The 55,861-nt window shown below is 63.1% G+C and carries 54 protein-coding genes (1 of these 54 cut by a window edge); 22 read left to right on the plus strand and 32 right to left on the minus strand.

Going from position 1 to position 55,861, the window contains the following annotated elements; genetic code table 11:
* Positions 1–147 precede the first annotated feature (147 nt).
* Together AC3WLT_RS30220 and AC3WLT_RS30225 are read left to right on the plus strand one after the other, a co-directional pair.
* A complete protein-coding gene (locus AC3WLT_RS30220) occupies positions 148–1,458 on the plus strand; it encodes an ATP-binding protein (RefSeq protein ID WP_492595318.1) in 1,311 nt (436 codons plus the stop codon).
* Positions 1,455–1,997: a response regulator transcription factor gene (locus tag AC3WLT_RS30225; protein WP_492595319.1), complete on the plus strand. Its 543-nt coding sequence runs from the start codon at positions 1,455–1,457 to the stop codon at positions 1,995–1,997. The genes AC3WLT_RS30220 and AC3WLT_RS30225 overlap by 4 nt, the downstream gene beginning before the upstream one ends.
* Positions 1,998–2,119: 122 nt before the next feature.
* Here AC3WLT_RS30225 and hslU read toward each other — a convergent pair whose 3' ends face one another.
* The 9 genes from hslU to AC3WLT_RS30270 form a co-directional block, all read right to left on the minus strand.
* Complete coding sequence (gene hslU / locus AC3WLT_RS30230) at positions 2,120–3,466, minus strand: ATP-dependent protease ATPase subunit HslU (protein WP_492595320.1); 1,347 nt, start codon at positions 3,464–3,466, stop codon at positions 2,120–2,122.
* A 9-nt stretch (positions 3,467–3,475) separates the two neighbouring features.
* A complete protein-coding gene (gene hslV, locus AC3WLT_RS30235) occupies positions 3,476–4,012 on the minus strand; it encodes an ATP-dependent protease subunit HslV (RefSeq protein WP_492595321.1) in 537 nt (178 codons plus the stop codon).
* Positions 4,013–4,404: 392 nt separating this feature from the next.
* On the minus strand, positions 4,405–4,824 hold the full coding sequence (dksA, locus tag AC3WLT_RS30240; RefSeq protein ID WP_006050516.1) for an RNA polymerase-binding protein DksA: 420 nt from the start codon (positions 4,822–4,824) through the stop codon (positions 4,405–4,407).
* Positions 4,825–5,476: 652 nt separating this feature from the next.
* Positions 5,477–6,565 carry a CobW family GTP-binding protein gene (locus AC3WLT_RS30245; RefSeq protein ID WP_492595322.1) on the minus strand — a complete coding sequence of 363 codons (1,089 nt, stop codon included), beginning with the start codon at positions 6,563–6,565 and terminating at the stop codon, positions 5,477–5,479.
* 224 nt (positions 6,566–6,789) lie between these two features.
* Positions 6,790–7,992, minus strand: a complete 1,203-nt coding sequence (locus AC3WLT_RS30250) for a class I SAM-dependent rRNA methyltransferase (protein WP_115099363.1) — start codon at positions 7,990–7,992, stop codon at positions 6,790–6,792.
* An 85-nt stretch (positions 7,993–8,077) separates the two neighbouring features.
* Positions 8,078–9,001, minus strand: a complete 924-nt coding sequence (xerC, locus tag AC3WLT_RS30255) for a tyrosine recombinase XerC (RefSeq protein ID WP_492595323.1) — start codon at positions 8,999–9,001, stop codon at positions 8,078–8,080.
* A gap of 54 nt (positions 9,002–9,055) precedes the next feature.
* Entirely contained in the window at positions 9,056–9,781 is a 726-nt protein-coding gene (locus AC3WLT_RS30260) for a DUF484 family protein (RefSeq protein WP_492595324.1), read from the minus strand.
* A gap of 84 nt (positions 9,782–9,865) precedes the next feature.
* Positions 9,866–10,729, minus strand: a complete 864-nt coding sequence (dapF, locus tag AC3WLT_RS30265; RefSeq protein WP_492595325.1) for a diaminopimelate epimerase — start codon at positions 10,727–10,729, stop codon at positions 9,866–9,868.
* An 83-nt stretch (positions 10,730–10,812) separates the two neighbouring features.
* The gene (locus tag AC3WLT_RS30270) at positions 10,813–11,697 is read right to left on the minus strand and encodes a lipid A biosynthesis lauroyl acyltransferase (RefSeq protein ID WP_492595326.1); all 885 of its coding nucleotides are present in this window, start codon (positions 11,695–11,697) and stop codon (positions 10,813–10,815) included.
* 279 nt (positions 11,698–11,976) lie between these two features.
* Here AC3WLT_RS30270 and metK point away from each other — a divergent pair, with 279 nt between their 5' ends.
* Complete coding sequence (gene metK / locus AC3WLT_RS30275; RefSeq protein WP_492595327.1) at positions 11,977–13,167, plus strand: methionine adenosyltransferase; 1,191 nt, start codon at positions 11,977–11,979, stop codon at positions 13,165–13,167.
* Between the two features lie 198 nt (positions 13,168–13,365).
* Here metK and AC3WLT_RS30280 read toward each other — a convergent pair whose 3' ends face one another.
* Positions 13,366–13,737, minus strand: a complete 372-nt coding sequence (locus AC3WLT_RS30280; protein WP_492595328.1) for a hypothetical protein — start codon at positions 13,735–13,737, stop codon at positions 13,366–13,368.
* Between the two features lie 462 nt (positions 13,738–14,199).
* Here AC3WLT_RS30280 and AC3WLT_RS30285 point away from each other — a divergent pair, with 462 nt between their 5' ends.
* Positions 14,200–14,961: a phytanoyl-CoA dioxygenase family protein gene (locus tag AC3WLT_RS30285; RefSeq protein WP_492595366.1), complete on the plus strand. Its 762-nt coding sequence runs from the start codon at positions 14,200–14,202 to the stop codon at positions 14,959–14,961.
* Positions 14,962–15,090: 129 nt separating this feature from the next.
* On the opposite strand, the gene AC3WLT_RS30290 is transcribed toward AC3WLT_RS30285, so the two are convergent.
* The gene (locus tag AC3WLT_RS30290; protein ID WP_492595329.1) at positions 15,091–15,297 is read right to left on the minus strand and encodes a DUF3185 family protein; all 207 of its coding nucleotides are present in this window, start codon (positions 15,295–15,297) and stop codon (positions 15,091–15,093) included.
* Between the two features lie 206 nt (positions 15,298–15,503).
* Here AC3WLT_RS30290 and mgrA point away from each other — a divergent pair, with 206 nt between their 5' ends.
* Entirely contained in the window at positions 15,504–16,547 is a 1,044-nt protein-coding gene (mgrA, locus tag AC3WLT_RS30295; RefSeq protein WP_492595330.1) for an L-glyceraldehyde 3-phosphate reductase, read from the plus strand.
* Positions 16,548–16,732: 185 nt separating this feature from the next.
* On the opposite strand, the gene AC3WLT_RS30300 is transcribed toward mgrA, so the two are convergent.
* The gene (locus AC3WLT_RS30300; RefSeq protein WP_120297341.1) at positions 16,733–16,918 is read right to left on the minus strand and encodes a hypothetical protein; all 186 of its coding nucleotides are present in this window, start codon (positions 16,916–16,918) and stop codon (positions 16,733–16,735) included.
* A gap of 648 nt (positions 16,919–17,566) precedes the next feature.
* Here AC3WLT_RS30300 and AC3WLT_RS30305 point away from each other — a divergent pair.
* From AC3WLT_RS30305 to AC3WLT_RS30315, 3 genes are all read left to right on the plus strand, one after another.
* Entirely contained in the window at positions 17,567–17,779 is a 213-nt protein-coding gene (locus AC3WLT_RS30305) for a hypothetical protein (protein WP_006050502.1), read from the plus strand.
* A 100-nt stretch (positions 17,780–17,879) separates the two neighbouring features.
* Positions 17,880–18,905, plus strand: coding sequence for a serine/threonine protein kinase (locus AC3WLT_RS30310; protein WP_492595331.1), 1,026 nt, complete (start codon positions 17,880–17,882; stop codon positions 18,903–18,905).
* Between the two features lie 266 nt (positions 18,906–19,171).
* Positions 19,172–19,915 carry a PepSY-associated TM helix domain-containing protein gene (locus AC3WLT_RS30315; protein ID WP_492595332.1) on the plus strand — a complete coding sequence of 248 codons (744 nt, stop codon included), beginning with the start codon at positions 19,172–19,174 and terminating at the stop codon, positions 19,913–19,915.
* A 73-nt stretch (positions 19,916–19,988) separates the two neighbouring features.
* Here AC3WLT_RS30315 and AC3WLT_RS30320 read toward each other — a convergent pair whose 3' ends face one another.
* The 13 genes from AC3WLT_RS30320 to AC3WLT_RS30380 form a co-directional block, all read right to left on the minus strand.
* A complete protein-coding gene (locus AC3WLT_RS30320) occupies positions 19,989–21,011 on the minus strand; it encodes an XdhC family protein (protein ID WP_492595333.1) in 1,023 nt (340 codons plus the stop codon).
* Complete coding sequence (locus tag AC3WLT_RS30325) at positions 20,984–21,589, minus strand: SRPBCC family protein (protein WP_492595334.1); 606 nt, start codon at positions 21,587–21,589, stop codon at positions 20,984–20,986. Before AC3WLT_RS30325 ends, AC3WLT_RS30320 begins: the two co-directional genes overlap by 28 nt.
* Complete coding sequence (locus AC3WLT_RS30330; protein ID WP_492595335.1) at positions 21,580–22,923, minus strand: vWA domain-containing protein; 1,344 nt, start codon at positions 22,921–22,923, stop codon at positions 21,580–21,582. The genes AC3WLT_RS30325 and AC3WLT_RS30330 overlap by 10 nt, the downstream gene beginning before the upstream one ends.
* A gap of 5 nt (positions 22,924–22,928) precedes the next feature.
* Positions 22,929–23,816, minus strand: coding sequence for an AAA family ATPase (locus AC3WLT_RS30335; protein WP_492595336.1), 888 nt, complete (start codon positions 23,814–23,816; stop codon positions 22,929–22,931).
* Between the two features lie 111 nt (positions 23,817–23,927).
* Positions 23,928–24,725 (minus strand): FAD binding domain-containing protein, encoded by a 798-nt coding sequence (locus AC3WLT_RS30340; RefSeq protein WP_492595337.1) that lies wholly within the window; start codon positions 24,723–24,725, stop codon positions 23,928–23,930.
* Between the two features lie 23 nt (positions 24,726–24,748).
* Positions 24,749–27,133 carry a xanthine dehydrogenase family protein molybdopterin-binding subunit gene (locus AC3WLT_RS30345; protein ID WP_492595338.1) on the minus strand — a complete coding sequence of 795 codons (2,385 nt, stop codon included), beginning with the start codon at positions 27,131–27,133 and terminating at the stop codon, positions 24,749–24,751.
* Positions 27,134–27,143: 10 nt separating this feature from the next.
* Positions 27,144–27,662, minus strand: a complete 519-nt coding sequence (locus AC3WLT_RS30350; RefSeq protein ID WP_492595339.1) for a (2Fe-2S)-binding protein — start codon at positions 27,660–27,662, stop codon at positions 27,144–27,146.
* Positions 27,663–27,879: 217 nt separating this feature from the next.
* On the minus strand, positions 27,880–29,277 hold the full coding sequence (gene bcaP / locus AC3WLT_RS30355; RefSeq protein ID WP_492595340.1) for a branched-chain amino acid transporter BcaP: 1,398 nt from the start codon (positions 29,275–29,277) through the stop codon (positions 27,880–27,882).
* A 136-nt stretch (positions 29,278–29,413) separates the two neighbouring features.
* Positions 29,414–30,070: a response regulator transcription factor RqpR gene (rqpR, locus tag AC3WLT_RS30360; RefSeq protein ID WP_492595341.1), complete on the minus strand. Its 657-nt coding sequence runs from the start codon at positions 30,068–30,070 to the stop codon at positions 29,414–29,416.
* 10 nt (positions 30,071–30,080) lie between these two features.
* Positions 30,081–31,034 carry a sensor histidine kinase gene (locus AC3WLT_RS30365; RefSeq protein ID WP_492595342.1) on the minus strand — a complete coding sequence of 318 codons (954 nt, stop codon included), beginning with the start codon at positions 31,032–31,034 and terminating at the stop codon, positions 30,081–30,083.
* A gap of 616 nt (positions 31,035–31,650) precedes the next feature.
* A complete protein-coding gene (locus AC3WLT_RS30370; protein WP_492595343.1) occupies positions 31,651–32,421 on the minus strand; it encodes a ferredoxin--NADP reductase in 771 nt (256 codons plus the stop codon).
* Positions 32,422–32,864: 443 nt separating this feature from the next.
* A complete protein-coding gene (locus AC3WLT_RS30375) occupies positions 32,865–33,665 on the minus strand; it encodes an endonuclease/exonuclease/phosphatase family protein (RefSeq protein ID WP_492595344.1) in 801 nt (266 codons plus the stop codon).
* 58 nt (positions 33,666–33,723) lie between these two features.
* A complete protein-coding gene (locus AC3WLT_RS30380) occupies positions 33,724–34,224 on the minus strand; it encodes a hypothetical protein (RefSeq protein WP_492595345.1) in 501 nt (166 codons plus the stop codon).
* A 308-nt stretch (positions 34,225–34,532) separates the two neighbouring features.
* Here AC3WLT_RS30380 and AC3WLT_RS30385 point away from each other — a divergent pair, with 308 nt between their 5' ends.
* The 5 genes from AC3WLT_RS30385 to AC3WLT_RS30405 all read left to right on the plus strand — a co-directional run bounded on the left by AC3WLT_RS30385 (position 34,533) and on the right by AC3WLT_RS30405 (position 39,274).
* Positions 34,533–35,510, plus strand: coding sequence for an AAA family ATPase (locus AC3WLT_RS30385; RefSeq protein ID WP_492595346.1), 978 nt, complete (start codon positions 34,533–34,535; stop codon positions 35,508–35,510).
* Between the two features lie 104 nt (positions 35,511–35,614).
* Positions 35,615–35,785 (plus strand): hypothetical protein, encoded by a 171-nt coding sequence (locus AC3WLT_RS30390; protein ID WP_492595347.1) that lies wholly within the window; start codon positions 35,615–35,617, stop codon positions 35,783–35,785.
* A gap of 217 nt (positions 35,786–36,002) precedes the next feature.
* Positions 36,003–37,109 carry an NAD(P)/FAD-dependent oxidoreductase gene (locus AC3WLT_RS30395; RefSeq protein WP_492595348.1) on the plus strand — a complete coding sequence of 369 codons (1,107 nt, stop codon included), beginning with the start codon at positions 36,003–36,005 and terminating at the stop codon, positions 37,107–37,109.
* 304 nt (positions 37,110–37,413) lie between these two features.
* Entirely contained in the window at positions 37,414–37,725 is a 312-nt protein-coding gene (locus AC3WLT_RS30400; protein ID WP_492595349.1) for a high-potential iron-sulfur protein, read from the plus strand.
* 256 nt (positions 37,726–37,981) lie between these two features.
* Positions 37,982–39,274 carry an MFS transporter gene (locus tag AC3WLT_RS30405; protein ID WP_492595350.1) on the plus strand — a complete coding sequence of 431 codons (1,293 nt, stop codon included), beginning with the start codon at positions 37,982–37,984 and terminating at the stop codon, positions 39,272–39,274.
* Positions 39,275–39,312: 38 nt separating this feature from the next.
* On the opposite strand, the gene AC3WLT_RS30410 is transcribed toward AC3WLT_RS30405, so the two are convergent.
* Complete coding sequence (locus AC3WLT_RS30410) at positions 39,313–40,842, minus strand: amidase (RefSeq protein WP_492595351.1); 1,530 nt, start codon at positions 40,840–40,842, stop codon at positions 39,313–39,315.
* A gap of 198 nt (positions 40,843–41,040) precedes the next feature.
* On the minus strand, positions 41,041–41,739 hold the full coding sequence (locus AC3WLT_RS30415) for a dienelactone hydrolase family protein (RefSeq protein WP_492595352.1): 699 nt from the start codon (positions 41,737–41,739) through the stop codon (positions 41,041–41,043).
* 278 nt (positions 41,740–42,017) lie between these two features.
* Between AC3WLT_RS30415 and AC3WLT_RS30420 the strand changes: the two genes are divergently transcribed.
* The 3 genes from AC3WLT_RS30420 (at position 42,018) to AC3WLT_RS30430 (ending at position 45,934) form a co-directional block, all read left to right on the plus strand.
* Positions 42,018–43,121 carry an NAD(P)H-dependent flavin oxidoreductase gene (locus AC3WLT_RS30420; protein WP_492595353.1) on the plus strand — a complete coding sequence of 368 codons (1,104 nt, stop codon included), beginning with the start codon at positions 42,018–42,020 and terminating at the stop codon, positions 43,119–43,121.
* A 477-nt stretch (positions 43,122–43,598) separates the two neighbouring features.
* Positions 43,599–44,744, plus strand: coding sequence for a branched-chain amino acid ABC transporter substrate-binding protein (locus AC3WLT_RS30425; RefSeq protein ID WP_492595354.1), 1,146 nt, complete (start codon positions 43,599–43,601; stop codon positions 44,742–44,744).
* A 143-nt stretch (positions 44,745–44,887) separates the two neighbouring features.
* Positions 44,888–45,934 (plus strand): cupin-like domain-containing protein, encoded by a 1,047-nt coding sequence (locus AC3WLT_RS30430; RefSeq protein WP_492595355.1) that lies wholly within the window; start codon positions 44,888–44,890, stop codon positions 45,932–45,934.
* A gap of 145 nt (positions 45,935–46,079) precedes the next feature.
* Here the strand turns inward: AC3WLT_RS30430 and AC3WLT_RS30435 are convergent, their stop codons facing one another.
* Positions 46,080–47,291: an MFS transporter gene (locus tag AC3WLT_RS30435; protein WP_492595356.1), complete on the minus strand. Its 1,212-nt coding sequence runs from the start codon at positions 47,289–47,291 to the stop codon at positions 46,080–46,082.
* A gap of 198 nt (positions 47,292–47,489) precedes the next feature.
* On the opposite strand from AC3WLT_RS30435, the gene AC3WLT_RS30440 reads away from it, so the two are divergent.
* The 3 genes from AC3WLT_RS30440 (at position 47,490) to AC3WLT_RS30450 (ending at position 50,354) form a co-directional block, all read left to right on the plus strand.
* A complete protein-coding gene (locus tag AC3WLT_RS30440) occupies positions 47,490–48,158 on the plus strand; it encodes a HugZ family pyridoxamine 5'-phosphate oxidase (protein WP_492595357.1) in 669 nt (222 codons plus the stop codon).
* Positions 48,159–48,555: 397 nt separating this feature from the next.
* Complete coding sequence (locus tag AC3WLT_RS30445; RefSeq protein WP_492595358.1) at positions 48,556–48,861, plus strand: H-NS histone family protein; 306 nt, start codon at positions 48,556–48,558, stop codon at positions 48,859–48,861.
* Positions 48,862–49,109: 248 nt separating this feature from the next.
* Positions 49,110–50,354, plus strand: coding sequence for a cation diffusion facilitator family transporter (locus AC3WLT_RS30450; protein WP_492595359.1), 1,245 nt, complete (start codon positions 49,110–49,112; stop codon positions 50,352–50,354).
* Positions 50,355–50,410: 56 nt separating this feature from the next.
* Here AC3WLT_RS30450 and AC3WLT_RS30455 read toward each other — a convergent pair whose 3' ends face one another.
* From AC3WLT_RS30455 to AC3WLT_RS30465, 3 genes are all read right to left on the minus strand, one after another.
* Positions 50,411–50,869 (minus strand): Lrp/AsnC family transcriptional regulator, encoded by a 459-nt coding sequence (locus AC3WLT_RS30455; RefSeq protein WP_085228732.1) that lies wholly within the window; start codon positions 50,867–50,869, stop codon positions 50,411–50,413.
* Between the two features lie 90 nt (positions 50,870–50,959).
* Entirely contained in the window at positions 50,960–51,586 is a 627-nt protein-coding gene (locus AC3WLT_RS30460; protein WP_492595360.1) for a 3'-5' exonuclease family protein, read from the minus strand.
* Positions 51,583–52,227, minus strand: coding sequence for an MBL fold metallo-hydrolase (locus tag AC3WLT_RS30465; protein WP_492595361.1), 645 nt, complete (start codon positions 52,225–52,227; stop codon positions 51,583–51,585). The genes AC3WLT_RS30460 and AC3WLT_RS30465 overlap by 4 nt, the downstream gene beginning before the upstream one ends.
* Positions 52,228–52,867: 640 nt before the next feature.
* On the opposite strand from AC3WLT_RS30465, the gene AC3WLT_RS30470 reads away from it, so the two are divergent.
* Positions 52,868–53,470, plus strand: coding sequence for a septal ring lytic transglycosylase RlpA family protein (locus AC3WLT_RS30470; protein WP_492595362.1), 603 nt, complete (start codon positions 52,868–52,870; stop codon positions 53,468–53,470).
* Positions 53,471–53,588: 118 nt separating this feature from the next.
* Here AC3WLT_RS30470 and rsmI read toward each other — a convergent pair whose 3' ends face one another.
* The gene (gene rsmI, locus AC3WLT_RS30475; RefSeq protein WP_492595363.1) at positions 53,589–54,464 is read right to left on the minus strand and encodes a 16S rRNA (cytidine(1402)-2'-O)-methyltransferase; all 876 of its coding nucleotides are present in this window, start codon (positions 54,462–54,464) and stop codon (positions 53,589–53,591) included.
* A 310-nt stretch (positions 54,465–54,774) separates the two neighbouring features.
* On the opposite strand from rsmI, the gene AC3WLT_RS30480 reads away from it, so the two are divergent.
* Positions 54,775–55,215 carry a YraN family protein gene (locus tag AC3WLT_RS30480; protein ID WP_492595367.1) on the plus strand — a complete coding sequence of 147 codons (441 nt, stop codon included), beginning with the start codon at positions 54,775–54,777 and terminating at the stop codon, positions 55,213–55,215.
* Between the two features lie 268 nt (positions 55,216–55,483).
* Positions 55,484–55,861, plus strand: the 5' portion of a protein-coding gene (locus tag AC3WLT_RS30485) for a phosphoheptose isomerase (RefSeq protein WP_115099408.1). It continues 210 nt past the right edge of the window; only the first 378 of its 588 coding nucleotides appear in the window; it begins with the start codon at positions 55,484–55,486; the stop codon falls past the right edge of the window.

Consider the following 55,861-nt stretch of genomic DNA (forward strand, 5'->3'; position numbering starts at 1 on the left):
CTGGAAAACTCGACTTCTCACGCTTTAATGAGCATGCCCGATGAGCCCCGTTACCCACTCCGTTTTCAAAAGAGCCAAAAAAATTCCATATTACCGGCGCGGCGTCTCGCGGTGAGTCAGACAAGTCCGAACAGGTAAACTGACGTCATGCATCGAATAACCAACACCGGCCGGGTCAATCTCGGTCATCTGTTCTGGCTGCGCAGCCTCGCCATCATCGGCCAACTGGTGACGATCGCGTTCGTGCAGACCTTCATCGGCGTGCACCTGCCGTTGCCCGCGATGTTGCTCGTGATCTCGCTCGAAGTAATCTTCAACGGACTCACCTGGTGGCGCGTCTCGCAGCAACGGCCCGAGTCCAACCTCGAATTGTTCGGCCAGATCTGGGTCGATCTGGGCGCGTTGTCGGCGTTGCTGTTTCTGTCCGGCGGCACGACCAATCCGTTTGTGTCGCTGTATCTGCCGTCTCTCGCGATTGCCGCGGCCGTGTTGCCCTGGCAGCTGATGGCGTGGCTCGCGGCGTTCGCGGTGGCCTGCTATGCAGTGCTTGGTTTCGATTCGGTCCCGCTCAATCTCGATAACCCCGCCAACCTGTTCGATTACTATCGCGCGGGCATGTGGGTGAACTTCATGGTCAGCGTCGGCTTGATTGCATGGTTCGTGGCGCGGATGTCGCGAGCGCTGCGGCTACGTGACGCAGCGCTCGGCGACGCCCAGCAGCGCTTGCTGCACGACGAGCGCGCCGTCGCGCTCGGCGTGCAGGCCGCCACCGTCGCGCACGAAATCGGCACGCCGCTGTCTACCATTGCGATGCTGTCCGAAGAATTGCGCGACGCCGCGCGCACGGATCAGGGCCTCGCGCCCTATGCCGCCGATCTCGAACTGCTCGAACAGCAAATGGCGTTGTGTACCTCGGCGCTCGCGGGGCTGCGCAGCCGCGCATCGACGTCGAGCACTCGGCAACGGGTCGCCGAGTGGCTCGAGTCGTTCGGTGAACAATGGCGCTTGCGCCATCCGCATGTGAAATTCGAACGGCTCGGCGTGCCGCCTGCGGAGGTCAGCCTTGACGACACGGTTGCCGTCAGTCAGATTCTCACGATTCTGCTGGACAACGCAGCGCGTGCGAGCCGCGATCACGTGACGCTGGCATGCTGGCTTGCGAAGCAGGGCGACCTGATCGAATTCGAAGTATGCGACGCGGGCCCCGGCATTCCGCCGACGCTGCGCGGTTCGCTCGGCGTGATGCCGGTCGACAGTACGCAGGGCGGACACGGCGTGGGTCTTTACCTGGCGTTTTCTGCGGCAGCGCGTCTGGGCGGTTCGATCGAACTGACCGACGTCAGTGAGATCAAGCCGCGTGGTACGCGCGCAGTGCTGCGGCTGCCGCTCGCGGCACGCAAATTATCCGGCACGGGCCGTCGCGGCGCCGCGCCATCCAACACGGAGAAACAGGCATGAGCGATATGAATTTTCTGGTGATCGACGACGACGAGGTGTTCTCCGGCATCCTCGCCCGCGGTTTGACGCGGCGCGGCTACACGGTGGCCGAAGCACACAACGCGGACGAGGCGATCAAGCTCGCGAACCAGCAGAAGTTCGGCCAGATTACGGTGGACCTGCACCTCGGCAACGACTCGGGCCTCACGCTCGTCGCGCCGTTGCGCGACTTGCAGCCGGACGCGCGGATGCTGGTGCTGACCGGCTATGCGAGCATCGCCACTGCGGTGCAAGCGGTGAAGGACGGCGCGGATAACTATCTGGCGAAACCCGCCAACGTCGAAACGATTTTGTCAGCGCTGCAAAGCGAAGCGAGCGCATTGCAAGCTGAAGAGGCGATCGAGCATCCCACGCCGTTGTCGGTCGCGCGTCTCGAGTGGGAGCATATTCAACGCGTGCTCGCTGAGCACGGCGGCAACATTTCGGCGACCGCGCGCGCGTTGAACATGCATCGTCGAACGTTGCAGCGCAAGTTGGCCAAGCGGCCAGTCAAGCAGTAAGCGCTGGGTCGTTCGTCAGCAAGCCAGCAAGCAAAACGGGCTGCCTTTCGCAAGGCAGCCCGTTTTTTTACGCCTCACACAAGATGCGATGAGGCGCAGGTTTTAATGCGACATAAGCGACATCACAGCACGTAGCGCGAGAGGTCTTCGTCCTCCGCAACTTCATTCAGCGCGCGATCGACATATGCCGCGTCGATCTTGACTGTCGTGCCCGAATGATTGCCGGCCGAGAACGAGACTTCTTCGAGCAGCTTTTCGATCACCGTGTACAAGCGGCGTGCGCCGATATTCTCTGTTTTCTCGTTCACCGAAAATGCGATCTCCGCCAGACGGCGGATGCTGTCGTCGGCGAATTCGAGATGCACGTCTTCGGTTTCGAGCAGCGCCTGGTATTGCTTGACGAGGCTTGCATCGGTGGCGACCAGGATCGATTCGAAATCACCGACCGACAACGAATCCAGTTCGACCCGAATCGGGAAACGGCCTTGCAGCTCCGGAATCAGATCGCTCGGCTTCGCCAGATGAAACGCGCCGCTCGCGATGAACAGGATGTGATCGGTCTTCACCATGCCGTACTTGGTGCTGATCGTGGTGCCTTCGACGAGCGGCAACAGATCGCGCTGCACGCCCTGGCGCGACACCTCGCCGCCGCCCGCTTCGTTACGCGACGCGATCTTGTCGATCTCATCCAGAAACACGATGCCGTTCTGCTCGGCGTTCTGCACCGCCCTGGTTTTCACCTCTTCGTCGTTGAGCATCTTGCCGGCTTCTTCGTCGGTGAGGACTTTCAGCGCTTCCTTCACCTTCATCTTGCGGCGCGTTTTCTTGCCGCCGCCGATGTTGGCGAACATCGAGCGGATCTGCTCGGTCATGTCTTCCATGCCCGGCGGCCCCATGATGTCCATGCCGACTTGCGGCTGTTCGACGTCGAGTTCGATTTCCTTGTCGTCGAGCAAGCCTTCGCGCAGGCGCTTGCGGAAGGTCTGACGCGTGGGGCTGCTTTCATCCACGGTGTCCGCGACGCTCGAGCTCGCGCCGAAACCGACCGGGCGCGCGGTGGGCAGCAGAATGTCGAGAATACGGTCCTCGGCCTGATCTTCAGCCTTGCTTCGCACCTTGCGCATTTCCGTTTCGCGCGTCTGCTTGATCGAAATCTCCATTAGATCGCGCACGATGCTGTCGACGTCGCGGCCTACATAGCCGACTTCGGTGAACTTGGTGGCCTCGATCTTGATGAACGGCGCGTCGGCCAGTTTCGCCAGACGTCGCGCGATTTCGGTTTTGCCGACGCCGGTCGGTCCGATCATCAGAATGTTCTTCGGCGTGATTTCCTGACGCAGCGGTTCCTCGACTTGCTGACGGCGCCAGCGGTTGCGCAATGCCACCGCCACTGCTTTCTTCGCGCGGCCTTGGCCGATGATGTGCTTGTCGAGTTCCGAGACGATCTCGGCAGGGGTCATGGTGCTCATCGTGGGTCCTTACTCGATCGTCTCGATGACGCGGTTATGGTTCGTATAGATGCACATGTCGCCGGCAATCTCCAGCGACTTTTCCACGATTTCGCGCGGCGACAACTCGGTGTTGTCCATGAGCGCCTTCGCGGCGGCTTGCGCATAAGCGCCACCCGAACCGATTGCGCAGATGCCGCCTTCCGGGTCGAGCACGTCGCCGTTGCCGGTGATGACGAGGGTGGTGGCGGCGTCGGCGGCGATCAGCATGGCTTCGAGTCGGCGCAGCATGCGGTCGGTGCGCCAGTCTTTCGCGAGTTCGACGGCCGCGCGCGTCAGATTGCCCTGATGTTTTTCCAGCTTCGCTTCGAAGCGGTCGAGCAGCGAGAAGGCGTCGGCCGTGCCGCCGGCGAAGCCGACCATCACCTTGCCGTTATAGATGCGCCGGACTTTCTTCGCGCCACCCTTCATGACAATGTTGCCCAGCGTCACCTGGCCGTCGCCGCCGAGCGCGACCTTGTCGCCGCGGCGCACGGAGACGATCGTCGTGCCGTGAAATTGCTCCATATGCGTTCCTCTTTGCAAAACGGGTAGGACGCGGCAGCGCAACGCTACCGCATGAATCCGGGAAGCGGACGGCGCGCGACGCGGAAAACCCAACCGGCCGGCGCGCGCTCGTGCAACGCATGTCCGATTTATTTTAGGGCGTGCGCGGTCATATCAAGAGCCGGCAAACGGCATAAGATAAAAAACACGCGACCAGGACGGCGCACGGCAGAGGGGGAAGAGACGGGGGCAGCGCCGGCACGGCGTGGAACCACCGCTCGGCAAAGGATTGGCGCCGTGTTTCCAGCGAACGCTACAAAGCGTCGCGCAAAAGAAAAAGGCGCACAGCTCACCGTGCGCCTCTCGACGAAGCAGCGTAACAGGGCGCGGAGCCGAGGCCGCGCCACAGGCGTTCAATCGCCGAACAGCTTCTGGCGCAGTTCGCGGCGTTCCTGCGCTTCGAGCGACAGGGTGGCCGTGGGCCGTGCGAGCAGACGCGGGATGCCGATCGGTTCGCCGGTTTCTTCGCACCAGCCGTAGTCGCCCGAATCGATGCGCGCGAGCGATTGCTGCACCTTCTTCAGCAGCTTGCGCTCGCGGTCGCGCGTGCGCAGTTCCAGCGCATGCTCTTCCTCGATCGTTGCGCGATCGGCCGGGTCCGGCACGATTACCGTTTCGCGCAGGTTCTCGGTCGTCTGGCCGGCATTGCGGAGAATCTCCGCCTGCAGCTGTTCGAGCTTGTTCTTGAAGAAAGCGAGCTGATCCTCATTCATGTAATCCTTGTCGCTCATCTTCAGGATTTCGGCTTCGGTCAAGAGTCGTTTCGTCGTCATCTGGCTTGCTTCTTCAATGTGAGGCAAAACTCTTACATAGTGCCCGCACTTTCGTGTTGCCCGCAAAGGCGCTTCGAAGACGCTCAATGAGCGCAGGGCGAACACGGACGGTGGACTGTCGTGACGCCGAAGCGCCGGGCGCGTCGATACGCCGAGCGCCTACGCGCTGGGCGCCGCTACGCCAATGCGGGGCCGAACTCCTCTGGAAACCGATTCTCAAGTGCTCCTGAGGCAGTGCTTACCGGCAGCGCACCCGTTCAGGCTGTGCCAGCCGGCATTGTCGGCGTGTTTCCGGACAAGATTTTCCGGCGCCATTTCGGGCCCGGCGCGGGATACGCGCTGACCGGGCAATTCGTTGTCATTCTCCAGTGGGCACGTATTGTAACTGAATCACAATCCTGCACCGCAACTGGTGGAAATCCCGCTGCAGCGCGCTGATATCCCGAAAATATAACGCGCGGACGACCAAAAAGCGATGGTCGTGCACGCTTTAATACAGCAGGGTTTTCACGCGCTTTTCATACGCAGGACTTTTCAGCAGCCTTTCGGCCGTGTCCGGCGCATTCAGCAGACGATTGACGTGGCGCCCATGTCGTCGAAAGCCCCCGCGGCTGAACGGAGCGGCACGGCACGTGCCGCCGCCGCTCGCGCCTTACGCCAGACAGGCGTTCAGACCGTCGGTGATCAGGTCTTGCGGCAGTTCGATGCCGATGAACACCATCTTGTTGGTCTTTTTCTCGATCGGCTGCCATTTCGCGGCCAGATCGCTGCCCATCATCTGATGCACGCCCTGGAAGACGACCTTGCGATCGACGCCCTTCATGTACAGCACGCCCTTGTAGCGCAACAGACGCTCGCCATAGATCTGCAGAATGCCGCCGAGGAAGTCTTCGAGCTTGTTCGGGTCGAACGCGCGGTCGCTGCGGTAGACGAACGATTTGATCTTGTCGTCGTGGTGGGCGTGGCGATGATTCGCGTGATCGTGGCCTTCGTGATCGCAATGGCCGTGGTCGTGATCGCAGTTTTCGTGATCGTCGTGGGTATGGCCATGCTCGTCATGCGCGTGAGCATGGCTGTGCGCGTGTTCGTCTTCGGCGAGGAAGTCCGGATCGATCTCGAGCTTCGAATTCAGGTTGAAGCCGCGCAGGTCGAAGATTTCCTTGATGTCCGCCTCGCCGAAATTGACGACCTTGATCGCCGCCTTCGGATTCATGTGCAGGAGGCGATGACGCAGATCGGCCACGTGCTGTTCGTCGACCAGATCGGCCTTCGTGACGAACAGGCGGTCGGCGAAACCGACCTGGCGCTGCACCACTTCGTGCTCGTCCAACTGCTGATTCGCGTGCTTCGCGTCGACCAGCGTGATGATCGCGTCGAGCAGGAATTCGTCGGCGATCTGGTTATCCATGAAGAACGTCTGCGCGACCGGGCCCGGATTCGCGAGACCGGTGGTTTCGATCACGACGCGGTCGAAATCCAGCTTGCCGGACTGTTTCTGCTCCGCCAGATCGCCCAGCACGCGCGCGAGGTCGCCGCGGATCGTGCAGCAGATGCAGCCGTTGCTCATCTGGATGATCTGCTCGCTCGTGTCGTGCACGAGGATTTCGTTGTCGATGTTTTCTTCGCCGAACTCGTTTTCGATCACGGCGATCTTCATGCCGTGCTTTTCATTCAGGATGCGCTTGAGCAGGGTGGTTTTGCCGCTGCCGAGAAAGCCGGTCAGGATAGTGACGGGAATCATATGGGTCGCCTGTATGTACGTGAATCTGTGCGTAATCGGGTGCGTATCGGGTGCGTAATCGGGGGCTCAAGCGGGTGCGTACGCCGGGCGCGGCGGCCTCGTGGCGCGCAGCCCGGTCTAGCCGGCTATTGAAACATATCTGTCAAGCCGGCGCTGGCGGTGAGGTTCGAACCCGCGTTTGCCCACGCCGCCAGCGCGGGAAATAACTCTGAAACTATGGGCGATCAGGCGATTTGCAACAATAGGCCTTTCAGGTATTCGCCTTCCGGGAATGCGGTGAGCAACGGATGGTCGACCCCCGCGCCGAGCCGCTTGAGAATCCGCGCATCCACGCGCGCGTCGGCGGCGGCGCTCGAGACGATCTTCTGGAACAGTTCGGAGTCGATCGCGCCGGAGCACGAATAGGTGAACAGCAGGCCGCCCGGGCGCAGCAGCTTCAGGCCGGTCAGGTTGATGTCCTTGTAGGCGCGCGATGCACGGTCCACATGTTCACGCGACGGCGCGAATTTCGGCGGATCGAGCACGATCAGGTCGAAGCGTTCGCCGTCGTCGTAAAGACGGCGCAGGGTCTTGAACGCGTCGGCGTCGAGCCACGTGGCGCGCTCGGCATCGAAACCGTTGGCCGCGACGTTCTGCTGCGCGAGCGCCAAAGCCTCGCCCGACGAATCGATCGACACCACGCGTTTGGCGCCGCCCTTGAGCGCTGCCAGCGAGAAGCCGCCGGTGTAGCAGAAGCAGTTCAGCACGTCGCGATCCTGCGCAAGCTGCTGCACCAGCAGGCGATTGTCGCGCTGATCGACGTAGAAGCCGGTCTTGTGGCCGTTGCGCACGTCGACGTGATAACGCACGCCGTTTTCGCTCGAAATCAGTTTTTCCGACGGCGCTTCGCCCGCCAGCACGCCGGTGATCTGTTCGAGCCCTTCCTTCTGGCGGATCGACACGTCCGAGCGTTCGTAGACGTTCGGGCAGCCCGTTGCGCCGGTCAGCGCCGCGACGATCGCTTCCTTCCACGCCTCGACGCCTGCCGCCATGAACTGGCAGACGAGCTGGCTGCGCTGGCCTTCGTCCTCGGCGACGTAGTGGTCGACGATCAGGCCGGGCAGGCCGTCGGCTTCGCCGAAAATCAGCCGCACGGCGCCGGTGTCGTGCACCATCGTCTGACGATGCGCGAGCGCGCGTTGCACGCGGCGCTTGAAGAACGCGTGATCGATCGGCTCGGTTTCGTCGAAGCTCCACACGCGGGCGCGGATCTGCGAATGCGGGCTGTAGGCGGCGCGCGCGAGGAAACGCCCGTCGTGCGCGCGCACCAGCACGGTGGCGCCGGCCGCGGGATTGCCGTCGACGCGATCGATCGCATTGGCATAAACCCACGGATGGCGGCGCAGCAGCGACTTTTCTTTCGACGGTTTGAGCGTAACGGTATTCATCAGGGTGTCAGCAGAGCAAAGGGCCGCGTGCGTGGTGCACACGGCGGTGAAGCGAAGGTGAAGACCGCAACCGCTAAAAGCGGAATCAGCCGCGTTTTTTGGCGCGCGGATGCGCCTGATCGTAGACGTGCGCGAGGTGCTGGAAATCGAGCGCGGTGTAGACCTGAGTGGCGGTGATGCTGGCGTGGCCGAGCAGTTCCTGCACCGCACGCAGGTCGCCGCTCGATTGCAGCACATGCGTGGCGAACGAATGCCGCAACACGTGCGGATGCACGTTGGCGGGAATGCCGGCGACCAGCGCCGCGCGCTTCACCCGGTCACGCACCACGTTCGGCGACAGACGATTGCCGCGCACCGACAGGAACAGCGGATGCGGATCGTGCTTCACCATCTGGTCGCGCACCTCGAGCCATGCGCGCAAGGCCTCGAGCGCCTTGCTGCCGACCGGCACGATGCGGCGCCGGTTGCCTTTGCCGAGCACTTCGACTTCAGCGGAATCGAGCTTGAGCCAGCCCGCGGAGCGGTAGCCGTCGGCATCGGCGAAACGGGCGTCGAGGCCGACCAGTTCGGACAGGCGCAGCCCCGACGAGTAGAACAGCTCCAGCATCGCGTGATCGCGCAAACCCTCGAGCGTGGCGGCGGGCGGGCTTTCCATCAGACGCGTTGCGTCGTCGACGGAAAGCGCTTTGGGCAATGTCCTGGCCTGTTTCGGCGCGCGTACTGTGGCGACCGGGTTGGCCGGCAAGTCGACGCGGCCCGCGAACCAGCGATAAAACGCGCGCCACACCGAGAGCCGATGGCTGATCGAGCGCGCCGTCAGCCCACCCGCGTGCGCGCGGGAAACGGCGCCGCGAATATCGACGGCGGTGAGGCTTTCGAGCGGCCGGCCTCTCGCCAGCAGCTTCAGTTCCGCGAGTTCGTGCGTGTAGCCGCGCAGCGTATGTGCCGATAGCCGCCGCTCGTGTTCGAGATTCGACAGATAGGCGGCGATCGGGTCGGCTTCGGTCACGATGGGCGGCGTTTGGGCGGATCGGCGTGGAATCGGCCTGGAATCGGCGCGCGATCAGCGCGGCAGCAGACGGCTCAGCGCCGCGCTTGCCAACGCGGCGATCTGCGTCAGGAAATCGGTGGCCATGCCGTCATGGAAGCGGCGCGGATCGGCTGAGCCCATCACCAGCAGGCCGAAGGTGGGCGCTTCTTCCTTGCCTTCGGGGTCGCGCAGCGCGAGCAGCGCGATCGACTCGGTGACGTGTACGGATCCGCTTGCGTTATCGGCCGCCGGCGCCGCGTCGTCCGCGACCGCCGACACTGCCGGCGCCAGCCAATGTGCCGCTTCGAAGCCGGTGTTCGCGCCGCAATACGGCGTGGTGAGACTGTTCGCGAAGATTCGCACTTCCTCGCCGACGTGGCGCGCGAAGTCGGCCTGAGTGTACGGTTCGGCGATGTCCCACACACGCAGCGTGGCTTGCGGCACATCGAAAATCTCGCGCAAGCCGTTGGCGATCGTGCGCGGCAGCGCATACGGATCGCGCTCGGCCATCACGCGGATGGTCCAGCGATTGAATTTCGACGCGATGCTGTCGTTCTCGTGGCCATAGCGAAGCAGCTCGGCGAGGCGCCGTTCGAGCAGTTTGTTCTTGTCGCGCAGCATTTCCATCTGCCGCTCCTGCAGCGACACCGCGGCTTTGCCGTGCGGGTTCGCAAGCCGGATGGTCGCGATCATTTCCGCGTGTTCGGCGAAGAATTCGGGATTGGCGAGCAGATATTCGGCGACTTCGCGATCGTTCATGGTTTCGGCTAAAGGACTACGGGACGACGCCTTCGGGCGACGCATCGGTCAATGGGTTGAGTGGGCCGTCGGCTGGTTAGCCGGCTAATCGGCCAGTTCGATTTCGCCTTCGAAAACGGTTGCCGCCGGGCCGGCCATCAGGAGCGGCGAGCCTTCCTGCGTGCTGTCCCACGAAATCGTCAGCTTGCCGCCGTGCGTGTGCACGAGGACCGGCGCATCGAGCAGCCCGCGGCGGATGCCGGCGGCCACCGCCGCGCAAGCGCCCGTGCCGCACGCCAGCGTTTCGCCTGCGCCGCGCTCATAGACGCGCAGTTTGATTTCGCTACGGCCGACAATTTGCATGAAGCCCGCGTTCACTCGCTGCGGGAAACGTGCATGCCGCTCGATCACCGGGCCGTCGGTCAGCACCGGGAAATCTTCGACGTCGTCCACCACCTGCACCGCGTGCGGATTGCCCATCGACACTGCCGAGATCCAGCGTGTCGCGCCGTTCACCTCGAGCGGCCAAAGCGTGTCGGCGCCTTCGCCTCGGCCTTCGAGACCCTTGGTGGCGAACGGCACACGCTCCGGGTCGAACACCGGCGTGCCCATGTCGACCAGCACCTCGCCGTTCTCCTGCATGGTCAGCGTGATGGTGCCGTTCTGAACCTGCACGCGCACGCTGCGCTTGTCGGTCAAGCCGGTATCGCGCACGAACTTGACGAAGCAGCGCGCGCCATTGCCGCAATGTTCGACCTCGCCGCCGTCGCAATTGAAGATGCGATAGCGGAAGTCGACGCCTTCGAGCGTGGGCTTTTCGACCAGCAGCAACTGGTCGGCGCCGACGCCGAAATGCCGGTCCGCGAGCGCGCGCACCTGTTCCGGCCTCAGGTTGACCGGTTGGGTGTAGCCGTCGAGCACGACGAAGTCATTGCCCGCGCCGTGCATTTTGGTGAATTTCAGTTTCATCACGCTATTGTAAGTGACGCGCCGGCAGGTGAGCCGAACGCCGCGCTATTTCAGCGTTTCGGTGCTTTTTCGACGCGATGTGCTCAGTACACGCTCGGCTGACCCGGCGGCCGGGTCTTGAAGCGCTTGTGAACCCAGTAATACTGCTCGGGGATGTGGGGAATCTGTTCTTCGAGGAAGGCGTTCATGCGACGCGCATCGATATCGTCGTCGCCGGAGGGGTAGTTGTCCCACGGCTTGAATACCTTCAACCGGTAGCCTTTGTAGTTCGGCAGCACTTCGCCGATGAACGGCACCACTTGCGCTTGTCCGACCTTGGCGAGCCGTCCGACGGCCGTCAGCGTGCATGCCTGTACGCCAAAGAACGGCACGAACGTCGAGTTGCGCATGCCGTAGTCCATGTCGGCGCCGAGCATGACGGGCTTATGATCGCGTAGCCAGCGAAGCACGATGCGCGCGCTGTCAGCGCGGCTTGCCATATCCGCGCCGAAGCGGCCGCGCGCGGCTATCGCTACGTCGTCGAGCACCTTGTTGGAGATCGGCTGATAGAGCGCGCCGCACTGCCGGCGCAGTGCGTGATTAATGAACACGGAGCCTGCCTCGATACCGACGAAATGCGCGCCAAGCAACAAGGTGGGCGGCATGTCGGGATCCAGCAGGTCGATCTCGCTATCCACCTGTACGAGCTTTTCGAGCTTCTTCGCAGAGCCGAACCACTGCACACTGCGCTCCACATAGCTGCGGATTGCATGGCGGAAGTGTTTTTGCGCGATCTCTGCGCGGTGCTCCTCGCTCCATTCCGGGAAACACAAGGTCAGGTTGATGTGAACGATGCGCTTACGGTTGCTGGGGATCTGATAGAGCAGCCAGCCAAGCCCGTCGCCCATTCTTGCAACGAGGCCGTACGGCAGCAGCGCTAAAAATTTCAGCAGCCCAATGGCCAGGTGGGCACCAATACGACTCAGCATGCCGCCCCTCCGTGTGGGGCGTCGAGCGACGCTTTGCTCAAGAAACCTGGAAACGGGTTGAAATACGGCACGGGTGAACACTCTGTGGCAATCAACGGAAGTCGCTATAATAAGGGCTTCGCCGAGTTAATAGACAACTTGCGGGGCGAAGCTGCCAGGCGCGCGATCCATGTGGGGCGCGTCTGACAGTCATGTAATCCGCTAAAGCGTCGCCGCTTCAAGGCTCCCGAAGCTGGCTACGTGAAACTCAACCGTAACCACAAAACAGGAGTCTGCAACGTGGCAAACGACTATCTCTTTACTTCCGAATCCGTCTCCGAAGGCCATCCCGACAAAGTCGCGGATCAGATTTCGGACGCAATCCTCGACGCAATCCTGACGCAGGACAAATATTCGCGTGTTGCAGCCGAAACGTTGTGCAACACGGGTCTGGTCGTGCTGGCCGGTGAAATCACCACCACCGCGAACGTCGATTACATCCAGGTCGCGCGCAACACGATCAAGCGCATCGGCTACGACAACACCGATTACGGCATCGACTACCGCGGTTGCGCGGTGCTCGTCGCGTACGACAAACAATCGCCGGACATCGCCCAGGGCGTGGACCGCGCGCACGACAACAACCTCGATCAAGGCGCCGGCGACCAGGGCCTGATGTTCGGCTACGCGTGCGAAGAGACGCCGGAACTGATGCCGCTGCCGATTCACCTGTCGCACCGTCTGGTCGAGCGTCAGGCTAATCTGCGCCGCGACGGCCGTCTGCCCTGGCTGCGTCCGGATGCGAAGTCGCAAGTCACCGTGCGTTATGTCGACGGCAAGCCGTATTCGATCGACACCGTCGTGCTGTCCACGCAACATTCGCCGGACATCGATCTGGCTACGCTGCGCGAAGCCGTGATCGAAGAAGTCATCAAGCCGACGCTGCCTGCCGAGCTCATCAAAGGCGACATCAAGTTCCTGGTGAACCCGACCGGCCGGTTCGTGATCGGCGGTCCGCAAGGCGATTGCGGTTTGACCGGCCGCAAGATCATTGTCGATACGTACGGCGGCGCGGCGCCCCACGGCGGCGGCGCGTTCTCGGGCAAGGATCCGTCGAAGGTCGACCGTTCGGCGGCGTATGCCGGCCGTTACGTGGCGAAGAACATCGTTGCCGCTGGTTTGGCGTCGCGCTGCCTGATTCAGGTGTCGTACGCGATCGGCGTGGCGCAGCCGACTTCGGTGATGGTCAATACGTTCGGCACGGGCCGCGTGTCGGACGCGACGATCACGAAGCTCGTGCAGGAGCATTTCGATCTGCGTCCGAAGGGCATTATCCAGATGCTCGACCTGCTGCGCCCGATCTACGAGAAGAGCGCGGCCTACGGCCATTTCGGCCGCGAAGAGCCGGAATTCACGTGGGAAGCCACGGACAAGGCTCTGGCGCTCGCCGAAGCCGCCGGCACGGAACCGGTCGCCGTGCTCGCAGAATAAGCGCGCGCAGTTCGCCGCGGTTCGCTCTAACGAAAAACCCCGCCGGCGCCAGCCAGGCGGGGTTTTTTTATTGGCTTTGCATACTCTGGCTTGCCGTCGGGCGGACGGTCCTGACGCCGCACAGCGAGCCGGCTTGCGGGCCGCGCCATGTGCTCGCCGCAAACAAGCTGCGGGCTGACGGCGCGGCTGGCGGTTGGCTTAGCGGCTAGCGAACGCGAACGCAAACCAGCCCGTGCTGCCGCTCGTCGACATCCGGCGCGGACGGCGGCTCGTGCTCTGAAGCGTGGCGACCGGTGCAAGGCGTGTGGCAGTCAACGCACGCATTGGCGTCGGTTTGCGCAGCAGCGTACGCAGCGAAAAGCGGCGCGAGCCGCTTTGTATGCGCAGAGCGGAAAAGAAGGTGTGGAACCAGGTGCGAATGCCGTCGACCGCTTTGGCGTCGCGCCATTGTTCACCGAGTGCGCGAGTGCGGGCGGAGTGGTGACGCAGCGCGCGTACCACATGGCGGCGCGCGGGGCGCGCCGCTTTCAACGCGGCGCGGGTAAGGCGGGTGCTCAGGAGAGTATGCATGGCTTCACAAGTGGGCAACGTGTCGCGCGACGGAAGGTGCATCAGAAGGAGCACCAAATGTGCCAACGGCGGTGTCGCGATGGACGGCGCGTAAGCCCGGGAATCGACTGGAAAGGGCACGGAGAACGGCGGAATCGGCCATGGCGGCCTGTGCACGCCGCCGAAGTGCGGGAAGTAGCGATCGACATGCATGCAGGCTACACGCGATTCGTGACGTCAGAAAGTCCGTTTTTACCCTGCGAATACGGGTTTTTACGGGCTTGGAATAGCCTGCATGCCTGTGGGGTCGCGCCCTTTGCGCCCGTCTATCGTGCGCGCTTGCCCTTACCAAGTGCGGTGCAATTCTGTCGCGCATGGAAGTCGTGCGTCAGGCTGCGGCTTGGTGGTGGGCGAAACTGCGCGCAGCCCGATCGCGCCCGTTTTACAATCCAGCATCAGCCAGTCGAAAGTAACGGAACACCCATGTCAGTTCACTCGAAAAAAGAACAGATTCAAACGTTGCGGGAGCAGGGCTTTGTCGTTGTGCCGGGACTGGTGTCGCCCGAGCGTTGCGGCGAACTGAAGCAGATTGCGGAGCGGCAATTGCAGGAAGCGGCGGCGCCGATCGAGTTCGAAGCGGATCTGCGCTATCCGGGTGCGCCGGAGTCGAAATATGCGCCGGGCGGGCATACGGTGCGGCGGTTGCTCGATGCGTATGGGCGTCATCCGAGTTTTGCGCGCTGGGCAACGGCGCCGGAAATTCGCGGCTGGATGGAGTTGTATTTCGGTGAGGAGCCGCGGTTATCGCGGGCGCATCACAACTGCATGATGACCAAGCACCCCGCCTATGGCAGTTTGACGGGCTGGCATCGCGACGTGAGGTATTGGTCGTTCGAGCGTGACGATCTGGTTTCCGTATGGCTCGCTGTCGGAGACGAAACTATCGATAACGGCGCGTTGTGGTTTGTGCCGAAGTCACATAGTGCTGCTTTCACTTCTGACCGGTTTGATGAAGCCAAGTTTTTTCGCTCCGATCTGGAGGAGAATCAGGCGCTGATTCGGACCGCTGTTTCGCCAGAACTCAAGGCCGGGGACGTGGTGTTTTTTCATTGCAATACACTGCATTCGGCCGGGAAGAATCTTAGCGATCGGGTTAAGTTTTCGCTGGTGTTCACCTATCACGGGGTGAGTAATGTCCCGTTGCCGGGGTCGAGGTCGGCTGCCAAACCCGAAATTGCTTTTTAGGTTTCTTGCCTTTGGCGGCGGCATTTGTTTGTGCGCCTACGGCGTTGCCTCGAGAACACAATAAGAAAACAAGGAAAAAGGCAACGCCGTGGGCGCACAGACATACAGCGCCGCGCTGGCAAAAGGACCTTACTTCCTCCGTCCCGAAACAGCCACCCCGGTCAATCCGGCAACAGTGGCGATAGCGCCACCCACAATCAGCATGATCGCCTTATTGGTCGGAGACCCAGTCAATACGCGCGAAACATCGCTGCTAACAGAATTGAACGCCTGGCCGCCGAAATACAACAACACAATCCCGCCGACAATCAACGCGATTGAAATCGCCTTCGTCATGATCCCTCCGATAAATCCGATCGGCCAAGTGTAGGGGACCAACGAGCAACCGTCCATCCTGCATACTGGGCTTCTGCGTGTAAAGCGCCGATTGGCTACCATAACAAAACTGCTTCACTCGAACATCGGATCAAAGCGTCGCCTCGCGGCACACGATCTCCCCGCGCCTGCACCTGTCGGGCGGCTCACCATCAAGGACTCCAGCAATGGCTTACGAAGCAGCTTCAGCACGCTATTCAGACATGCAATACCGCGTTTGCGGCAAGTCGGGTCTTAAACTGCCGGCGCTGTCATTGGGCCTGTGGCACAACTTCGGCGACACGACGCCGATCTCCACGCAGCGCGACATTCTGCGCACCGCCTTCGATCTGGGCATCACGCACTTCGACCTCGCCAACAACTACGGCCCCCCGTACGGCAGCGCCGAAACGAATTTCGGCCGGCTCTTCAGAGACGATTTCAAACCGTATCGCGACGAACTGCTGATCTCGTCGAAGGCCGGTTGGGATATGTGGCCGGGGCCGTACGGTCAGGGCGGCGGCTCGCGTAAGTACATTCTCGCGAGCCTCGATCAGAGCCTGCAACGCATGGGTCTCGACTACGTCGACATCTTCTATTCGCATCGTTTCGACGCCGACACGCCGCTCGAAGAAACCGCAGGCGCATTGGCAAGCGCCGTCCAGCAGGGCAAGGCGCTGTACATCGGTATTTCGTCGTACTCGGCAACCAAGACGCTCGAAATGGCGAAGCTGCTCGCCGAATACAAGGTGCCGCTGCTGATCCATCAGCCGGCGTACAACATGCTCAACCGCTGGATCGAGCGGGAACTGCTGGATACGCTCGACCAGGTCGGCGCGGGCAGCATTGCGTTCACGCCGCTCGCGCAGGGCTTGCTCACCAGCAAATATCTCAACGGCGTGCCGGAAGACGCGCGTGTCAACAAGCCGGGTGGCGGTTCGCTGAAGCAGGAGCACCTGAGCCCGCAGAACATCGAACACGTGCGCAAGCTCAATGACATCGCACAGCGTCGCGGACAAAGCCTCGCGCAAATGGCGCTGGCCTGGGCGTTGCGCGATCAGCGCGTCACGTCGGTGCTGATTGGCGCGAGCCGTGCCGAGCAGGTGCGCGAAAACGTCGGTGCGCTGAAAAACCTCGCGTTCTCGAAAGACGAACTGGCGGAAATCGACCGCTATGCGACCGAAGGCGGCATCAACCTGTGGGAAAAGCCGTCGACCGATCAGGCGATCTGAGCCTGACGGCTTTCTCATCGCGGGAATGGACATGGAAAAGCCGCCGTGCTGAACTGCGGCGGCTTTCTTCATAGCCGCGCCAAAGGCGCGCAACTTCAACGCAGCGACCGCAGCCACGGCGTTCAGTCCACCGAACCATCTGCGATGGCAATCAGAGGCAATCAGAGCGTCTTCGCCGGACCCCGCTACACCAGCGCAGGCAACCCTTCGACCAGCACGACCGCGAACACCACGCCGATGAGCGCGCCAAGCACGCGTAGCGCGTTGTGCCGCAATTCCGTCTTGCAGGGGAGCGCACCGACAAACAAAGCGCCAGCCAGCGCCATCGGAATGACCAGGATGAAATCGCCGATCGTGAAGTAGGTCGTCATACCCGTCTCCTTATGTGGTATCAGCGGCGGCAGCGGCTCTATTTCTGGAGTCATGCGCTGCCAACGCCCGGTTCGAGTATAGGCGACCGTTAGCTCGGCATAACGGCGCTTTGCGGCGCTGCAACGCCTATTCGCAGACTGCTGAAGCCAGTCCGGCAAGGCGCGCAGCGATTATTGCGGCGCAGCAAACGGGCCTCGATCTGTGAAGCGTTTGCTTACGCTGGCCTTACTTTTCAAGCCTCTTCAATGCGCGGCAGATCGCCGGTCATGCCACGACGCGTTCACATTCGCGCAATCGAATCGCCGCCACGATGCCGGTACATGCTGCGCTAAACGCGTTGGCGAGGCGAGTGCGCGATTTTGGTACCCCGCCGCCTCAGGGTTTATGATGGTCCCGTTACGACGCGTTGTGCCCGGATCATCGGCTTGGCGCGCCGTAACGGAACAGGGCGAACCGACGGGTGAACTGCCTTTTGTTCGCGCTTTCCATGGCCCCGCAAAACGGGAACAATGACACGAACCTCTCACGCGCATCACGCGAAGCAGATTGGGTGCGTACGCAACGTTATAGGCGAAGCGGCGCTTTTATCATCACCTTGACCGGCAGGGAATCCATAAAGCCGGCTATGGGAGAAACGGGGAAACATCATGCAAATCGGTTCCATTGTCCGATCGGTGCATATCGCCGTGCCGCAAGGCGCGCGCGGGATCGTCATGCGCATTCTCGGCGACATGGCCATGGTGGCGTGGTATGCCGGCGAGCCCGGCGCTTCGCCGCAACTGAACACTGAACCCTTTTTCCTTGAAGACCTGATCGATACGGGCGAGCTTGTGCGCCCGTCGAGCGCGCAGATGCATTGAAGGCAGTTTGAGCATGATTCGTGGTGGCTGCAGGTGGCTGTAACCCCCAAGCCGGGCCGCCGCCCTCGTCTTTGACGGCGGCGCGGCGCACAATGCGGGCATGAACGATATTCTCGACTCACAGGACGGCGCCGACAGCGCCGTTCCTTTCGCCCGGCTCAAGCCGGAAATTGTGCTCGACGCGCTCGACAGCGTGCTCAGCACGGTCGGCGTGCGCACCGACGGGCGCATGCTGCCGCTCAACAGTTACGAGAACCGCGTGTATCAGGTGGGCGTCGAAGACGGCCCGCCGGTGGTCGCGAAGTTCTATCGTCCCGAGCGCTGGAGCGACGAAGCCATTCTCGAAGAACACAACTTTGTCGCCGATCTCGCCGCGCGTGAGATTCCGGCGGTGCCCGCACGCGTCTTCGAAGGCCGTACGCTGCATGCGTTCGACGGTTTTCGCTTCTCGATCTTCGAGCGCCGCGGCGGCCGCGCGCCGGATCTGGACCGGCGCGACACGCTCGAATGGCTGGGCCGTTTTATCGGCCGCATCCATGCGGTTGGGCAGACGCAAAACTACACCGAGCGCCCGACGCTCGACATCCACACGTTCGGCTACGAGCCGCGCGACTTCCTGCTCGCGCAGCGCTTTGTCCCGGACGATGTGCGCACCGCGTGGGAAACCGTGGTGAACCTCGCGCTCGAAGGCGTCGAACGCGCATTCGAACGGGCCGGCGAGATTCGCATGCTGCGAATGCACGGCGATTGTCATCCGAGCAATGTGCTGTGGACCGACGCAGGCCCGCATTTCGTCGACTTCGACGATAGCCGGATGGGGCCGGCGATACAGGATTTGTGGCTGCTGCTGCCGGGCGAGCGCGCGGAAGCATCGCGTGCGCTGACGGATCTGCTCGCCGGCTACGAAGACTTCTGCGACTTCGAGCCGCGCGAACTGTATCTGGTCGAGGCGCTGCGCACGCTGCGGCTGATTCACTATCAAGCGTGGCTTGCGCGCCGCTGGGACGATCCGGCGTTTCCGGCGGCGTTTCCGTGGTTCAACACGCAACGCTATTGGGAAGACCGCATCCTCGAACTGCGCGAGCAGCTTGGCGCGATGCAGGAAGGGCCGCTCTGGCCGGTTTGAGCGTCTGCTGCATTGATGTAACGCGTTGCGATTGAGGAAACGCGTCAATTGTGTAATGATATCCATTCTCAATTGAAAGGTATCGCCAGCTTCTGTCACATTTCTCCTCCTCTGTGACTGCCAGCCAGCCTCTCAGCCGGGCGGCCTGGACCGTAAGCCGGGTTGTCCGGCCCTTTCCTTCGACACTTCAATGACCGCTGGTGTGAGCGTGCGCTTGGCCGTTGCGCACCGGCGATGGTTTAAACCGCTGCGCCTGGAGCCTTGATTTGAACGCGCCTGAATCGACCGATCTGAAACCCGCTGCGGCTGCTGGCGGCACGCATTACGCCGCGCATGCGCCGGAGCGCGGCCGTCACCTGATGGACGATGCCGAGCAGGCCGCGCGGCGCCAGCGTTCACGGCGGGCGAACTTCATCAAGTGGCTGCGCAAGGTGCATGGCTGGGTTGGGTTGTGGGGCGCGGTGCTTGGCTTGATGTTCGGCGCGACGGGGTTTTTGCTGAACCACCGGGGCGGCCCGTTGAAGGTGTCGTCGGGGGAGCCTCAGGTTGAGGAGATGCAGATTCCATTGCCGCAGAAGAAGTTGACCTCGCCAATGGAGATGGCGAAGTGGCTCAAAGGCGAGTTGAAATTTGACGGCAAGCCGGGGAGAGTGAAGCGCGAGCCCGCGCATCCTGTCGCCTGGGGCGATCGCAGTATGATGCAGCCGGAATTCTGGCAAGTCGGGATTAATGGGCCTGCTGAGAGTGTGCAGGCCGAATATTGGGTTGGGAATGGGTTTGTCGCGGTGAAACGCACGCAGAACTCGTTTCTTACCACGATGAATAATCTGCATCGCGGTGTCGGATTGAGCGTCGGGTGGGTTTTGCTGATCGATACGATCGCTGGTGGAATGATTTTGCTTTCGTTGACCGGCGTTTTGTTGTGGACTGAACTCAATAAGCGTCGCTTGATTGGGGTGGTTTTGATTGGCGGTTCTGTGGCGGCCGCTGTTGTTTGCGGATTAATGTGATTGGGTTTTTGCCTGCGCGGCATTTTTCTCTGCGCCGTGGGCGAACAGAAAAATGCCGCCGCCAAGGGCAACATCAAACGCTACAAGCCGCACCTCCGGAAGCGGCAATCTCCCGCGCGGCCTTGGCGCCTTCCACCTGAAGCAAGGTCGGCAAAGAAACCCCGTTTTTAGCCGCCGTCACCTCGGCGAGAATAGAAACAGCGATCTCCGGCGGCGTGCGGCTGCCGATATAAATCCCAACCGGCCCATGCAGCCGGGCCAATTCAGCCTCGTTCAGATCGAACTCCTTCAGCCGCTCGCGCCGCGCCGCATTATTGCGCCGCGAGCCCAGCGCACCAACATAAAACGCCGGCGTCTTCAACGCTTCCATCAAAGCGAGATCATCCAGCTTCGGGTCATGCGTTAGCGCAATCACTGCGCACCGCTCATCGAGCTTCATCTCGATCACCGTATCGTCCGGCATCGTGCGGACAATCTTCGTGCCGGGAATATCCCACTCCTCGGTGTACTCCTCGCGCGGATCGCACACGGTCACCTGATAATCGAGCCCAACCGCGATATGGCACAGATAACGCGACAACTGTCCCGCGCCGATCACCAGCATCCGGTAGCGCGGGCCGTGAATCGTCAGCAGGCGCTCGCCGTCGAAATGCACGCCGTCAGTCGCCTGCGCCGCATCGAGCCGGACAGCGCCCGTCGCCATGTCGACTTCGCGCGCCACCAGCCGGCCGTCCTCCACCGCGCGGCATAGCGCCGCGATGCCGCTTTGCGGCGTCAGCGGCTCCAGCACCAGCTGGATCGTCCCGCCGCAAGGCAAGCCAAAGCGATGAGCTTCTTCCGCGGAGATGCCGTACTTGACCGCCTCCGGATGTGTCTGCTCGATACCCTTTTGCCGCACGCGGTCGATCAGGTCGTCTTCAATGCAGCCGCCCGATACCGACCCGACCACCAGACCATCGTCGCGCACCGCCAGCATCGCGCCTTCGGGACGCGGCGACGAGCCCCACGTCTTCACCACCGTCACCAGTAGCGCGCGATGCCCTTCTTCGAGCCAGCGCGCGCTGGACTTCAGGACCTCGAGATCCACGCTGTCCATGATCTCTTCCTTTTCGTTTCCTTGCCGCCGGACCCAGAGTCCGCAGCCTCAGTCGATTCCGTATTCTGCGGCGCCGTTTCCGCCGCCGCACTTTGCCCGTCATCCTCGGCAATCGAGGCAGTCGCGCCGTCACGTTCGCCGCCTACCTGCGCGCTGAAGCGCTTGAAAAATTCGCCGGCGATCTTACGCGCGGCGCCGTCGACGAGCCGCGAGCCGATCTGCGCCAGCTTGCCGCCGACCTGGGCGCTCGCCGTGTACATCAGCTTCGTCGCGGCTTCGCCTTCAGGTTCGAGCGTGACGCGCGCATTGCCCTTGCCGAAGCCCGCCGCGCCGCCCTGGCCTTCGAAGACGACGGTGTACGCGTTCGGCGCGTCGATATCGGTCAGCAGCATACGCCCTTTGAAGCGCGCCTTCACTGGACCCACCGACGCGCTCATCACCACCGTGTACGCATTTTCGCCATCCGCCTCGATGCTCTCGCAACCGGGAATTGAGGCGTGCAGGATCCCGGTGTCGTTCAGCGCCTCCCATGCGCGCTGCTGCGAAATCGGCAGCGTATAGGTTTCGGTCAGTTCCATGGCATTGCTCCTGCGATTGTCGTGGCGGATACGGCGAGACGAGGCGCGCGCGTGAGTTGCGCGAGGTCGCGGCCGAACGCCGCCAGACTGTCTAGATTATGAGCCGGACGATGCGCATCGACATACGGCAGGATCGCCTGCACGCCGCGCGCCTTCGGTGAAAAGCCGCTAAAACGCAGCAGCGGATTGAGCCAGATAATGCGATGCGCGAAGCGGCGCAGGCGCGCCATTTCGGTGTCGAGCACGTCGATCGCTTCGTGATCAAGGCCGTCGGTCACGAGCAGAACCGTGGCCCGGCCGCTCAGCACGCGGCGAGCCCAGCGTCGGTTGAATTCGGCGAGCGCGGCGCCGATCCGTGTGCCGCCCGACCAGTCGACCACCTGATCGGTGAGCGCGGCGATCGCGACGTCGGGATCGCGCTCGCGCAGCGCCCGCGTCGCATTGGTGAGACGCGTGCCGAACAGGAACACCTGCAAGCGCTCGCGCGATTGCAAAAGCGCGTGGCAAAAGTACAGCACCGCGCGCGAATAATTGCTCATCGAGCCGGATATGTCGAGCAGCAGCACCAGCGGCGGCTTACGTTCGACCACCGCGCGATACTTCCACACCGTCCAGTCGCCGCCCGCGCGCACCGCGTGCCGGGCGCTCGCGCGCAAGTCCGCATGCGTACCGCGCGAGGCGGCCTTCAGACGGCGCGTCGGCTCGGTGGCGAGCGGCAGGCGCTGGCTGCGGATCAGATGGCGCAGCGTGCGCCATTCGTCGGCGGAAAGGGTGTCGAAATCGCGATGACGCAGCCGCTCTTCCGCGCTGAAGGTGACGTGCGCGTGGAGTTCATGCTGCTCGGTTTCCGGCGGCGGCTTGCCGTGCGGCGACGGCGGCGCGCGTATCGCGAGCGCGTCGGCGAGACGGTTGTTGCGCCTGGGCGGCGGCAAGCCGTCGCGGACTTTCGGCAACAGCAGCGCACGCAGCTTGCCTTCCCAGTCCGGGTCGCGCCAGAACAACTCGAAGGCGGCGTTGAACAGGTCGCGCTGATCCGGCGCGGAGACCAATAACGCGGCGAGGGCGGCGCGCACATCGTCGCGGCGGCCGAGGTCGATCCAGTGCAACGCGGCGAGCGCATCGGCGGCTTGCGCGGGCGACATCGGCAAGCCCGCGCCGCGCAGCACGCGCACAAAATGCACGACGTTGCGAGCCAGGATTGGAGCGCCTGCTGCATCCCCGGCTTTCTCGCCGGCTTTTTCGGTTCGATGCGTACCGGCTGCCGAAGCGCCGCTGCCCGTGTGCTTCGTCTGGGTCACCGTCTGGGTCACCGCCTGGCTGATGGGCTGAATCATCGCCGCTACTCCGGCATCGCGAGACATTGCGCGATCTGCGCGGCATCGACGCGCGCCAGATCGTCCTGATACTTGAGCAGCACGCCCAAGGTGTTCTGCACCGACTGCGGATCGAGCTCGGTCACCGACAGCGCCTCCAGCGCGCGGCACCAGTCGATCGTTTCGGCGATGCCGGGCGCCTTGAACAGATCCATGCTGCGCAGCCGATGCACGAAATCGACGGCGCGCCGTTGCAGTTCCGCAGACGTTTGCGGCGCTCGCGCGGCGACGATCTCCAGTTCGCGATCGCGCTCCGGATAGCCGATCCATTGATACAGACACCGGCGCTTCAACGCGTCGTGCACTTCGCGCGTCCGGTTCGACGTCATCACGACGAGCGGCGGCTGCGCCGCGCGCACCGTGCCGTACTCGGGAATCGATACCTGGAAGTCCGACAGCAGTTCAAGCAGGAACGCTTCGAACGGCTCGTCGGCGCGGTCGATTTCGTCGATCAGCAATACGCGCCGCGCGTCCGGATGATGTTCGTCGGGCAGCAGCGCCTGCAACAGCGGACGCTTCAGCAGGAATTCGCCGCGATACAGCGTGTCGTTGCCCGGCCGCTCGCCGGCGGCTTCGGCCAGACGCAGCGCCATGATCTGCCGCGGATAGTCCCACTCGTAGAGCGCGCTGGCGGTGTCGAGCCCTTCATAGCATTGCAGCCGCAGCATCGAAGTGCCGAGCATGCCTGCCGCGGCCTTAGCGAGCTCGGTCTTGCCGACGCCCGGCTCGCCTTCGACGAACAAGGGCCGCTCCATGCGCAACGCGAGATACAAGGCGGTGGCCAGCTCGCGGCTGGCGAAGTAGTTCTGGGCGGCGAGTTGCGCGAGGGTGTCGTCGATTGAGGCAGGCTGCATGGCGTTCCTGAATTCGCACGGTGAGAAGCAACACTGCGCGCGGCCGTATCGCGTGAGCGAGCGAACGCGGCTGTCGCGTCGTGCGAGGCACGCCGCGTCAGCCGCCAACGGCTAGCCGTTCGCCTTCACGACCGCTCGCGCTGCCAGCACCGGAATCAGATGCGCGCGATAGTCGGCGCTCGCGTGCATGTCGGTGTTCAGATTGGCTGCCGGCACGGTGACCGCGCGCGCGGCCTCGGGCGTGAAATTCGCCGTCAGCGCGCTTTCCAGCTCCGGCACACGAAATATCGAAGCCGCCGCGCCTGTCACCGCGACGCGCACGCCGCTTGCGAACTTCGCGACGAACACGCCGACCAGCGCGAAGTGCGAAGCCGGGTTGTCGAATTTTTCGTACGCCGCCCGTTCCGGCACCGGAAACTCGACGGCGGTGATCAGCTCGTCGGGCGCCAACGCGGTCTCGTACATGCCGACGAAGAAATCGCCCGATGAAATCCGCCGCCGGTCCGTGACGATGGTGGCGTCCAGACCCATCGCCGCCGCCGGATAGCATGCCGCCGGATCGTTGTTCGCGAGCGAGCCGCCGATCGTGCCGAGCGCGCGCACCTGGCGATCGCCGATGTGTGCGGCGAGATTCGCGAGCGCGGGCAACACGCGCCGAAGCTCGGCGTGCTCCGCCACGTCCGCGTGACAGACGGCGGCGCCGATCGTCACCGTTTTTGCGTCGACGGTGATCGCCTTGAGCGCCGGAATCCGCGTCACGTCGATCAGTTGCGAGGGCTGCGCGAGCCGCAGGCGCATGGTCGGCAACAGGCTTTGTCCGCCGGCGATGAACTTCGCTTCGCTGTCGGCTGCGATGGCCGCGGCGGCCCCTTTGGGATCCGCGGCGCGTTGATACTCGAATGCATACATGTCGAATGCTCCCGCTCAGAATCTCAGTTGGGTTGCTGCGCGGCGCGAATCGCGGACCACACGCGATGCGGCGTCGCCGGCATTTGCAGGTCGGTCACGCCGAGCGGCGCGAGCGCGTCGATGATCGCGTTGATCACCGCCGGCGGCGAGCCGATCGCCCCCGCCTCGCCGCAACCTTTCACACCGAGCGGATTGTGCGTGCACGGCGTGCCCTTCGCGGTTTCGACGGTGAAGTCCGGCAGATCGGACGCATGCGGCATCGCGTAGTCCATGTACGAGCCGGACAGCAGCTGGCCGCTCTCGTTGTCGTACACGCAGCGCTCCAGCATCGCCTGGCCGATGCCCTGTGCCAGTCCGCCATGCACCTGGCCTTCGACGATCATCGGGTTGATCACGTTGCCGAAATCGTCGACCGCGGTGAACTGCTGGATCCGGCTGACGCCCGTCTCAGGATCGACCTCGATCTCGCAGATATACGCACCCGCCGGATATGTGAAGTTGCTCGGATCGTAGAACGCGCTTTCCTCGAGGCCCGGTTCGAGCACGTCGAGCGGGTAGTTGTGCGGCACATAAGCGGCGAGCGAGATGTCGGCGAACGCCTTGGTGCGATCGGTGCCCGCGACGCGGAATACGCCGTCCTTGAACTCGATGTCTTCCACCGCGGCTTCGAGCAGATGCGCGGCGATTTTCTTCGCCTTGGCTTCGACCTTGTCGAGCGCCTTCATGATCGCCGAGCCGCCAACCGCGATCGAGCGCGAACCATAAGTGCCCATGCCGAACGGAATGCGGCCAGTGTCGCCGTGCACGATCTCGACGCTTTCCAGCGCAATGCCGAGCCGGTCCGCGACCACTTGCGCGAAGGTCGTCTCGTGGCCCTGGCCATGACTGTGCGAGCCGGTGAACACGGTGACCGTGCCGGTCGGATGCACGCGAATCTGGCCGACTTCGAACAGCCCCGCGCGTGCGCCCAATGCACCCGCGATGTTCGACGGCGCCAGTCCGCAGGCTTCGATGTAGCACGAGTAGCCGAGGCCGCGGCGCTTGCCGTTCCTTGCGGATTCCTGCTTGCGGGCTTCGAAGCCTTTTACGTCCGCGAGTTCGAGCGCGCGCGCGAGGATCGTGTCGTAGTCGCCGGTATCGTAGGTGAGGCCGACCGGCGTCGCATACGGAAAGGTGCGGATGAAATTGCGGCGACGGATTTCGGTCGGATCGAGCTTCATCTCGCGCGCGGCGGTTTCGACCAGACGCTCGACGACATACGTCGCTTCGGGACGGCCCGCGCCGCGATACGCGTCGACGGGAACGGTGTTGGTGAAGACCGCTTTCACCTCGGCATAGATGGCGGGCGTCGTGTACTGTCCGGCGAGCAGCGTCGCGTACAGGATGGTCGGCACGCTCGACGCGAACGTCGACAGATACGCACCCATGTTGGCGATCGTATGGATGCGCATGGCGAGGAACTTGCCGTCGGCATCCATGGCCAGTTCGGCTTTGGTCACGTGATCGCGGCCGTGCGCATCCGACACGAACGCTTCCGAGCGCTCGGCGGTCCATTTGACAGGACGGCGAATCTTCTTCGAGGCCCACGTGAGCGCGACGTCTTCGGCGTACAGGAAGATCTTCGACCCAAAGCCGCCGCCGACGTCCGGCGCGATGACGCGCAGTTTCGATTCCGGCAGCGACAGCACGAACGCTGCCATCAGCAAGCGCTCCACGTGCGGATTCTGATTCGCGACGTAGACCGTGTAGCTGTCGTCTTGCGGCGAATAGCTCGCGTTGACCGCGCGCGGTTCGATCGCGTTCGGAATCAGGCGGTTGTTGACGATGTCGAGCGTGGTGACGTGCGCGGCTTTGGCGAACGCGGCGTCGGTCGCGGCTTTGTCGCCGTGGCCCCAGTTGTAGCAGACGTTGCCAGGTACTTCGTCGTGGACCGCCGGTTGGCCGGGGTCCGCTGCATGCGCGGTGTCGACGACGGCGGGCAGCACGTCGTAGTCGACCTCGATCAGTTCGGCGGCGTCTTTCGCGGCCTTGAGCGAATCGGCGATCACGAGCGCGACCTGGTCGCCGACGTGGCGCACTTTCGTATGCGCGATCACCGGATGAGGCGGCTCGTTCATCGGCTTGCCGTCGATGCTGTGGATCAGCCAGCCGCACGGCAGGCCGCTGACGTTGTCGGCGGCCATGTCCGCGCCGGTGAAGATCGCGATCACGCCGGGCGCCTGTTTGGCCGCGGTGGTATCGATGCTGTTGATTTTCGCGTGTGCGTGCGGCGAGCGCAGGAACACGGCGTAGGTTTGCTGGGGCAGGACGACGTCGTCGGTATATTGGCCGTTGCCGGTCAGGAACCGATAGTCTTCCTTACGTTCTACGGATGCGCCGATCAGGCGATGCGTTTCGGGTGCGTTCATCGTCGGCTCCTCAGGCGGTTGCTTGGGCGGTGGCCGACGCGCCGGCGTGGGCCGTGCCGGAGGACTTCATACCGGCCGCGCCTTCGAGCACGGCTTTGACGATGTTGTGATATCCCGTACAGCGGCACAGATTGCCGTCGAGCTCGGCGCGCACCTCGTCGCCGGTGAGGTCGGGCTGGCGTTGCACGAGCGGGATGGCGCTCATCACCATGCCCGGCGTGCAGAAGCCGCACTGCAAGCCATGACAGTGTTTGAAAGCCGCTTGCATCGGATGCAGGGCGCCGTCTTTCGCGAGCCCTTCGATGGTGGTGACTTCTGCGCCCTCGGCCTGGACCGCGAGGATATTGCAGGATTTGATCGCGCGGCCGTTCAGGTGGACCGTGCATGCGCCGCACTGGGCCGTATCGCAACCGATGTGCGTGCCCGTCAGGCGGAGTTGATCGCGAAGGAACTGGACAAGCAGGGTGTTAGGTTCGATTGATGCGCTGATGGGCGCGCCGTTCACCGTCAGACTGATGCTGATCGCCATGGAGTGTCTCCTGATGGGGTGAGATCGGACCTTTTTGTTTCTTGCCTTCGGCTGCCAGTTCGTGGGGTCCGATGCGGGGTTTTTCTCTTTTTTATGGGTCTGGCGAAAAGTAAAGCACAAATCGGGCGGTGGCGCTATGAGGGGAAGTGTGTTGGTTTTTTTGCGCGGGCCGCAGGCACATAGACCAGTGCGGCCGCCAAGGGAGAAAACCAGAACCTCAGCACGCCTGCGCTAATTTCGAATTCCGGCGTGAATAACCAAAATAAATAACCATGCCAATGAGAAGCCAAACCACAAACGCCGCCCAGGTCACCGCCTGAAGATTGACCATCAGAAACAGACAGGACGCCACGGCCAGCACCGGCACAACCGGCACGCCGGGGCAGCGAAACGCGCGAGGCAACTCGGGATGCGTCTTCCGCATGACGAGAACTGCAATCGACACCATCGAAAACGCGGCCAACGTGCCGATGTTGATCAGCTCAGCCAACACGTTCAACGGCACCAGCGCGCCAATCAAGCCAAAGAAAATCCCCACCATCCACGTAGTAAAGAACGGCGTAGCAAACTTCGGATGCACGCGCGAAAGCCGCGCAGGCAACAACCCGTCCCGCGACATCGCGAAGATCACCCGCGTCTGGCCATAAGCCATCACCAGAATCACCGTCAGCATGCCCAGCACGGCGCCAAGGTCGATAAAACCGGCCACCCACTTCTGACCCGCCACCTGTAACGCGTAAGACACCGGGTGCGAAATATTGGCGAACTGCGCTGACGGCACGATCCCCGTGACCACGGCCGCCACGGCCACGTACAACACCGCGCACACGCCCAGCGACGCAATGATCCCGATCGGCAGATCGCGCCTGGGATTCTTCACTTCCTCCGCGGCGGAAGAAACCGAATCGAAGCCGATGAACGCGAAGAACATCACCGCCGCAGCGCCGAATACGCCGTTCCAGCCGTTCGGCATGAACGGATGCCAGTTGGCCGGCGTCACGTGAAATACGCCGACTGCAATCACCAGCAGCACCACGACAACCTTGATCGCCACCATGATGTTGTTGATCCGCGCGGATTCGCGCACGCCGACTGACAACAGCGCAGTGATCGCTATCATCACGAGGAACGCGGGCAGATTGAAGAGCGTCTCGTGGCCGGGTAAAGCGCCTGGCGCCGCCGACAGGACCACCGGCAGCGTCACGCCAAAGCCCGACAGCAACGATTGCAGGTAGCCCGACCAGCCGACTGACACGGCCGAAGTCGCCAGCCCATACTCGAGCATCAAGTCCCAGCCGATGATCCACGCGGCCAGCTCGCCGAGCGTCGCGTACGAGTACGTGTAGATGGAGCCCGCAACCGGAATGGTCGACGCGAATTCGGCGTAGGCGAGCGCTGCAAAGCCGCACGCGAGCGCCGCGATCAGGAACGAGATCATCAGTGCCGGGCCGGCCTGGACCGCGCCCGTGCCGGTCAGCACGAAAATGCCGGTGCCGATGATGGCGCCCACCCCGAGGAAGGTTAGATCGAGTGCGCCGAGCGCTTTCTTGAGGCCGGCGCTCTGAGCGCTCGCCGCGAGCATGTGCTCGACGCTCTTCTTGCGAAACAGGGACATTGGCGGTGGTCTCCAGTAGTGCACGCATCTTGCGCGCCGAATGTCGGGAAACCCGCGATTTTAACGGATGCGCGCCGTTGCACCGTTTTGGGACAGTGCTTTCAGGCGCCGTGCGGTGGGAGGAAGGCGACCGGCCTCAGCCCGTCATCGCCGGATTCAGGTCGACGAGACGGTTGCTCATCACATAGAAGGTCAGCTCCGCGTTGTTGCGCAGCTTCATCTTTTCGAGCAGCCGGGTCCGGTACACGCTGACCGTCTTCACCGACAACGATAGCGCCGTGGCGATGTCGGTCAGCCGTTTGCCCGACGCCAGCATGCAGAGCGTCTGATATTCGCGATCGGAGAGCTTTTCGTGCGGCAATTGCTCGCCGTCGAATGAGACGTAATCGGCCAGCGCTTCGGCCATCGCCGGGCTGACGTATTTGCGGCCCGCCGCGACCTGCTGGATCGCCCCGATCATCTGCGCGGCGTCGACGGTTTTCGACAGGTAGCCGGCGGCGCCCGCCTTCAAGGCGCGCACGGCGTACTGGTCCTCGCGGTACATCGAGAACATCAGTACGGCCACGCGCGGCGCCTTGCGCTTCAGACGCTTGAGCACTTCGACGCCGTTCATGTCGGGCAGCGAAATGTCGAGCAACACCACGTCGTAGCTGTGTTTGGCGACTTCGTCGAGCGCTTCGGCGCCGCTTTGCGCCTCGGTGACTTCGCGCGCCACGCCGCGGTCGAGCAGCAACTGGCGGACGCCTTGGCGGACCACCGCGTGGTCGTCGGCGAGCAGGATGCGCAGGCTCATGACGGCGTACTCACGATTGAAGCGCGCGGCGGTCGGCGTCCGGCGCGCTCGCCAGCATCGCGTCCCACGCAAAGCGTGCGTACACGGCAGTGCCGCGCATCTCCTTGCCGCTCTCGCCACGGCGGCCGCCGCTGCGCCGGGCGCTGCCGATGCGCAACGTGCCGTCGAAGGCGGCGCAGCGCGCCCGCATGCCGCTCAGGCCGAAATGGCCGCGGCGGGCGCGGGCGTTGCGCGTCAAGCCGATGCCGTCGTCGCTGACGATCAGCGTCAGATGACGGCGGCTGGTTTCGAGCCGCACGTCGGCGGCCTCGGCGCGCGCGTGCCTGGCGATATTGTTCAGCGCTTCCTGGGCGACCCGGAACACGGCGAGCGTCGCGTCGGCGGGCAGGCGTGTGAGCCGCACGTCGGCGGCGCAGACCAAACTTGTGCGCAACTGGGTGCGCGTGGCGAAGTCGCCGGTCCATTGCGCCAGCGCGCCGACGATGCCGGCATCCAGCGACGGCGCATGCAGCTCCGCCACGGCCTGGCGGCTCGCGATGCAGACAGCGTCGAGCGAACGGTTCGCGACTTCGAGCGCGGCGGCGCATTGCGGCGGCGCGTCGGCGGGCAGCCAGGTCTCGACGCTGGCGAGCGCAAAGCGCGTGGCGGTCAGCTCGGCGCCCACGCTGTCATGCAGTTCGCGCGCCACGTGGCGGCAGGCCGCTTCCTGCGCCTGCACGAGTTCGGCCGACAGTTCGCGCACGCGAGCGTGCAGCCGCGCCAGTTCGCGCTCGGCGGCGGATGGCGGCGCGGATTGCTGCGCGGCGCGACGGTGAAGTGACGCGGACGTCGAAACTGGGGCTGAAGCGGCGTGCCGGGCCGTGACGTCGGCCGCGAACGAGCCCGCCGCGGCCGCAACGACTCCATCACGACCCAGAGAGGGCGGAATGTGCGCACTGAACGGGACGACAGTCGACGTATCCATGACTTTCCCTCTCAGGAAGCGGTGCGAACGGCGAAGCGAGTGTGCGTCGGCGGTGCGAAGACGAAAGAACGCATGCGAGTCTCTGGCCTCCAGATATGCCCGCGATGCCAATGGCACGGCGGGCAAATTGCTACAGCGCGGCGTAACGGAATTTACATTCGGTAACAAACGGGTCGTACGACGACAAGCATGTCAAAGCGACCGATCGTGCGCCGCGATGATATCTCAAAAAAAAGAAAAAATGCAGGTACACCAAGGGTTAGCGCCTAAATCTCACGCAATGGGTGATGTATGGCAAGGTCGTGCTTGTAGGAATAATTCCGACGAAAAATGTCAAAACATATAACGGCATTTGTAACGGCAGAACGTATGTGGCTCGGGCCGTCATTCGGCGGGCGCGCGGCGCAGCCGCCACGGGTGGCGCAGGGTCGGCGCATCGGTGCGCCACTCTTTCAGGACGACGGAGATGGCGAGGCCTTCGGCGTCGGCGAGGGTTCACACGCGTTTCCCTCGTGCGTGGTTGTTGGCCATTCTGACTTCAGACGCAATAAAAAAGGAGCCCGAAGGCTCCTTTCTGCTGAGTACGCGGCGGCGGCCGCGGATCGGGACGTCCGGCTCAGCCCACAAACGCCTTTTCGACCACGTAGTGGCCCGGCGAGTTGTTGCTGCCTTCCTGGAAGCCCAGCTTGTCCAGCAGTTCGCGCGTGTCGCGCAGCATGTGCGGGCTGCCGCACAGCATCACGCGGTCGTTTTCGAGCGAGAAGCCTGGCACGCCGAGGTCGGCGAACAGCTTTTCGGTTTCGATCAGTTCGGTGATGCGGCCGCGGTTCTGGAACGCTTCGCGCGTGACGGTCGGGTAGTACAGCAGCTTTTCCTGCACCAGTTCGCCCAGATGTTCGTGAGCCGGCAGGTGATCCGTGATGTATTCCTTGTACGCCAGCTCGTCGACGAAACGGCAGGTGTGCGTCAGGATCACGCGCTCGTAGCGGTCATAAATGTCCGGATCCTTGATGATCGACATGAACGGCGCGAGACCCGTGCCGGTGGACAACAGCCATAGCGTCTTGCCCGGCAGCAGGTTGTCGGCCATCAGCGTGCCGACCGGCTTCTTGCCGATCAGGACTTCGTCGCCGACCTTCAGATGCTGCAAACGCGACGTGAGCGGGCCGTCCTGCACCTTGATGCTCAGGAATTCGAGGTGCTCTTCATAGTTCGCGCTCGCGAGGCTGTAGGCGCGGATCAGCGGCTTGCCTTCGACTTCGAGGCCCACCATCGTGAACTGGCCGTTTTCGAAACGGAACGACGGATCGCGCGTGCAGGTGAAGCTGAAAAGCGTATCGGTCCAGTGATGGACGCTCAGGACGGTTTGTGGATTCAGGTTGCTCATGGCTTCTTGGATAGTGCGAAAACAAAGGCGGCCAGTCGTTTTAGCCGGCCGGCACGGCAAGGGCAATGCTGCGCTAACCCGTGGTCGGGAATCACGCGTAATCAGCTATTTTACCGCGCCTGCTGCCTGAGGGCTGCGGCGTGGAGGTTGAGCGCGATAACTGTGGTCAAACGGGCTACCGGACCTCGAAGCGTCGGCGCCAGCTGTCGATACAATCGGGCGCCGCGAAGTACGTTGGCGTGGATGCAGCCGCGCTTCAGCAAGGGTACGGCGATGGGCGAAAGCCGCGCAGGGCGGCTGCCATCGGCTGCCCTGCATGCGCCGGATAGGCGCGCCGCGCGGGCAACATTTTCAGAATGATACCGAAACCCGCCGTGCGGCGCAGCATTGACCCTGCTGATGAAACTGGCAAACCCATGTGAAATCGCTGCCGCCCTCGCAACTCATTCGACCCGCAAGCGCGCCATATACGGCAGGTGATCCGACAGCCACGCCGTTTCCTGGGTCGGCTGGATCCATTCGATCGGCTGCATGCCGCGCACGAACATCTTGTCGAGCGCGAGGGCCGGCGAGAAGGCCGGGAACGTGCGGCCCGATTCGCCGAGCAACGTCGCTACTTCGTGCAAGCCATGCTCGCGGAAGAGCGGCACCGAGTCATTGCGCCAGTCGTTGAAGTCGCCGGCGAGCACCAGCGGACCCTCCGGCGCTTCCTTCGCGATCCAGTGGGCGATCCAGTTCATCTGCCGCAAACGCGCCGAGCGCGTGAGCGCCAGGTGCGCGCACAGCAGCGTGACCGAATGGCCGCCAAAGGTTGCTCGTGCCACCAGCAAACCGCGCTTCTCGAAGCGATGCGCGGAGATATCCCAGCGTCCGCCGAGATCGAGCGGATGCGGCGACAGGATCGCATTGCCGTGCCGCCACGACGGCTTGAACACATTCGGCCCGAGCGCGATTTCCAGCTCCAGCGCGCGCGCAATCTCGGTGGCCTGGCAGTGCCAGACATCGCTCAAAGGATCGGCCGTGAGCGGTGCGCCGAATCCGGATGACAGCACCGGCGACGGCATGCGCCGCGCCATCGCTTCCTGTAGAAAGTACGCGTCCGCATGGGTCGACTGAACCCAGCGCTGCATCGCCTTCCAGGCTTGAAAACCAAGCGGCGTGCGGCCTTTATGCAGGTTCCAGCTCACCGCAATGAAATCCTTGGGCGCTATGCTCTCGCGGATCAATTCTTCGGGGTTTCGCATGCCGCGTTATCCACGTGTTCTGTTTGAGGGCTTCAGTTATCCGCTGCAGTGATTCGCTTCAATTTGCGCTTGCGCTATTCGCGAGGCTCGCACGCACGCGGTAGACCAGATTCGGGTTCTTGTCGACGATCGTCCAACTGGTCCACTGGCTGGCCGGCACCTTCAGACCCGGATGGCTCGCGCTCACCTGACGCGGTTGCGGCGGCAGCTTGCAGCCGGTGTCGGTTTGCTGCGGGGTGTTTTCCTCGAAGGTTTCCTGCGCTTCGATCGACAGCGTGACCTCGTTCGCATCCGCTTGCAGCGGCGAAACCGTCAGCGTGCGCGCCAGATCGATGTTGCCGGCGGGCTGATCCTTGCAACCGACATTGTGCTGCACGATCTTGTGATGGGTATCGGTGCGCGCCTGGCCGACGGTCGTGGTGCCGTCGAATGCGTCGATCTGCTGGCCGTCGCGCATCACCTGCAACTGCCATTGCACGATCTGCTGCACCGGCCGTTGTTGCGCATGTGCAAGCAGCGAAGTGCCGAGCAGCACGGCCACGATACTGGTTTTCCACATAGAAGATTCTCCGGGGCACTGCGTCCGGGACGGCGTCCGCCCGAGTAGTCAGACGGCCATCTTACGCCTGATAGACAGAACGCTTTTCTGACACTTCAATGGGGGCCGGGTTCAGCAACAACGAATTTCACATGGGGCTGCGAATCCCCCAAGGGGACTTCCTCCGGGGCGTCGCGGAACACAACCCGTTGTTAGCAGCAGAGCCGCACGACTGCTGGCTTGCACGTGGATATGGCCTCGTTACACTGGACTTGAAACGGCGCCCGGCAGGGTGCCGCTGCAGCAGGGCCAGCCAGACGGGGTGAGCTATGACAACAGCAGTGGTCAAACAGGAAATCGCCGTGGCGTCTTTCAGTCAGGTGTACGACCTCGATCGGGTCGAAGCCGCGCTGAACGATCTCGGCGAAGGCGCGAACGAGGCGCTGCGCGCCACGTACGAAAAGATGCTGAAGACCGGCAACCTGCGCTTTTGCGTCAAGCCGAACCGGATGCCCTCGATCGACGATCTGATCGACGCGCTGCCCAACTTCTCCGAGCCGCTCGACGATATCCGCAAGCAGGTCGCCTTGTGCCTCGAGACCGAAGACCGGCTCGAACTGATGCCGATCCTGCTGCTCGGCGACCCCGGCATCGGCAAGACGCATTTTGCGAAGCAGTTGGCGCGCCTGCTGGGCACCGCCTATCAATACGTGGCGATGAGTTCGTTGACGGCGGGGTGGATTCTGTCGGGCGCCTCGTCGCAGTGGAAGAACGCGAAGCCGGGCAAGGTGTTCGAGGCGCTGGTGAACGGCAGCTACGCGAACCCCGTGATCGCCGTCGACGAAATCGACAAGGCCACGGGCGATTCGCAATACGATCCGCTCGGCGCGCTCTATGCGCTGCTCGAACACGATACGGCGCAGGCCTTCATCGATGAATTCGCCGAGATTCCGATCAATGCGGGCCACGTGATCTGGATCGCGACAGCGAATGACGAGCGTTCGATTCCCGAGCCGATCCTGAACCGGATGAACGTGTACGAGATTCCGCCGCCGGACCAGGACGGGGCGCGCCGCATCGCGCAGTCGATCTACGACGAAATCCGCTCGGCGCACGCCTGGGGCTTGCGTTTTCCCGCCGAGCTGGGCGACGCCGCGCTCGATGCGCTGAAGCGGGCATCACCGCGCGAAATGCGGCGCGCGATTCTCAATGGCTTCGGCGCGGCGCGCATCGGCGGACGCGATCGGATTGAAGCCGGCGACATTCGACTGGACCACGGAAATCGCCGAAAACCGATCGGTTTTTGATGTTTTTTGATGTTTTTTGGCCTGTTTCAGGCATCCGGGCTGCCTTCGGGCGGCCTTTAATTGCCTCAATTCACGGAATCCATACTCAAAACAGGGTGAATGTCGTGGCAATTGTTTCCAATTGCGCGTTGATGCCGAAGCGCGCAAACGGGCAGGCCGACGTGGCGGGCGCGTCGCGTCAAGGCGTCAGCACGCGGAGCGAGGCGCGAGCGGCGCGGCGCGCCCATCGCGAGCATGAAGAATCGAGCGCGGCGACTGTGGACGGCGTACACTGATTCTGTCCGGCCCACATGCTCAAGACCCGCTCAAGACCGAATGCCCGCAGCCGTTTTCGACTGCGGGCATTTGTGTCTGTGCAGCGTCGTACAATTTTGAGGTGTGGGCAGGTGCATTCGACAGCGAGCGGTGTGCGGCACTCGGTAGCCGCATCCCGTCTTCATCTTTATCGGGTGAACGAGGCAGTGCGCGGTGGAGTCGGCCGCGCCAAGGGATATGGATCAAATCGAATGTGTAGTGATCGGCGCGGGTGTGGTCGGCCTCGCCGTGGCGCGCGCCCTGGCGGCGCGCGGGCGCGAAGTGATCGTGCTGGAAGCGGCCGAAGCGATCGGCGTGGGCACCAGCTCGCGCAATAGCGAAGTGATTCACGCGGGGATCTACTATCCGCGTGGCTCGCTGAAAGCGGCGTTGTGCGTGCGCGGCCGCGAGATGCTGTACGACTATTGCGCCGAGCACAACGTGCCGCATTCCCGCTGCGGCAAGCTGCTGGTCGCGACTTCGCGCAATCAGATTCCGCAGCTTGAAAGCATCATGGCGAAGGGCCGCGAGAACGGTGTGCTCGACCTGATGCGGATCACCGGCGACCAGGCGCAGGCGCTCGAGCCGGCGCTCGAATGTGTCGAGGCGGTGTTTTCGCCGCAGACCGGCATTGTGGACAGTCATCAGCTGATGCTGGCGATTCAGGGCGACGCGGAACGCAACGGCGCGGTGTGCGCCTTCCACGCGCCGGTCGAAGCGATCGAGGCGAGCAACGGCCGCTTCGTCATCAAGGTGGGCGGCGGTGCGCCGACCACCATCAGCGCCGCCTGCGTCATCAACAGCGCCGGTTTGCACGCGAACGCGCTGGCCCGCAAGATTCGCGGGCTCGATGCGCGCCATGTACCGCCGCTCTATCTCGCGCGCGGTAATTACTTCAGCATTTCGGGCCGCGCACCGTTCAGCCGTCTGATCTACCCCATGCCGAACGAAGCCGGCCTGGGCGTGCATCTGACGATCGACCTCGGCGGGCAGACGCGTTTCGGTCCCGACGTCGAATGGGTCGATGCGATCAATTACGATGTCGATCCGCACCGCGCGGAGTCGTTCTATGCGGCGATCCGCGCGTACTGGCCCGCGCTGCCGGACGGCGCGTTGCAACCGGCCTATGCGGGAATCCGTCCGAAGCTGTCCGGCCCGGGCGAGCCGGCCGCGGACTTCGTGATCCAGGGTCCGGCCGCGCATGGCGTACGCGGGCTCGTCAACCTGTTCGGCATCGAGTCGCCAGGGTTGACGGCGTCGTTGGCGATTGCGCAGCGCGTCTGCGAACTGAGCGGCCGCGCGTGATAGCTGGCCACCCGAGCCTGGCCACCCGAGCCTGGCCACCCGAGCCTGGCCACCTGAGCCTGGCCACCTGAGCAGGCCTCCCGAGCTTGCCACGCGAGTTTCCACCCGAGTTTCCACCCCGGGTTTTCATCAGGCATTTGCATCCGCGCGCCTATCCGGCACGCCGCGCCCGATAGGCGGGCGCGCGCAGTACTAATTCGGTTATCTCTATCATTTGAGTCGTCACGCGCGGCGGCTTCATTGCTATCCTTGGGAACCGCTGTCATCAGAACGGCGATCAGTTCTATAAATGGAGAGAGTCCCCATGAAATCATCCCGTCGTACGTTTTTGATCACCAGCATCGGTGTTGCATCCAGCTTTGCACTGTCGCGCCAGGCTTTTGCCGACGCGCCGAAGGTCGCCGAATCCGATCCGACCGCGCAAGCGCTCGGCTACAAGGAAGACGCCAGCAAAGTCGACAAGGCCAAGTTCGCGAAGTACGCGCCGGGCCAGGACTGCGGCAATTGCAGCTTCTATCAAGGCAAGCCCACCGACGCCTACGCCGGCTGCCCGATGTTCCCCGGCAAGCAGGTCGCGGTCAAGGGTTGGTGCAGCGCATATAACAAGAAGGCCTGATAGCGTCCGGGCCGCGTATACGTTAAGTGTCGCGGTAAGTGCGCCGCAACATGCCCGCGCGCGATTGAAGTTCGGATTGCAGTTCGATCATCGAGGCGTCTGCCGCAACCCGCGACAGACGCCTTTTTGTTGCTTGAAAACAGCTTGCGCGCTCTTTACACTCCAATGCGATTGCGTGGGCGAGCACAGTTTTTCTCTCATACGCTCACGCACACGCGACGCACCGCGGGACACTTTTCGCAGGCTGGAGATTCGAATGGCACTAGCGTCAAGGAGCCTCAATACACGGGCAGTCGCGGCGGCCGTGATCGGCAATGCGCTCGAGTGGTACGACTTCACCGTGTTCGGTTTCATGACGGTGGTGATTACCCAGTTGTTCTTCCCGGTGGGCAACGATTATTCATCGTTGCTGCTCACCACCGCGACCTTCGGCGTCGCGTTCTTCATGCGGCCGGTCGGCGGCATCGTACTCGGACTCTATGCGGATCGCGCGGGACGCAAAGCGGCGTTGTCGCTCGTTATCGCGCTGATGACGCTCGGCATTCTGCTGCTGGCGATCGCGCCGCCATACTCGGCCATCGGCATTGGCGCGCCTTTGATGATCGTGCTGGGGCGTCTGCTGCAAGGCTTTTCCGCCGGCGGCGAATTCGGCAGTTCGACGGCGTTGCTGATCGAAGCCGCGCCGTTCTCGAAACGCGGCTTTTACGGCAGCTGGCAGATGGCGAGCCAGGCCGCGGCACTGCTGCTCGGCGCGGTGGTGGGCGCGTTGATCACACGCGGCTTGCCGCCCGAAACGCTGAAATCGTGGGGCTGGCGTGTACCGTTCATTCTCGGCTTGATCATCGGGCCGATCGGCTTCTACATCCGCCGGAATCTCGCCGATTCGGAAGCGTTTCTGCATGCGCAAAAAACCGCGCGCCGCGCGACGCTGCGCGAAGTGTTCAGCAGCCATAGCCGCGAGATTCTGTGTGGACTCGGCGCGGTGATCGCGCTCACCGTGACGATCTATGTGCTGATCAGCTACCTGCCGACTTTCGCGGTCAAGCAACTGAAGCTGCCCTACGCGCAGTCTTTTTACGCGGTGATCGTCGGCAATCTGCTGTTGACCGTGCTCTCGCCGCTGACCGGCGCATGGTCCGACAGGATCGGGCGCAAGGGGCTTTCGCTGTGGTCGCTGGTGCTGACGCTCGTGATCATTTACCCGCTGTTCGCGTGGCTCGCGGCGGAGCCGACCGTGTCGAAACTGATTCTCGTGCAGGCGCTTCTGTCGATCACGCTGTCCGGCTACTACGGTCCGTTCGGCGCGTTGATCGCCGAACTGTTTCCAGCGAACGTGCGCTCGATTGGCTTATCGCTCGCGTACAACATCGCGGTGATGCTGTTCGGCGGCTTTGGGCCTTTCATTGTGACGTGGCTCATCAACACGACCGGTTCGCCGCTCGCACCGACTTACTACGTGATGGGCGGACTGGCGCTGTCGATCGTCGCAGTGGCCTGCATCCCCGGTAAGCGCCACGCGGATCTCGACGCGCGGCGCAAGCCTGCCTGAAGGGAGCTTTTAGCGGCGGCTTTTCGACGGCGCCCTCTCTAGCTGCGCGCCTGCATCAACGGCGGCCGCTTGTCGAACCACGGCCGCGCCGCTTCGAGTTGCGCGGCAAGGCGCAGCAGGGTTGCTTCGCCGCCGTCACGCGCGGCGAACTGCACGCCGACCGGCAGTCCGCGCGCATTCCAGTAAAGCGGCATCGACATCGCCGGCTGGCCGCTGAGATTGAACACTTCCGTGCAGCCGGCCCACGCGAACGCTTTGTTCGACGCTTCGGTGAGCATCTTCTTCATCAGCGGTTCGAGCGGCATCGCGGTGATGGCGCGCATCTGCATGCGCTCCACGGAGGTGGGCTGCATTTCGCCGATCTTGATCGGCGCGGCGGCGAGCGTCGCGCACAGAATCACGTCGTAGCGGCTCAGCAGACCGGTGAGCCGTTCGGTGATGCGGCGCTGTTCTTCCAGCGCGGCGGGCAGTCCGCGTTCACCCAGCTTGCGGCCGACGTGCGCCATCGCCCACGTCGAAATTTCGAACTCCGTGCGCAGCGGTTTGCGGCCGGTGATGCGATCGGCGTTCAGCACCAGGTCTTCGGCTGTTACCGACCAGATCGTCAGGAACGCATGCCGGACTGCCGCGAAATCGATGCCGAGCGAGACCGGCTCGATGTTATGACCCAGCGAACTCGCGAGTTGCGCGGCGTCCTCGAGTGCGGCGCGCGCGTCGGCGGATAACGACGGCGCGAGCATCGGTTCGGTGACGTACGCGATGTTCAGCGGCTTGCATGGCTCGCGCGCGGCGCTCAGGAAGGTGCCCGGCGCGCCGGCCGGCCGGTCCGCGTTGCCGCCGAGCAAATCGAGCAGCAATGCGCTGTCGCGCACGCTGCGCGATACCGCGTGGTCGATGCCGAGCTCGCCGACGGCGGCGGTCGGCGTCGCGCGCGGCACCCGTCCGCGCGACGGCTTGAGGCCGAACAGTCCGCAGCACGAAGCGGGAATACGGATCGAACCGCCGCCGTCGGACGCATGCGCGAGCGGCACGATGCCCGCGGCGACCGCCGCCGCCGCGCCGCCGCTGGAGCCGCCTGGCGTGTGGTCGAGATTCCACGGATTGCGGCACGCGCCGAACAGTTCGGGCTCCGTATAAGGCATCTGACCGAGTTCAGACGTGCTGGTCTTGGCGAAGATGTTGAGCCCGGCCGCTTTGGCGAGCGCGACGACCGGCGCGTCCTCGGTGGGAATGAAGTGGCGATAGTGACGGCTGCCCATCGCCATGCGCAGCCCGGCGACCGATGCGCCCAGATCCTTGATCAGAAAGGGCACGCCTGCCAGCGCGCCTTGCCCGATTCCGTCGGCCCTGCGATCCGCGCTATGCGCGCCATTCGCCCTGTTCGCGTCGTCGCGCGATGCGCGTTGACGCGCCGCGTCGTAGTCCTTCAGGACAATCGCATTGATCGCGGGATTGACGGCCTCGGTGCGTGAGATCGCGATATCCAGCAATTCACGCGCGCTTGCTTCGCGGGTGCTAACCAGTTCGGCGAGGCCGATGGCGTCATAGGCGAGATAGTCTGAATGCACGACGGATGAGCCCTCGCTATCGAGTGTTGGAACCGTGCCGATTGCATGGCGGCGTGATGAACTGCTGCGCCGGATGTGCCGTCGTTCCCGATTCATGCCAGCGTACTGGGGAAGACGGCGCACCGGATGCGCGCCGTCTTTCGAGAGAGTAACCGGGTTATAGCCCGCGGGTTATAGCCCGCGAGTTAAATCCGCGAGTTACAGACGTTCGCCGAGGAAGGTCAGCGTGCGGCCGTGCGCCAGCGCTGCCGCATGCTGGTTGTACGACGCGCGGTCCGAGCAGTTGAAGCCGTGATCGGCGTTCGGATAGATGTTGAATTCCGCATCCGTGCGGCCCGCGAAGCGCTCCTGGATCTGGCCCACCGCCGACAGCGGAATATGCGCGTCGAGTTCGCCGTAGTGGAATTGCATCGGCACTTTGATCTTCGCGGCCTGGTCGAGCTTGTTCTGGATGCCGCCGCCGTAATAGGCGACCGCACCGTCGAGCGAGCCTTGCGCTGCCGCCAGATAGGCGAGTTGGCCGCCGAAGCAGAAACCGATCGCGGCAATCTTGCCGGTCACTTCCGGCATCGCGCGCAGCGCCGCGGCGGCCGCGCCGATATCCGCGACCGCCAGGTCGACGTTGGTCTTCTGCAGCAACTCGATGCCCTTGTTGCGGTCGGCGCCCTCATAGGTCAGTTCGACGCGCGGCTGCGTGCGCCAGAAGATGTCCGGCGCGAGTGCGATGTAGCCGTCTTGCGCATACTGATCCGCGACCGAGCGGATGTGGCTGTTCACGCCGAAGATCTCCTGGATGATGATGACGGCCGGTCCCTTGCCGCCCTTGGGCAGCGCCAGATAGCCGCCGAAGCTGTCGTTGCCGGCGGGGATATCGATCCATCGGGAAGTCGTGCTCATGTTGCTCTCCATTGACCTGCGCACCGTTCGCTGTGCGAGGCCGGTCTGATTGAATGCCAAAGGCTCGAGTGCCTGAAGCGGGCGCTCAGTTTGCCATCAAAAGAAACGCCGTGCAGCGAGGCTCCGCGGGGCCTGACAGCGACCCACGCAGCGCGGCAATCTCGTAAGACGATTGAAACATTCTCGATAATTCATTTTTCCGTTGCAGCGCGGCTGGGTACAGTCAGGCGTATCTGCTCGCCTGTGCTGCGAGGGTCTTGTGGGAAAAGGAATCGATCATGAGTGAAGGCAGTTTTGTGACGCCGTTTGCCGAACGTTTCAGGATGCGGGTGCCGGTTGTGCAGGCGCCGATGGTCGGCGGCGCGACCACGCCGGCGATGGTGGCGGCGGTGTCGAATGCGGGCGCGCTCGGATTTCTGGCCGGCGCGGCGTTGCAGCCCGAGAAGATCGCAAGCGAAGTGGCGGCGATTCGCGCGCTGACGGATCGTCCGTTCGGCGTCAATCTGTTCGTGCTGGAGACCGCTACGCCCGACGAGGCGACCGTGCGCCGCGCGCTCGAGGCGATCGATCCGTTACGGGCGGAGCTCGGTTTGGCGCCGGACCACCCACTCGAACGCTACGCGCCCGACTTCCGCGCGCAACTCGATACGCTGATCGAATTGCGCGTGCCGGTGGCCAGCTTCACGTTCGGGCTGCTCTCCAAAGACGATGTCGCGCGTTTGCACGCGGCGGGTCTATATGTAATAGGCACCGCGACGCATGTCGCCGAAGGGCAGGCATGGCGCGACGCAGGGGCCGACGCGATCGTCGCGCAAGGCGCGGAAGCCGGCGGGCATCGCGGCACCTTCATCGGCGCGTTCGAAGACGCGCTGATCGGCACCATGGCGCTCGTGCCGCAGCTTGCCGATGCGACCGGCCTGCCGGTGCTGGCGGCGGGCGGCATCATGGACGGACGCGGTGTGGCCGCCGCGCTGGCGCTGGGCGCTCAGGCGGCGATGATGGGCAGTGCGTTCATCACATGTGCGGAGAGTGCGATCTCGCCGGCATGGAAAGACCGTTTGCGCTCGATGCCCGACACCGCGACCAGCGTCACGCGCGCCATCACCGGCCGCCATGCGCGCGGCATACGCAATCCGCTGATGCAGCGCTTGACCGAATCAGCGCAAAAGATCGCGCCGTATCCGGTGCAAAACGCTTTGACGCAGGAACTGCGTCAAACCGCGAGCCGTGCGGAAAACGCGGACTATCTGTCGCTCTGGTCGGGCCAGGGTACACCGCTTGGCCGCAAGCGCCGCGAAGGTCTGGGCGCCGCCGAACTGGTCGAGCAACTCGACCAGGAGTGGCTTGCGGCGGCGGCGCGGATCGCGGCGCTCAAACGCTGATTCAGCGCGGTTCAGGCGCGGTTCGAATGCAGGTCGTACGCGGTTCGTACGCGGTTCGTACGCCTCTTGCGCCTGCCCGCAATGCGCCTGCTTTTTACGCACAAAGCCTATTCGAAACATTAACGGTTTAACACGCTAAAACCTTTAGGCCGTGCCGTCAGACGAACCCCTCATATAGCGGAAACCCGCATGGGCTGGCGCTTTCCAGCCTGCCTGCCCGGTCGGAACGGGCGCCTGTTGGATAAACGCTATTAGTGTTCATCCCACTTTCTCAAAAAAGTCCCACAAATTAATTTGATGGCCTACACTTGCGCGCAAGTACGGTTTGCCGCCTGCCACAAACAGGTTGGCGGACGTGCTGGCCAAGTGCATGAACGATGCAACCGGCGTGGTCGTCCACGGGACTGAGCGACACGTGTAGGGACGCGGGGGCACAGGGCGATTACGTTGTTTTTGGGACCGAAACTGGAGACTTACATGAACATCAAGATTCAAAAGCTGTTGCCGATCAGTGCTGCGGCGATGCTGTTCGCGACGTTGGCAACAACGGCCGCGGCCGACACTGTCGTCAAGATCGGTCACGTGGCACCGCTGACTGGTGGTATCGCTCACCTGGGGAAAGACAACGAAAACGGCGCGCGCCTGGCAGTTGAGGAAATCAATGCCAAGGGCCTGACGATCGGTGGCCAGAAAATCACGCTGCAACTCGACGCACAAGACGATGCGGCTGACCCGCGTACGGCAACTCAAGTCGCCCAGAAACTGGTCGACGATAAGGTCGTTGCAGTGGTCGGTCACTTGAACTCGGGCACGTCGATTCCGGCTTCGAAGATCTACAGCGATGCAGGCATCGTGCAGATCTCGCCGTCGGCGACTAACCCGGCTTACACGCAACAGGGCTTCAAGACGACGTACCGCGTTGTGGCGACCGATGCGCAACAGGGCCCGGCCCTGGCTAACTACGCATCCAAGTCCATGAAAGTGAAGAGCGTCGCGATCGTCGACGACTCGACCGCTTACGGCCAGGGTCTGGCGAACGAATTCGAAAAGACCGCGAAGTCGTTGGGCCTGAACGTGATGTCGCATGACGCGACCAACGACAAGGCTGTCGACTTCCGCGCGATTCTGACGAAGATCAAGGGTGAAAACCCGGACGCGATCATGTACGGCGGCATGGACGCCACCGGCGGCCCGTTCGCCAAACAAGCCAAGCAGCTCGGCCTGCGCGCGAAGGTGCTGGCAGGCGACGGCGTGTGTACCGACAAGCTGTCGGACCTGGCCGGCGACGCAACCGACAACATCGTCTGCTCGGAAGCCGGTATGGCGCTCGAGAAGATGGCTGGCGGCGCGGCGTTCCTCGCCAAGTATCAGAAGCGTTTCGGTCAGCCGATCCAGATCTACGCTCCGTTCACGTATGACGCTGTGTACATCGTCGTCGACGCAATGAAGCGTTCGAGCTCGACCGATCCGGCGAAGATCCTGGCAGCCATGCCGACGACCGACTACAAGGGTGTGATCGGTGAAACCACGTTCGACTCGAAGGGCGACCTTCAGCACGGCGTGATCTCGCTGTACAACTACAAGTCGGGCAAGAAGACGCTGCTTGACGTTGTGAAGATGTAAAACTGCGTGTTCGGCGACAGCTTTGCGTGTCGCCGGTCAAGTGGTTCGAAGGCACGCGCGCCGCATGGCTCGCGTGCCTTTTCTTTTGGCCGGACGCATGAGACGCTGACGGTTTGACGCATGAGACGCTGACGGTCTGACGAATGCCGCTGTATGCCGCCTGGGAGAATGACGTGAGCTCTGAGATCCGCTCGATCGATGACGGCTGGCGCCGCTGGATTGCCGAGAATCTGCTGCTCGATGCACCGCCGCCGGCGCTCCATGGCGTGCTGATCGAACATGGTTTCGACGCGGCCGAAGCCGCGCGCGAAATCGAGGCCGCACTCGCGAGTCCTTATTTGCAGGGCGCCACGCGCTTGCGCAATCGTTTGCGCAAGCGCGACTGGATGTTGTCCGTGTACGGCACGCTGAGCCGTTTGCGCGCTTACAGCGATACGGTCGAACGGCGCGAGCGTCTATCGCGCGATGAATTCTTTGAGCAGTACTACTTTCAGAACCGGCCGGTCATCATCACCGGCGCCTTCGATTTCTGGCCGGCTCGCACGCAATGGAATTTCGATTACTTTCGCTCGTGTTGCGGCCATTGCGAAGTCGAAGTGCAGTTCGGCCGCGAGTCGGATGCGAACTATGAAATCAATCAGCCGAAGCTCAAGCGGATGATGCGCTTTGCCGATTATGTCGATCTCGTCGAGCGCAGCGGCTCGACCAACGATTTCTATATGACGGCCAATAACACGTCGCACAATCGCGCGGCGCTGGCCGCGTTATGGTCAGATGTGCCGACCATTCGCGAATATCTCGATGCCGGGTCGCCCGATACCGGATTCTTCTGGTTTGGACCGGCGGGCACCAGAACGCCGTTTCACCATGATCTGACCAATAACTTCATGGCGCAGGTGATCGGCCGCAAACATATCAAACTGGTTCCGCTGTCCGATACGCCGCATATGGCCAATTATCTGCACTGTTATTCGCAAGTGGACGGCAGTGCGATCGATTACGCGCGTTTCCCGTCGATGCGCAATGCGCAGCTGATCGAATGCACGCTGGCGCCGGGCGAATTGCTGTTTTTGCCGATCGGCTGGTGGCATTACGTCGAAGGACTCGACGCGTCGGTGACGATGACTTTCACCAACTTTCTGCAGCGGAACGATTTCTCGCGCAATTACGATACGTATCACGATCTGTGAGGGATTCGCGCGGCGCGTCAGCGGCTTTGTCGCGGCGATAAAAAACGGCGAGCCGGTTGCCCGGCTCGCCGCCCCCCTTCGACGCTGGTGAATGGGTTTTCGTGTGCCGTTACGTCCGCCGATGCAGCGACAGCGCGATCCCGCATCAGATTTTCAAACGACGCAGCAGTTTCGGACCGGCAACCGCGATCAGCGCCGAGCACACCGCGACCACCGACAACCCGATCGACAAACTGGTCATCTGCGTCACCGCACCGATAATCACCGGGCCGAGCAGCAGGCCGAAGTACGCCAGCCCCGCGACGTGCGCGAGTCCTTCGGCGGCATGAATTCCTTTGACGCTTGCCGCCGCCGCGAACAGCACCGGCATCATGTTGGCGAGCCCGAGGCCCATCAGCGTGAAGCCGATCAGCGCGGCTGCCGCGTTCGGCAGCAGCAGCGCGCCGACCATCCCCGCAAACGCGAGCGACGCGCTCGCCATCACCAGTTGCGGTGCGCCGAAGCGGGCGCGCACCGCGTCCCCGGCGAAACGCGCCGCCGCCATGCCGCCCGAGAACGCCGCGTAGGCCGCGCTGGCGAGCGCCGGCGTCGCCAGCACGACGTCGCGCATGTAGACGGTCGCCCAGTCGTACATGGCGCCTTCGGCGATCAGCGCAACCAGCGCCATCGCGCCGAGCGCCCACAACGCGGGCGAGCGCCAGCGGTTGGCGCGCGGCGTGGCGGCATCCGGATGATCGGCGTGCGGCACATGCGGCAGCACGGAAGGACAAGCCGCGATCAGCACCAGCGCGCTGACCGCCGCGGCCAGTGCAAGGTGCACCGCCGGCGCCATACCGCGCGACAACAACGCGCCGCCGACCGCCGCGCCAAACATCCCGCCGACGCTGAACATGCCGTGCAGCGACGACATGATCGGCTTGCCGAGCGCCTTCTCGACGGCGCTGGCTTCCGCATTCATCGCGACGTCGAGTGTGGCCATGCCCGCGCCGAAGATGGCCAGCACGATCAGCAACAGCCAGTAAGCGGGCACGACCAGAATCAGCGCCGCGCACACCATCATGACGAGGCCGCCCGTAAGACAGGCGCGGCGCGTGCCGACGCGCGCGATCCACGAAGCGTTCGCCGCCATCGCGCCGATCGAGCCGCCCGCCACAGCCAGCAGCGCGAACGACAGCAGCGCCGCGTTCAGATGGAAGCGGTCGCGCACGGTGGGCACATGGACCCCCCACGATGCGTACATCATCCCGGCAATGAAAAACACCGCCATGGTGGCAAAACGGGCGCGCTGGCGCGCGGTGCCGGAAAGGTCGCGGTGAGCGGCGGGGAGGGTGGCGAATTCGGAAGAGCGGTCGGGCACTGAAATCTCGTCGAGGGAGAGAACGCCGGAAGAAAGCGCGTTGAAAGCGAATTTCCGATTCTATCGAAGCGTGCCGTCTCCTGCCCGGAGCGCGGTGATCTAGTATTTACGATTATTCGGGGCGGCGTGAAATGAGAGACGTGCGCCCCCAACCCGTGTGCCGGTTATCTTGCCGGTCATCCATTGAGGGACGCGCACTTGAACATTCCCGCCCACGCTCCGCTGCATCTGCTGCATACCGCCGCTGTCGGCACGCTTGCGACCCATGCGCGCCAGCCGCAAGGCTTTCCCTACCCGTCGGTGCTGCCATTCGCGCCGGATTCGCGGCACCGTCCGACGATTCTCGTGAGCCGGCTCGCCGAGCATACGCACAATCTGCACGCCGACCCGCGCGCCGGTTTTCTGGCCGTCGACGCGCCCGATGGCGACGTGCTGAGCAGCCAGCGCGTTACCTTGCTCGGCACCTTCGAACCGGTCGACTCGACGCCCGAGGTCGTGGACCGCTATCTGCGCTATCACCCGGACGCCGAACGCTACCTGGTTCTCGGCGACTTCACGTTCTGGGCGATGAAGATCGAGCGGCTGCGCTATATCGGCGGCTTTGGCTCGATGGGATGGCTCGACGGCGCCGAACTCGATCCGCTTGCGCCGCTCGGCTTCGATGAAGAGCGCGCGTTGATCGAGTACTTCACCCGGCATTCGGCGCATGCCGCCGAACTCCAGTTGCTTGGCGTCGATCGATACGGCGTCGATCTGAAACACGACGGCGCGCGCACCCGTTTCATTTTCGACGACGCCATACGCGATACTGAAACCTTGCACGCCGCGCTCGAAGATTGCATCCAGCGCCACGCGAATCAAGCTTGATTGCTTTGATTGCCGCTCGGGGAAAACACGTATATCGCAATAACGACGGAGACATCTACCGCAATATGTGACACGGCTTCATGTTAAAGCTTTCATGCCGTGAAATGTTGGTGCGAAATATCCATCTTAATTTTCATTTTTTGATAATTAATCTCATAATTACTGATGCCTCGCTACGGTTTTTCAGCAAAACACGAAACCAGCCATTTGAAAGACTGTGCGTAACGCGGCGGTCGATGGAAATTTTTCGAAACGAAATAGGATTAATTTTACGAAGCGACTTTTGCAGTCTTTCTATTTTGTGTTAATCTCGCCATCAAATTCCGAGGCATGATCACTTTCAAAGGGCAAGCTGGCTTAAGACTGGCAGTCATTTATCCAAACCATAAGGGAACCTATGTCTTCCTACAAGGAACTACTCGCCCAGCGCGAGAAGCTCGAACAGCAGATCGAAGAAGCGAAGTCGCGTGAATACGCGGAAGTGTTGAATGAGATCAAGCAGAAAATGGCCGACTACGGCATTACGCTGAGCGAGCTCGGCGGCGGCCGCGCTGCCAAGGGCGCTAAAGCCGCCGGTCGTCCGCGTGCGGGCGTTGCGCCGAAATATCGCGACCCGGACAGCGGCAGCACGTGGTCCGGCCGTGGCAAGCCGCCGCGCTGGATCGCAGGCCTCGATCGTGAGAAGTTTTTGATCCAGAAGTAATGCAGTACACCAGTGGCGCCATTACAGCACCGCTGCTGACAAGAAAACCGCGCACCGTCCAGGGCGCGGTTTTTTATTGCGCCGGCGAATTGACATGCATTTGTCACACGTGCTCCATCCGATTGGAACGCGAATGCTTTTCGTTTAGATAAGCATCTGATTTAAAAGGGAAATTGAATGTCTGGATGGAACTATTTCGAGATGATCCGGGTAGAATGCAGCCATTGAACCTTTTCTCGTTGCTTCAGATGCCTTCCGCTACCGCCGTCCAGTCCGCCGAGAAACATCGCGTTGCGCGCAAAAGCACCTTTGTCAGTATTGCGCTGAATACGGTGTTGATGGCGCTGCAAATCGTCATCGGCGTGTTTGCGCATTCTCAGGCGCTGGTCGCCGACGGTGTCCATTCGCTTGCCGATCTGATTTCCGATTTTGTCGTACTGGTCGCCAATCGGCACAGCGGCGCGAAGCCGGACGCCGATCACAATTACGGACACAGCCGCTATGAAACCGTCGCTTCATTATTTTTGGGCGGACTGCTGATTGCGGTAGGCGTCGGCATGTTATGGCGCGCCGGTACGCGTCTTGCCGATTTGCAGAGCATTCCCGCCGTGCATATGAGCGCGCTCGCAGTCGCCGTTCTCGTGTTGATTTCCAAAGAAAGTCTGTTTCGCTACATGTTGCGCGAAGCGCAGCGCGTGCGTTCGGCGATGCTGATTGCGAACGCATGGCATGCGCGTTCGGATGCGGCGTCGTCGCTGGTGGTAGCGATCGGCATTATGGGTAGCCTCGCGGGCGTGCGCCTGCTCGATCCGATCGCCGCGGCGATTGTCGGCTTCATGGTGGCGCGCATGGGGTGGACGTTCGGCTGGGACGCGCTGCAGGATCTGTCGGACCGCGCGCTCGACGAAGCCGCGGCCGCCGACATGCGCAAGCTGTTGCTATCCACCCCCGGCGTGCGCGACGTGCACGAACTGCGTACGCGCAAGATGGGCGATTTCGCGCTCGTCGACGCGCACATTCTGGTCGATCCGCTGATTTCGGTTTCGGAAGGGCATTACATCGCGGAGTCGGCGCGCTTGCACGTGTTGACCGACAACCGCGTGCTCGACGCGCTCATCCATGTCGACCCCGAAAACGATGCGCTCGCACGGCCACCGGTCAACCTGCCGACGCGTGAGCGGGTAGTCGCCGAAGTCGATGCGGCGCTGGCCGAGGGCGGTATAAAGGCTGCGGCGGTCAATATCCACTATCTGAGTACGGGGCTGGATGTCGAAGTGACCTTGCCGGCCGCCGGTTCGCGCGCCGTCGAGAGCGACGCGCAGAATCTCACGCGCGTCGACCTGGCTGCGCTCAAGCGCCGCTTGGGCGCACGCAAGCTCGATGTGGTGCGGGCATTGGATACGGCGCCGGCTGAAACAGGCTCCGCGAAGGAAGCCGGGGCGGGCGAGGCGAATGTACGCGGCGGGCTCGCCGAGCCGCACCACGCCCCCTGAACGCGCCGCCATGATGTGGGGCGCGAAAAGCTCGCGCCAGCTTCGGCGTCACGGTGTCACAGCGGCAATTGCGTATCGAATTTGATCTCGCGGAGCACGACGCTCGTACGTACCTGCGCAACAGCCGGAATCTTGAAGATGCGTTCGTGCAGAAAGCTGTCGTACGCCTTGATGTCCGGCGCCACGATCTTGAGGATGTAATCGGCTTCGCCGGTCGTGCTGTAGCACTCGGTGACTTCCGGGCAGGTGGCGATTTCCCGCTCGAACTGTTCGACGCCGCCTTCGGTGTGCCGTGTCAGATGAATATGTGCGAGCGCGCAGACGTGCAGCCCGAGCTTTTCGCGATCGAGCAGCGCCGTGTAGCGCTGGATCACTCCCGATTGCTCCATGTCCTTGATACGCCGCCAGCATGGCGTGCTCGACAGGCCGACCTGGTCGGAAATCTCTTGCACGGAGCGGCGTGCGTCGAGTTGCAGTAGGCGCAGGATTTTTTGAGAGAACGTATCGAGTGTCAACTGCGCCTCCGTTTGCGTCGCCGTATCAACGCATGGTAGAGGGCTCGAAAACGAAACGCAATGTAAAACGGCTTCGGCGAGGGAGATTACCTAATTTACCGGTTCCTCAGCGGCGTTTTGCCCTGAGTCGTCCCCATCTTTACCGGCTGCGACACTCGCCTGAGTGGCTCGCAACTCCTTGAGCATGTTGCAGAAGAGTGCGCCCTGTTCGATCGCGTCGTCGAGCGCGACGTGCGTGTGCGGATGATCGTCGAACCAGTGTTTCGGAAAGCGCGGTTTGATGCTCTTGCGATACGGCAAGCCGGTCATCGCGAAGGCCAGCGTCTTGATGTCGAGCGCCGACCAGGAAAACGGGCAACGGCCGGCAAAGCGCATCATGTACCAGAACATATAGGTGAAGTCGAAACCCGCCGGCATCGCCACGAACACCGGTTTGCCCGGCAACGCTTCAACCCATTCGACGTAGGCCTTCAGTGCGGCTTCCGGCTGCTGCAAATCCTTGCGGCAGGCTTCCCACGCATCGGGCTGCGTCTTCCACCACGCGGCTTGCACCGGATGCGGCGCGGCGCCTTCGAGCAATTCGAGATTCGCCGAGAAAGTGGCGATCAGCTGCTTGTCTTCGGTATAGGCAGCGGAGGCGAAACTGAGCATCGAATGCGGGCCGGGAATCGGGCCGTCCGCTTCGACGTCGGTGCTCACATAGATTTCGCTGCTCATGCTTCTACTCCGTCCGCGACGTATGGATTGGAGCGGCGCTCGGCGCCGAACGTCGAGGTGGGGCCGTGACCAGGCACGAAGGTGACGTCGTCGCCGAGCGGCCAGAGTTTCTCGCGGATCGAGCGCACCAGATCGGCGTGATTGCCGCGCGGAAAATCCGTGCGGCCGATCGACCCGGCGAACAGCACGTCGCCCACCAGCGCGAGCCGATGTTTGCGGCTGAAGAACACCACGTGTCCCGGCGTATGGCCGGGGCAGTGATAGGCCTCGAGGGTTTCGTCGCCGAATTGCACGGTGTCGCCATCTTGCAGCCAACGGTCCGGCTCGAACGCCTCTGCGGCTGGAAAGCCGAAGCGCGTACTTTGATCCGGCAGCTTGTCGAGCCAGAAGCGCTCGTCGGGATGCGGACCTTCGATCGGCACGCCGTAGTGCGCGGCAAGCGTCTTCGCGCCCGCGCAGTGATCGATATGCCCATGCGTCAGGAAAACTTTTTCGACCGTCACGTTCTGGCGCGCTATTTCGCCCTGAATGACATCGAGGTCGCCGCCCGGATCGACGACGGCCGCTCGTCCGGTCGCCTCGCAAACGAGCAGCGAACTGTTCTGCTGGAACGGCGTGACGGGGATCAAGGTGACTTTCATGGATGACGGCGCCGCTGGAAAAACGTTGATTGTACCGGCGTCTCGCCTACCCTCGCCGGGGGCGCCGAGACCTTGTCGCAGCGGGCCGTCGCTTGCCCATTCTTGCAACGATAGTGAAAAATCATCAAGGTTTTCAGTCGCTTGCCATCTCAGAAATTTCTTTTTGGTATAATGCCCTCCAGTGCACGGGTCACCGTGCCGCCACAAGGTGATGCGTCCCCATCAAAAATGGGCACGCGAATTGCCACTCAAGTATGTGCCGTCACGCTTTACCGACGGCAATCCAGTATCGATGCATTCGATGCACACGTCTTACCCAGCCAGGCGCCGCGCGCCTGCAACGGACCTAACCTCCGTGACGCTGGGTGGGGCCTACGCCGCCGTTCCTGCACGCTGAGTTCCGCGCGCAAGAACGTGTTTGCCACGTTCGATGGCGGCATGTGGGGTCTGGTCAGGCTGCCGGGGACAGGTTGCGCCAGACGTGAAAATTAACCGTGCGGTAGCGGCTGTGTGAGCCGCATCCGGGCTTCTGCGTACTGCGCTCGTCTGCGCGGCGCGCTGTCGTCCGTTGCCGCCGGAGTCGCAGGCAACACGCTCAATTTTTCGCGTGATGCGGCTCGACAATGTGATTGCACGTCTTATGAAAACTCGGTTAACCCGTGGTCTCGGGAGTCTGTTCGCCTTTTTTGTGCTGGTCGGCTGCGCGACGCCTCCGGGCGCCAGCAGCACGTCCGCAAACGGCATGCCGCTCAGCACGAAGAATGCGCAGGCGGGCTCGTTTGGGCCGCAAGCCTTCGGTGGCGCTCCGGCATCCAATGACGCCGCCAAAGGCTTATCGTTAGCCGACGCGCAGCCGCTGACGGACGACGGTCCCAGCATTTCGGACTTCCATCAGACCGGCCGCGCTTCCTGGTACGGCCGCGGCTTTCATGGCCGCCGCACCGCCAACGGCGAACGTTACGACATGCACGCGCTGACCGCAGCGCATCGTACGCTGCCGCTCGGCTCGTTTGTGCGTGTGACCAATCCGGCCACCTCGCGCTCGGTCGTCGTGCGTATCAACGACCGTGGTCCGTACGCGCGCGGCCGGGTGATCGACCTGTCGATGGCCGCCGCGAACGTGCTCGACATGCGCCATGCCGGCACCGCGCGGGTCAAGATCGAAGGGTTGACGCGGCAGGAAGCAAGGGCTGCACGTAACGAAATACTGGCGTCGAACTCGGGTTCGAGCGCCGAGAAATAAGCTGATGGCGGCACGCGTGTTTCAGGCGCAGCCGTAACGCCAGCGAGCAAGCGGCACCGCACGCTTGCCGTGCTGCAAGATTCAGTCAAAGGGCCGCCTCGCGCGGCCTTTTGCTTTTTTACTCATCCTTCTTCAGCGCCAACGCGCGCGTGTACAGCGTGTTGCGCGACGCCCCGGTGATGGCCGCCGCGACTTTCGCCGCGCTGCTCACCGTCAGCTCTTCCAGCAGGATGCCCAGCAACGCGTCGTGATCCTGCTCGCCGGCGGCTTCCGCCTGCGCGCCTTCCACCACCAGCACAAATTCACCGCGTTGCCGGTTCGGATCGGCGGCGAGCCACGCTGGCCCTTCGGCCAGGCTGCCGCGATGCAGCGCTTCATGTAACTTCGTCAATTCCCGCGCGATCAACAGCTTGCGCTCGCCGCCGAACGAGTCGGCCAGTGCCTGCACCGTCTCGACGATCCGGTGCGGCGCTTCGTAGAACACCATGGCGTGCGGATGCGTCGCGAGCGTTTGCAGCGTTGTCGCGCGTTGTTTTGCTTTCGGCGGCAGGAAGCCGAGGAACGAGAACGTCGCGACCCAGTCGCCGGCCGCGCTCAACGCGGTGGCGAGCGCGCTTGCGCCGGGTAGCGGAATCACCGGGAAGCCCGCTTCGCGAACCGCGTCGACCAGTTTTGCTCCGGGGTCGGAGATGCCCGGCGTGCCCGCATCGGAGACGTATGCCACGCGTTCGCCCGCTCGCAGATGTTCGATCAGGCGCAGCGCCGCGGCCCGCTCGTTGTGCTGATGAACCGCGACGAGCGGCTTCGAGATGCCGTAGCGCGCGAGCAGCTGGCCGGTGTTGCGGGTGTCTTCGGCGGCGATGCGGTCCGCGAGTCCGAGCACATGCAACGCGCGCAGCGTGATGTCGGCGATATTGCCGATCGGCGTGGCCACCACATACAGCGCGGCAGTGGGGTACTGCTGCCCTTGCGCGAGTTCGGAGAGAGGAGTCATGGGACAGAAGACGCAGACAGACGGAACGAGGCCGCCATTGTGCCACGCAGCGGCGCGCGAGCCGGGCGGCGCGCCGACGGCGCGACATGCCGCCGGCGCCACGGCGGTGAGCGTGCCGAAGGGCGTGACAATGAACCGGACAGAGAGCACGCCAAAGGGCACATCAAAGGGCACATCAAAGGGCACATCAAAGGGCACACCAAAGGGCACACCAAAGGGCACACCAAAGGGCACACCAAAGGGCACACCAAAGAGCACGCCAATGAGCACGCCGACGGGCAGAGCGGTGACCGCACCGAACGGCACGCCAATGAACGTATTGAAGAGCGCCGCGGCGTGCGCGCCGGCGAGCTTGCCCGTCAGCGCGCACAACTTTTTGGGACCTGCCCGGTCCAAACTCGTCGGCGCCGCTTTCGAGGCGCGTGCGCTGGAGTTTCTGCAGCGGCAGCGTCTGCGGTTCGTCGCGCGCAATGTGATGTGCCGCGGCGGCGAGATCGATCTCGTGATGCGCGAACGTGACGGCGCATTGGTGTTCGTCGAGGTTCGCGCCCGTGCGCAGCGGCACTATGGCGGCGCGGCGGCGAGCATCGGGTGGCAGAAGAAGCAGCGTATTGTGCGCGCCGCACGGCATTATCTGGCGACCCGCGGCCGGTATTCGCGCGACGAACCCGCGTGCCGTTTCGATGTGATTGCGTTCGAGGCCGGCCGGCTCGTGTGGCTGCGCGATGCGTTTCGCGCCGACGAAGTCTGACGCGGTGCGCGGAGAACGCGTGTGAGTGCGATAAACTTGCGCTCGCGTGCGGGTGTGCGAGCGACGCGCGCAAGCAGAAAAGCAGCGCGTTTTGCGGCGTATTCGCGAACGTGCGGGGTTGCCGGCATCACGCGTCAGCACAAAGCGAGTATCGCGCGGAAGCGAAATGAGCGCCGCGCGGGCATTGCGGAGCACCACCTGAAAGCACCCCAGTCTTCACAACACGGCCGCATGGCGCGGCTCATTCGCGGTACAAATTAGAGACTCGATGTCAGTCGAACGCATTCAACAACACTTCCGCGACAGCGCGGCAGTCAAACTCGAAGCCCTCGAAACCCTGTCGATGCCGATCGCCGCTGCGGTCGACACGATGTTCACCGCGCTTGCCAACGGCAATCGCATTCTTGCGTGCGGCAACGGCGGCTCGGCAGCCGACGCGCAGCATTTCGCCGCTGAACTGATCGGCCGATTCGAACGTGAGCGTCCGGGTTTGCCGGCGATCGCGTTGACCACGGACACGTCCGTGCTGACCGCGATTGCCAACGACTATTCATTCGAGCAGATTTTCTCGAAGCAGGTCTGGGCGCTCGGCCAGCCGGGCGACGTGCTGCTGGCGATCACCACGTCCGGCAATTCAGCCAATGTG

The organism is Paraburkholderia sp. FW306-2-2C-D06C (assembly GCF_058781505.1).

What these genes read in the sequence shown, in the direction of transcription:
- AC3WLT_RS30220 (WP_492595318.1), top strand. Translation starts at nt 148, where the DNA reads ATGCATCGAATAACCAACACCGGCCGGGTCAATCTCGGTCATCTGTTC.
- AC3WLT_RS30225 (WP_492595319.1), top strand. Translation starts at nt 1,455, where the DNA reads ATGAGCGATATGAATTTTCTGGTGATCGACGACGACGAGGTGTTCTCC.
- hslU (WP_492595320.1), bottom strand. Translation starts at nt 3,466, where the DNA reads ATGAGCACCATGACCCCTGCCGAGATCGTCTCGGAACTCGACAAGCAC.
- hslV (WP_492595321.1), bottom strand. Translation starts at nt 4,012, where the DNA reads ATGGAGCAATTTCACGGCACGACGATCGTCTCCGTGCGCCGCGGCGAC.
- dksA (WP_006050516.1), bottom strand. Translation starts at nt 4,824, where the DNA reads ATGACGACGAAACGACTCTTGACCGAAGCCGAAATCCTGAAGATGAGC.
- AC3WLT_RS30245 (WP_492595322.1), bottom strand. Translation starts at nt 6,565, where the DNA reads ATGATTCCCGTCACTATCCTGACCGGCTTTCTCGGCAGCGGCAAAACC.
- AC3WLT_RS30250 (WP_115099363.1), bottom strand. Translation starts at nt 7,992, where the DNA reads ATGAATACCGTTACGCTCAAACCGTCGAAAGAAAAGTCGCTGCTGCGC.
- AC3WLT_RS30260 (WP_492595324.1), bottom strand. Translation starts at nt 9,781, where the DNA reads ATGAACGATCGCGAAGTCGCCGAATATCTGCTCGCCAATCCCGAATTC.
- dapF (WP_492595325.1), bottom strand. Translation starts at nt 10,729, where the DNA reads ATGAAACTGAAATTCACCAAAATGCACGGCGCGGGCAATGACTTCGTC.
- AC3WLT_RS30270 (WP_492595326.1), bottom strand. Translation starts at nt 11,697, where the DNA reads ATGCTGAGTCGTATTGGTGCCCACCTGGCCATTGGGCTGCTGAAATTT.
- AC3WLT_RS30280 (WP_492595328.1), bottom strand. Translation starts at nt 13,737, where the DNA reads ATGCATACTCTCCTGAGCACCCGCCTTACCCGCGCCGCGTTGAAAGCG.
- AC3WLT_RS30285 (WP_492595366.1), top strand. Translation starts at nt 14,200, where the DNA reads ATGTCAGTTCACTCGAAAAAAGAACAGATTCAAACGTTGCGGGAGCAG.
- AC3WLT_RS30290 (WP_492595329.1), bottom strand. Translation starts at nt 15,297, where the DNA reads ATGACGAAGGCGATTTCAATCGCGTTGATTGTCGGCGGGATTGTGTTG.
- mgrA (WP_492595330.1), top strand. Translation starts at nt 15,504, where the DNA reads ATGGCTTACGAAGCAGCTTCAGCACGCTATTCAGACATGCAATACCGC.
- AC3WLT_RS30300 (WP_120297341.1), bottom strand. Translation starts at nt 16,918, where the DNA reads ATGACGACCTACTTCACGATCGGCGATTTCATCCTGGTCATTCCGATG.
- AC3WLT_RS30305 (WP_006050502.1), top strand. Translation starts at nt 17,567, where the DNA reads ATGCAAATCGGTTCCATTGTCCGATCGGTGCATATCGCCGTGCCGCAA.
- AC3WLT_RS30310 (WP_492595331.1), top strand. Translation starts at nt 17,880, where the DNA reads ATGAACGATATTCTCGACTCACAGGACGGCGCCGACAGCGCCGTTCCT.
- AC3WLT_RS30320 (WP_492595333.1), bottom strand. Translation starts at nt 21,011, where the DNA reads ATGGACAGCGTGGATCTCGAGGTCCTGAAGTCCAGCGCGCGCTGGCTC.
- AC3WLT_RS30325 (WP_492595334.1), bottom strand. Translation starts at nt 21,589, where the DNA reads ATGGAACTGACCGAAACCTATACGCTGCCGATTTCGCAGCAGCGCGCA.
- AC3WLT_RS30330 (WP_492595335.1), bottom strand. Translation starts at nt 22,923, where the DNA reads ATGATTCAGCCCATCAGCCAGGCGGTGACCCAGACGGTGACCCAGACG.
- AC3WLT_RS30335 (WP_492595336.1), bottom strand. Translation starts at nt 23,816, where the DNA reads ATGCAGCCTGCCTCAATCGACGACACCCTCGCGCAACTCGCCGCCCAG.
- AC3WLT_RS30340 (WP_492595337.1), bottom strand. Translation starts at nt 24,725, where the DNA reads ATGTATGCATTCGAGTATCAACGCGCCGCGGATCCCAAAGGGGCCGCC.
- AC3WLT_RS30345 (WP_492595338.1), bottom strand. Translation starts at nt 27,133, where the DNA reads ATGAACGCACCCGAAACGCATCGCCTGATCGGCGCATCCGTAGAACGT.
- AC3WLT_RS30350 (WP_492595339.1), bottom strand. Translation starts at nt 27,662, where the DNA reads ATGGCGATCAGCATCAGTCTGACGGTGAACGGCGCGCCCATCAGCGCA.
- bcaP (WP_492595340.1), bottom strand. Translation starts at nt 29,277, where the DNA reads ATGTCCCTGTTTCGCAAGAAGAGCGTCGAGCACATGCTCGCGGCGAGC.
- rqpR (WP_492595341.1), bottom strand. Translation starts at nt 30,070, where the DNA reads ATGAGCCTGCGCATCCTGCTCGCCGACGACCACGCGGTGGTCCGCCAA.
- AC3WLT_RS30365 (WP_492595342.1), bottom strand. Translation starts at nt 31,034, where the DNA reads ATGGATACGTCGACTGTCGTCCCGTTCAGTGCGCACATTCCGCCCTCT.
- AC3WLT_RS30370 (WP_492595343.1), bottom strand. Translation starts at nt 32,421, where the DNA reads ATGAGCAACCTGAATCCACAAACCGTCCTGAGCGTCCATCACTGGACC.
- AC3WLT_RS30375 (WP_492595344.1), bottom strand. Translation starts at nt 33,665, where the DNA reads ATGCGAAACCCCGAAGAATTGATCCGCGAGAGCATAGCGCCCAAGGAT.
- AC3WLT_RS30380 (WP_492595345.1), bottom strand. Translation starts at nt 34,224, where the DNA reads ATGTGGAAAACCAGTATCGTGGCCGTGCTGCTCGGCACTTCGCTGCTT.
- AC3WLT_RS30385 (WP_492595346.1), top strand. Translation starts at nt 34,533, where the DNA reads ATGACAACAGCAGTGGTCAAACAGGAAATCGCCGTGGCGTCTTTCAGT.
- AC3WLT_RS30395 (WP_492595348.1), top strand. Translation starts at nt 36,003, where the DNA reads ATGGATCAAATCGAATGTGTAGTGATCGGCGCGGGTGTGGTCGGCCTC.
- AC3WLT_RS30400 (WP_492595349.1), top strand. Translation starts at nt 37,414, where the DNA reads ATGAAATCATCCCGTCGTACGTTTTTGATCACCAGCATCGGTGTTGCA.
- AC3WLT_RS30405 (WP_492595350.1), top strand. Translation starts at nt 37,982, where the DNA reads ATGGCACTAGCGTCAAGGAGCCTCAATACACGGGCAGTCGCGGCGGCC.
- AC3WLT_RS30415 (WP_492595352.1), bottom strand. Translation starts at nt 41,739, where the DNA reads ATGAGCACGACTTCCCGATGGATCGATATCCCCGCCGGCAACGACAGC.
- AC3WLT_RS30420 (WP_492595353.1), top strand. Translation starts at nt 42,018, where the DNA reads ATGAGTGAAGGCAGTTTTGTGACGCCGTTTGCCGAACGTTTCAGGATG.
- AC3WLT_RS30425 (WP_492595354.1), top strand. Translation starts at nt 43,599, where the DNA reads ATGAACATCAAGATTCAAAAGCTGTTGCCGATCAGTGCTGCGGCGATG.
- AC3WLT_RS30430 (WP_492595355.1), top strand. Translation starts at nt 44,888, where the DNA reads ATGCCGCTGTATGCCGCCTGGGAGAATGACGTGAGCTCTGAGATCCGC.
- AC3WLT_RS30445 (WP_492595358.1), top strand. Translation starts at nt 48,556, where the DNA reads ATGTCTTCCTACAAGGAACTACTCGCCCAGCGCGAGAAGCTCGAACAG.
- AC3WLT_RS30450 (WP_492595359.1), top strand. Translation starts at nt 49,110, where the DNA reads ATGCCTTCCGCTACCGCCGTCCAGTCCGCCGAGAAACATCGCGTTGCG.
- AC3WLT_RS30460 (WP_492595360.1), bottom strand. Translation starts at nt 51,586, where the DNA reads ATGAGCAGCGAAATCTATGTGAGCACCGACGTCGAAGCGGACGGCCCG.
- AC3WLT_RS30465 (WP_492595361.1), bottom strand. Translation starts at nt 52,227, where the DNA reads ATGAAAGTCACCTTGATCCCCGTCACGCCGTTCCAGCAGAACAGTTCG.
- AC3WLT_RS30470 (WP_492595362.1), top strand. Translation starts at nt 52,868, where the DNA reads ATGAAAACTCGGTTAACCCGTGGTCTCGGGAGTCTGTTCGCCTTTTTT.
- rsmI (WP_492595363.1), bottom strand. Translation starts at nt 54,464, where the DNA reads ATGACTCCTCTCTCCGAACTCGCGCAAGGGCAGCAGTACCCCACTGCC.
- AC3WLT_RS30480 (WP_492595367.1), top strand. Translation starts at nt 54,775, where the DNA reads ATGAACGTATTGAAGAGCGCCGCGGCGTGCGCGCCGGCGAGCTTGCCC.